Source organism: Sphingomonas sp. PP-CC-3A-396 (assembly GCF_004343105.1).
Classification (GTDB): domain Bacteria; phylum Pseudomonadota; class Alphaproteobacteria; order Sphingomonadales; family Sphingomonadaceae; genus Sphingomonas.
Map to the genome: position 1 here is coordinate 1 of NZ_SLYF01000003.1, position 54,856 is coordinate 54,856.

Annotated in this window: 55 protein-coding genes and 1 other annotated feature (1 of these 56 cut by a window edge); of the genes, 22 read left to right on the top strand and 33 right to left on the bottom strand. The window is 65.6% G+C overall.

Annotation, left to right across the window (positions count from 1 at the left end; all coding sequences use genetic code 11):
• Positions 1 to 117 precede the first annotated feature (117 nt).
• The 6 genes from C8J40_RS06325 to C8J40_RS06345 all read right to left on the bottom strand — a co-directional run bounded on the left by C8J40_RS06325 (position 118) and on the right by C8J40_RS06345 (position 3,780).
• On the bottom strand, positions 118 to 378 hold the full coding sequence (locus tag C8J40_RS06325) for a hypothetical protein (protein ID WP_132896290.1): 261 nt from the start codon (positions 376 to 378) through the stop codon (positions 118 to 120).
• A 388-nt stretch (positions 379 to 766) separates the two neighbouring features.
• Entirely contained in the window at positions 767 to 1,402 is a 636-nt protein-coding gene (locus tag C8J40_RS06330) for a hypothetical protein (protein WP_207901157.1), read from the bottom strand.
• 216 nt (positions 1,403 to 1,618) lie between these two features.
• Positions 1,619 to 1,903 (bottom strand): hypothetical protein, encoded by a 285-nt coding sequence (locus C8J40_RS06335; RefSeq protein WP_132896291.1) that lies wholly within the window; start codon positions 1,901 to 1,903, stop codon positions 1,619 to 1,621.
• A 13-nt stretch (positions 1,904 to 1,916) separates the two neighbouring features.
• Positions 1,917 to 2,066: a hypothetical protein gene (locus C8J40_RS20200; protein WP_165911377.1), complete on the bottom strand. Its 150-nt coding sequence runs from the start codon at positions 2,064 to 2,066 to the stop codon at positions 1,917 to 1,919.
• Positions 2,067 to 2,189: 123 nt separating this feature from the next.
• Positions 2,190 to 3,149 carry a hypothetical protein gene (locus C8J40_RS06340; protein ID WP_132896292.1) on the bottom strand — a complete coding sequence of 320 codons (960 nt, stop codon included), beginning with the start codon at positions 3,147 to 3,149 and terminating at the stop codon, positions 2,190 to 2,192.
• Positions 3,142 to 3,780 carry a phage portal protein gene (locus C8J40_RS06345; protein ID WP_207901158.1) on the bottom strand — a complete coding sequence of 213 codons (639 nt, stop codon included), beginning with the start codon at positions 3,778 to 3,780 and terminating at the stop codon, positions 3,142 to 3,144. The genes C8J40_RS06340 and C8J40_RS06345 overlap by 8 nt, the downstream gene beginning before the upstream one ends.
• Between C8J40_RS06345 and C8J40_RS06350 the strand changes: the two genes are divergently transcribed.
• Positions 3,779 to 4,111, top strand: a complete 333-nt coding sequence (locus C8J40_RS06350; protein WP_132896294.1) for a site-specific integrase — start codon at positions 3,779 to 3,781, stop codon at positions 4,109 to 4,111. The genes C8J40_RS06345 and C8J40_RS06350 overlap by 2 nt on opposite strands.
• A 55-nt stretch (positions 4,112 to 4,166) precedes the next feature.
• Here the strand turns inward: C8J40_RS06350 and C8J40_RS06355 are convergent, their stop codons facing one another.
• From C8J40_RS06355 to C8J40_RS06375, 5 genes are read right to left on the bottom strand one after another with little or no spacing between them, the layout of a single operon-like run.
• The gene (locus tag C8J40_RS06355; RefSeq protein ID WP_132896295.1) at positions 4,167 to 5,420 is read right to left on the bottom strand and encodes an N-succinylarginine dihydrolase; all 1,254 of its coding nucleotides are present in this window, start codon (positions 5,418 to 5,420) and stop codon (positions 4,167 to 4,169) included.
• Positions 5,417 to 6,433 carry an arginine N-succinyltransferase gene (locus tag C8J40_RS06360; protein WP_132896296.1) on the bottom strand — a complete coding sequence of 339 codons (1,017 nt, stop codon included), beginning with the start codon at positions 6,431 to 6,433 and terminating at the stop codon, positions 5,417 to 5,419. Before C8J40_RS06360 ends, C8J40_RS06355 begins: the two co-directional genes overlap by 4 nt.
• Positions 6,430 to 7,635 (bottom strand): hydrolase, encoded by a 1,206-nt coding sequence (locus C8J40_RS06365; RefSeq protein WP_132896297.1) that lies wholly within the window; start codon positions 7,633 to 7,635, stop codon positions 6,430 to 6,432. Before C8J40_RS06365 ends, C8J40_RS06360 begins: the two co-directional genes overlap by 4 nt.
• 40 nt (positions 7,636 to 7,675) lie before the next feature.
• Positions 7,676 to 8,578, bottom strand: a complete 903-nt coding sequence (locus C8J40_RS06370) for a DUF481 domain-containing protein (RefSeq protein WP_243693235.1) — start codon at positions 8,576 to 8,578, stop codon at positions 7,676 to 7,678.
• A gap of 52 nt (positions 8,579 to 8,630) precedes the next feature.
• The gene (locus C8J40_RS06375) at positions 8,631 to 9,113 is read right to left on the bottom strand and encodes an RNA pyrophosphohydrolase (RefSeq protein ID WP_132896298.1); all 483 of its coding nucleotides are present in this window, start codon (positions 9,111 to 9,113) and stop codon (positions 8,631 to 8,633) included.
• 74 nt (positions 9,114 to 9,187) lie between these two features.
• On the opposite strand from C8J40_RS06375, the gene C8J40_RS06380 reads away from it, so the two are divergent.
• The 3 genes from C8J40_RS06380 to C8J40_RS06390 all read left to right on the top strand — a co-directional run bounded on the left by C8J40_RS06380 (position 9,188) and on the right by C8J40_RS06390 (position 12,939).
• Positions 9,188 to 10,129, top strand: coding sequence for a histone deacetylase (locus C8J40_RS06380; RefSeq protein WP_132896299.1), 942 nt, complete (start codon positions 9,188 to 9,190; stop codon positions 10,127 to 10,129).
• On the top strand, positions 10,126 to 11,487 hold the full coding sequence (locus tag C8J40_RS06385; protein WP_132896300.1) for a deoxyribodipyrimidine photo-lyase: 1,362 nt from the start codon (positions 10,126 to 10,128) through the stop codon (positions 11,485 to 11,487). The genes C8J40_RS06380 and C8J40_RS06385 overlap by 4 nt, the downstream gene beginning before the upstream one ends.
• Positions 11,488 to 11,694: 207 nt before the next feature.
• A complete protein-coding gene (locus C8J40_RS06390; protein WP_132896301.1) occupies positions 11,695 to 12,939 on the top strand; it encodes a cyclopropane-fatty-acyl-phospholipid synthase family protein in 1,245 nt (414 codons plus the stop codon).
• An 81-nt stretch (positions 12,940 to 13,020) separates the two neighbouring features.
• Here the strand turns inward: C8J40_RS06390 and C8J40_RS06395 are convergent, their stop codons facing one another.
• Together C8J40_RS06395 and purF are read right to left on the bottom strand one after the other, a co-directional pair.
• Complete coding sequence (locus C8J40_RS06395; protein ID WP_132896302.1) at positions 13,021 to 13,731, bottom strand: SDR family NAD(P)-dependent oxidoreductase; 711 nt, start codon at positions 13,729 to 13,731, stop codon at positions 13,021 to 13,023.
• 16 nt (positions 13,732 to 13,747) lie between these two features.
• The gene (gene purF / locus C8J40_RS06400) at positions 13,748 to 15,205 is read right to left on the bottom strand and encodes an amidophosphoribosyltransferase (RefSeq protein ID WP_056058607.1); all 1,458 of its coding nucleotides are present in this window, start codon (positions 15,203 to 15,205) and stop codon (positions 13,748 to 13,750) included.
• Between the two features lie 120 nt (positions 15,206 to 15,325).
• Between purF and hisI the strand changes: the two genes are divergently transcribed.
• The 4 genes from hisI to C8J40_RS06420 are packed head-to-tail and all read left to right on the top strand — an operon-like array spanning position 15,326 to position 18,473.
• Positions 15,326 to 15,688, top strand: a complete 363-nt coding sequence (hisI, locus tag C8J40_RS06405) for a phosphoribosyl-AMP cyclohydrolase (protein ID WP_132896303.1) — start codon at positions 15,326 to 15,328, stop codon at positions 15,686 to 15,688.
• A complete protein-coding gene (locus C8J40_RS06410) occupies positions 15,685 to 16,185 on the top strand; it encodes a hypothetical protein (RefSeq protein WP_132896304.1) in 501 nt (166 codons plus the stop codon). Before hisI ends, C8J40_RS06410 begins: the two co-directional genes overlap by 4 nt.
• Positions 16,186 to 16,217: 32 nt before the next feature.
• Positions 16,218 to 16,667 (top strand): MerR family DNA-binding transcriptional regulator, encoded by a 450-nt coding sequence (locus C8J40_RS06415; RefSeq protein WP_132896305.1) that lies wholly within the window; start codon positions 16,218 to 16,220, stop codon positions 16,665 to 16,667.
• A gap of 3 nt (positions 16,668 to 16,670) precedes the next feature.
• Positions 16,671 to 18,473, top strand: coding sequence for an acyl-CoA dehydrogenase C-terminal domain-containing protein (locus tag C8J40_RS06420; RefSeq protein WP_132896306.1), 1,803 nt, complete (start codon positions 16,671 to 16,673; stop codon positions 18,471 to 18,473).
• Positions 18,474 to 18,545: 72 nt separating this feature from the next.
• Here the strand turns inward: C8J40_RS06420 and C8J40_RS06425 are convergent, their stop codons facing one another.
• The 3 genes from C8J40_RS06425 to C8J40_RS06435 are packed head-to-tail and all read right to left on the bottom strand — an operon-like array spanning position 18,546 to position 22,137.
• A complete protein-coding gene (locus tag C8J40_RS06425) occupies positions 18,546 to 19,871 on the bottom strand; it encodes a cell wall hydrolase (RefSeq protein WP_132896307.1) in 1,326 nt (441 codons plus the stop codon).
• Positions 19,868 to 20,788 (bottom strand): cysteine synthase A, encoded by a 921-nt coding sequence (cysK, locus tag C8J40_RS06430; protein WP_056048760.1) that lies wholly within the window; start codon positions 20,786 to 20,788, stop codon positions 19,868 to 19,870. The genes C8J40_RS06425 and cysK overlap by 4 nt, the downstream gene beginning before the upstream one ends.
• Positions 20,785 to 22,137 carry an MFS transporter gene (locus C8J40_RS06435; protein WP_132896308.1) on the bottom strand — a complete coding sequence of 451 codons (1,353 nt, stop codon included), beginning with the start codon at positions 22,135 to 22,137 and terminating at the stop codon, positions 20,785 to 20,787. The genes cysK and C8J40_RS06435 overlap by 4 nt, the downstream gene beginning before the upstream one ends.
• 472 nt (positions 22,138 to 22,609) lie before the next feature.
• Here C8J40_RS06435 and pdhA point away from each other — a divergent pair, with 472 nt between their 5' ends.
• Positions 22,610 to 23,662, top strand: a complete 1,053-nt coding sequence (gene pdhA / locus C8J40_RS06440; RefSeq protein ID WP_056475462.1) for a pyruvate dehydrogenase (acetyl-transferring) E1 component subunit alpha — start codon at positions 22,610 to 22,612, stop codon at positions 23,660 to 23,662.
• Positions 23,662 to 25,092: a pyruvate dehydrogenase complex E1 component subunit beta gene (locus tag C8J40_RS06445; protein WP_132896309.1), complete on the top strand. Its 1,431-nt coding sequence runs from the start codon at positions 23,662 to 23,664 to the stop codon at positions 25,090 to 25,092. Before pdhA ends, C8J40_RS06445 begins: the two co-directional genes overlap by 1 nt.
• A 39-nt stretch (positions 25,093 to 25,131) precedes the next feature.
• Here the strand turns inward: C8J40_RS06445 and C8J40_RS20205 are convergent, their stop codons facing one another.
• A complete protein-coding gene (locus C8J40_RS20205; RefSeq protein ID WP_165911378.1) occupies positions 25,132 to 25,284 on the bottom strand; it encodes a hypothetical protein in 153 nt (50 codons plus the stop codon).
• A gap of 307 nt (positions 25,285 to 25,591) precedes the next feature.
• Between C8J40_RS20205 and C8J40_RS06450 the strand changes: the two genes are divergently transcribed.
• Both C8J40_RS06450 and C8J40_RS06455 read left to right on the top strand, forming a co-directional pair.
• A complete protein-coding gene (locus C8J40_RS06450; protein ID WP_132896310.1) occupies positions 25,592 to 26,245 on the top strand; it encodes a hypothetical protein in 654 nt (217 codons plus the stop codon).
• A gap of 65 nt (positions 26,246 to 26,310) precedes the next feature.
• Entirely contained in the window at positions 26,311 to 26,781 is a 471-nt protein-coding gene (locus C8J40_RS06455) for an EF-hand domain-containing protein (RefSeq protein ID WP_132896311.1), read from the top strand.
• Here C8J40_RS06455 and trmFO read toward each other — a convergent pair.
• Positions 26,717 to 28,084 (bottom strand): methylenetetrahydrofolate--tRNA-(uracil(54)-C(5))-methyltransferase (FADH(2)-oxidizing) TrmFO, encoded by a 1,368-nt coding sequence (gene trmFO, locus C8J40_RS06460; protein WP_132896624.1) that lies wholly within the window; start codon positions 28,082 to 28,084, stop codon positions 26,717 to 26,719. The two genes, C8J40_RS06455 and trmFO, sit on opposite strands and share 65 nt — an antisense overlap.
• A 73-nt stretch (positions 28,085 to 28,157) precedes the next feature.
• On the opposite strand from trmFO, the gene C8J40_RS06465 reads away from it, so the two are divergent.
• The 5 genes from C8J40_RS06465 (at position 28,158) to C8J40_RS06485 (ending at position 34,103) form a co-directional block, all read left to right on the top strand.
• Positions 28,158 to 28,601, top strand: coding sequence for a DUF488 domain-containing protein (locus tag C8J40_RS06465; protein ID WP_132896312.1), 444 nt, complete (start codon positions 28,158 to 28,160; stop codon positions 28,599 to 28,601).
• 255 nt (positions 28,602 to 28,856) lie between these two features.
• Positions 28,857 to 28,912: a sequence feature (sul1 is cis-regulatory element that is thought to sense ions involved in sulfur or methionine metabolism; They are found in Alphaproteobacteria), on the top strand.
• 68 nt (positions 28,913 to 28,980) lie between these two features.
• Positions 28,981 to 30,459: a SulP family inorganic anion transporter gene (locus C8J40_RS06470; RefSeq protein WP_132896313.1), complete on the top strand. Its 1,479-nt coding sequence runs from the start codon at positions 28,981 to 28,983 to the stop codon at positions 30,457 to 30,459.
• 70 nt (positions 30,460 to 30,529) lie between these two features.
• On the top strand, positions 30,530 to 31,456 hold the full coding sequence (gene cysD, locus C8J40_RS06475; RefSeq protein ID WP_132896314.1) for a sulfate adenylyltransferase subunit CysD: 927 nt from the start codon (positions 30,530 to 30,532) through the stop codon (positions 31,454 to 31,456).
• Positions 31,456 to 33,369 carry a sulfate adenylyltransferase subunit CysN gene (cysN, locus tag C8J40_RS06480; protein WP_132896315.1) on the top strand — a complete coding sequence of 638 codons (1,914 nt, stop codon included), beginning with the start codon at positions 31,456 to 31,458 and terminating at the stop codon, positions 33,367 to 33,369. The genes cysD and cysN overlap by 1 nt, the downstream gene beginning before the upstream one ends.
• Positions 33,366 to 34,103, top strand: a complete 738-nt coding sequence (locus C8J40_RS06485) for a 3'(2'),5'-bisphosphate nucleotidase CysQ (protein ID WP_132896316.1) — start codon at positions 33,366 to 33,368, stop codon at positions 34,101 to 34,103. Before cysN ends, C8J40_RS06485 begins: the two co-directional genes overlap by 4 nt.
• A gap of 143 nt (positions 34,104 to 34,246) precedes the next feature.
• Here the strand turns inward: C8J40_RS06485 and C8J40_RS06490 are convergent, their stop codons facing one another.
• The 9 genes from C8J40_RS06490 to C8J40_RS06530 form a co-directional block, all read right to left on the bottom strand.
• Positions 34,247 to 34,582 carry a hypothetical protein gene (locus C8J40_RS06490; RefSeq protein ID WP_132896317.1) on the bottom strand — a complete coding sequence of 112 codons (336 nt, stop codon included), beginning with the start codon at positions 34,580 to 34,582 and terminating at the stop codon, positions 34,247 to 34,249.
• Between the two features lie 11 nt (positions 34,583 to 34,593).
• Positions 34,594 to 36,057: a L,D-transpeptidase family protein gene (locus tag C8J40_RS06495; RefSeq protein WP_132896318.1), complete on the bottom strand. Its 1,464-nt coding sequence runs from the start codon at positions 36,055 to 36,057 to the stop codon at positions 34,594 to 34,596.
• A gap of 140 nt (positions 36,058 to 36,197) precedes the next feature.
• Positions 36,198 to 37,001 carry an RNA methyltransferase gene (locus tag C8J40_RS06500; protein WP_132896319.1) on the bottom strand — a complete coding sequence of 268 codons (804 nt, stop codon included), beginning with the start codon at positions 36,999 to 37,001 and terminating at the stop codon, positions 36,198 to 36,200.
• Positions 37,002 to 37,108: 107 nt separating this feature from the next.
• On the bottom strand, positions 37,109 to 37,384 hold the full coding sequence (locus C8J40_RS06505) for an HPr family phosphocarrier protein (protein ID WP_132733989.1): 276 nt from the start codon (positions 37,382 to 37,384) through the stop codon (positions 37,109 to 37,111).
• Entirely contained in the window at positions 37,381 to 37,788 is a 408-nt protein-coding gene (locus tag C8J40_RS06510) for a PTS sugar transporter subunit IIA (RefSeq protein ID WP_132896320.1), read from the bottom strand. Before C8J40_RS06510 ends, C8J40_RS06505 begins: the two co-directional genes overlap by 4 nt.
• Before the next feature lie 15 nt (positions 37,789 to 37,803).
• On the bottom strand, positions 37,804 to 38,718 hold the full coding sequence (rapZ, locus tag C8J40_RS06515; protein ID WP_132733993.1) for an RNase adapter RapZ: 915 nt from the start codon (positions 38,716 to 38,718) through the stop codon (positions 37,804 to 37,806).
• Positions 38,719 to 38,728: 10 nt separating this feature from the next.
• Positions 38,729 to 39,163: an HPr kinase/phosphatase C-terminal domain-containing protein gene (locus C8J40_RS06520; protein WP_132733995.1), complete on the bottom strand. Its 435-nt coding sequence runs from the start codon at positions 39,161 to 39,163 to the stop codon at positions 38,729 to 38,731.
• A gap of 6 nt (positions 39,164 to 39,169) precedes the next feature.
• Positions 39,170 to 40,753, bottom strand: a complete 1,584-nt coding sequence (locus tag C8J40_RS06525) for a stimulus-sensing domain-containing protein (protein ID WP_132896321.1) — start codon at positions 40,751 to 40,753, stop codon at positions 39,170 to 39,172.
• A complete protein-coding gene (locus C8J40_RS06530; RefSeq protein WP_056058673.1) occupies positions 40,722 to 41,429 on the bottom strand; it encodes a response regulator transcription factor in 708 nt (235 codons plus the stop codon). The genes C8J40_RS06525 and C8J40_RS06530 overlap by 32 nt, the downstream gene beginning before the upstream one ends.
• Positions 41,430 to 41,609: 180 nt before the next feature.
• Here C8J40_RS06530 and C8J40_RS06535 point away from each other — a divergent pair, with 180 nt between their 5' ends.
• A complete protein-coding gene (locus C8J40_RS06535; RefSeq protein ID WP_132896322.1) occupies positions 41,610 to 43,220 on the top strand; it encodes a phosphoenolpyruvate carboxykinase in 1,611 nt (536 codons plus the stop codon).
• 130 nt (positions 43,221 to 43,350) lie between these two features.
• On the opposite strand, the gene C8J40_RS06540 is transcribed toward C8J40_RS06535, so the two are convergent.
• Positions 43,351 to 43,788: an NfeD family protein gene (locus C8J40_RS06540; RefSeq protein ID WP_132896323.1), complete on the bottom strand. Its 438-nt coding sequence runs from the start codon at positions 43,786 to 43,788 to the stop codon at positions 43,351 to 43,353.
• Positions 43,788 to 44,774, bottom strand: a complete 987-nt coding sequence (locus tag C8J40_RS06545; protein WP_132896324.1) for an SPFH domain-containing protein — start codon at positions 44,772 to 44,774, stop codon at positions 43,788 to 43,790. Before C8J40_RS06545 ends, C8J40_RS06540 begins: the two co-directional genes overlap by 1 nt.
• Positions 44,775 to 44,894: 120 nt before the next feature.
• On the opposite strand from C8J40_RS06545, the gene guaB reads away from it, so the two are divergent.
• From guaB to C8J40_RS06560, 3 genes are all read left to right on the top strand, one after another.
• Positions 44,895 to 46,352, top strand: a complete 1,458-nt coding sequence (gene guaB / locus C8J40_RS06550; RefSeq protein WP_132896325.1) for an IMP dehydrogenase — start codon at positions 44,895 to 44,897, stop codon at positions 46,350 to 46,352.
• Positions 46,353 to 46,803: 451 nt separating this feature from the next.
• Positions 46,804 to 47,991, top strand: a complete 1,188-nt coding sequence (locus C8J40_RS06555; RefSeq protein WP_132896326.1) for an RsmB/NOP family class I SAM-dependent RNA methyltransferase — start codon at positions 46,804 to 46,806, stop codon at positions 47,989 to 47,991.
• 32 nt (positions 47,992 to 48,023) lie between these two features.
• Positions 48,024 to 48,524, top strand: a complete 501-nt coding sequence (locus C8J40_RS06560; protein ID WP_207894042.1) for a tetratricopeptide repeat protein — start codon at positions 48,024 to 48,026, stop codon at positions 48,522 to 48,524.
• A 153-nt stretch (positions 48,525 to 48,677) separates the two neighbouring features.
• On the opposite strand, the gene rsmA is transcribed toward C8J40_RS06560, so the two are convergent.
• From rsmA to lptD, 4 genes are all read right to left on the bottom strand, one after another.
• Positions 48,678 to 49,508: a 16S rRNA (adenine(1518)-N(6)/adenine(1519)-N(6))-dimethyltransferase RsmA gene (gene rsmA / locus C8J40_RS06565; protein ID WP_132896327.1), complete on the bottom strand. Its 831-nt coding sequence runs from the start codon at positions 49,506 to 49,508 to the stop codon at positions 48,678 to 48,680.
• 11 nt (positions 49,509 to 49,519) lie between these two features.
• Positions 49,520 to 50,557 carry a 4-hydroxythreonine-4-phosphate dehydrogenase PdxA gene (pdxA, locus tag C8J40_RS06570; protein ID WP_132896328.1) on the bottom strand — a complete coding sequence of 346 codons (1,038 nt, stop codon included), beginning with the start codon at positions 50,555 to 50,557 and terminating at the stop codon, positions 49,520 to 49,522.
• On the bottom strand, positions 50,535 to 52,001 hold the full coding sequence (locus C8J40_RS06575) for a peptidylprolyl isomerase (RefSeq protein ID WP_132896625.1): 1,467 nt from the start codon (positions 51,999 to 52,001) through the stop codon (positions 50,535 to 50,537). The genes pdxA and C8J40_RS06575 overlap by 23 nt, the downstream gene beginning before the upstream one ends.
• Positions 52,002 to 52,083: 82 nt before the next feature.
• The gene (lptD, locus tag C8J40_RS06580; protein WP_243693236.1) at positions 52,084 to 54,348 is read right to left on the bottom strand and encodes an LPS assembly protein LptD; all 2,265 of its coding nucleotides are present in this window, start codon (positions 54,346 to 54,348) and stop codon (positions 52,084 to 52,086) included.
• 173 nt (positions 54,349 to 54,521) lie between these two features.
• Here lptD and C8J40_RS06585 point away from each other — a divergent pair, with 173 nt between their 5' ends.
• Positions 54,522 to 54,856: the 5' portion of a leucyl aminopeptidase gene (locus C8J40_RS06585; RefSeq protein ID WP_132896329.1), read on the top strand. It continues 1,141 nt past the right edge of the window; only the first 335 of its 1,476 coding nucleotides appear in the window; the start codon lies at positions 54,522 to 54,524; its stop codon lies beyond the right edge, outside the window.

The following is a 54,856-nucleotide window of genomic DNA, read 5'->3' on the forward strand; positions in this document are numbered from 1 at the left end:
ATCATTCGTAGCCGGCCCGGTCGCTGAGATGGCAAGCGACGTACCCGCCGCGGTCTGAGAACCCATAATATAACTCCTGGAAGATGGCCGGACGGACGAACGTCAGGGCTTGATGTGTCAGCGCGGGGCGGGGTTGGCGGTCGGCGCGGGCCGCGGGAAGTTCCGATCAAGGATCGACAGCGCCAGCTGCGCAGCGTCTCGCGCGATCAGCGCGGCCTGCGGCACCGGGCGGCCGGAGAACTCGAGGAGAGCGACAGCCTCGATCGCGGTCGAGTAGGCGGTGCGACGCAATTCAGCGCCCTTGCACACGTCCAGGCGCGGGGTTTGCGCGTACGCGGACAGGCTCGCCGCGCAGAGCGCAGCGGTTAGCAGTTTCATGTTGATTAACCTTTCAAGGAAGGGGAAGGGAGCGGACAACTGGAATGGTCCGGGAACACAATCTGTTAGCCGAGCGTCGATTAGGCGGTCGGTAGCCAGCGCGCGTGGAGAGAACAGTGCAGGAAGACTTTGAGGAACTTCAGAATGGTCCCGAGGTGTCGAGAGCACCGCTGATGAGCGGGCTCGTCGTCGGCGCCCTCGCTGGTGCGATGTGTTGGATCCTAGCCGGTTTAATCGTCTCGGCGCTTTTCTGAATGAAAGGCTTGGTTTGTCGGATTTCTACGATGCCGGAAGAGCGAAGTAACAGATTGGTAAAGGGTCGTTCGGTACAGGTGAGCACGGCCGCCGGGGTTTATCGCTCGTCAAAGCACTAGGCGGTCGAGTTCCCTCAGAGCCATCCGCCGGCAACCAAAGCCGCCTGGAACGACATGGCGTACCCGGCGACCTTCTCGGCACGGTCGATCCCATTGATGATGCGCCGCGCCGAGGTGAAGTTCGGAATTGTTGCAGGGCCCTTTGCCGGCAGGTAGCGCGCGAACTTATGCCGCCCGACCTTATCGCCAGCAAACCAGCCCTCGGTCATGCCGCAGACCATCACGCGCGCGGAAATCTCAGTTTCGAGCGCGCGATTGAAGTCCGCGAGCAATGCCCCTTTCAGCCCGAGCTCGGCATCGGCGATCTCGTAGTTGCTGTCCCACGTCAGCTGCACGTCGCCACGTCCGTACGCGACTTGCCCGCCATGCTTGCCCGGCTTGCCATATGGCTTGCCTCGACCGCGTCCGATCTCTGGAACCGGCTGCATACGCTGGGCGGTCTCGTGGAACGAGGTGGCAAGCCCGTATGCAACGTACGCCAGAGGCGAGCCCTGCGCAGCGAACGCGGCAAGCTTCGCCTCGATGCCCTCGACCTGCGCCGGCGTCATCTTCCCGAACAGCGGACGAATCGACGCGAAGAATTTGTCCGGAGACGCCAGCCCACGCGCCGGGCGCGCAGGGGCGGTCGCCGGCTTTGATGCCGTCGTCATAATAATTCCTTTTCGAGAGGGGACCTTCGTTCCGCCGGGAAGTTGTGCCCTTGCCGGGTATTAATCCTGCACCCGGCCGGCCCGCCTCGCGCTTCACACGGGCGCTTGAGGCGGGCCGTTATCTCTTGCGAATCACGGGCACCCTGCGCGAGTATCAGGTGCCGAAGAGATCACCTTTGGCCGGCCCGCCATCGCCTCTCCCGGTGAAGCGGGCCGTTATTCTGCTGGGGTAGCTGGGACGGTCCCGGTGGTCTGGGGCGGCAGCTTGTCCACGAGAGTGCCGATCGTCGCATCCTGCTGCGCGCTGTTACCTTTCCCGACGTTGAGAACTGCAGCTACAGCGGCGCCAACGATCGGGCCGAGGCCGGTGAAGAGCCCATCGACAAATCGGGTATTGTTCGCTGGGACCTGGTGGAAGAACGAGATCGCCGCGAGCCCGACGTATCCAACGATCAGGGTTAGCGCGATCACGTAGCGCCAGTGGCGGTCGACGTCGTTCATGGCGTTTCCTTCTCTATATAGGGGTGACTGGGGCGACGCTGACGATCGCCGCGCCAGCCTGCGCGCCGCGCTCGATCGCGACCTCTTGCTGTTGCCGGGCTCGCATCTGCTCGATGTGAACCACCGCCTCTGCGACTTTGTCGGGCGAGGTCTTAAGCAGCATCAGCAGGGCGTCGATGCGTCTTCACATGCTCCAGCGTGATGGGCTCTACAGCCATGCGCGCACCTCGTAGACTGAGAGTTCCGGGACCGACCAAGGGGTCAAGCCGATCCCGAAATGGGAAGTTCAAGCGGTGCGTATGACCTGGGCGAGTTCGAACAGGTCAGCGGTCAACTCGCTGCCATCGTCCTTCGTCGCGACTATGCTCATCGCCTTGGGGTCGGCGTACAAGGCGATGATCTCGGGAGCCGCGCGATCTGGCGCGCCATCGGCGCCGCGCTCGCCACGGTCACCGCGATCGCCGCGCTTGCCGCGCTTGCCGCGCCCAGCCGAGAGCATCCAGCCATCGCCTGGAATCTCGCCAGGCTCATTTCGCTTGGCGCGCCATTCCGAGCCGTTGAAACTGACCGTGTCCATTGCCCGATACTGCGCGTCTGGATCGAACAAACCGCGTGCCTCACCGTGGTAGGCGTCCTTGCCGTCGACGCCATCGCGCCCATCCACGCCGGGCAAACCTTGCGGGCCTTGCTCGCCATCACGTCCCGGTGCGCCATCGACTCCGTTTAAGCCATCGGCCCCATCACGACCCGCTGCGCCGGCGAGCCCGTCGGCCCCGTTCGCGCCATCACGGCCGGGCGCGCCTTCTGGGCCGTCCTTGCCATCGACGCCGTCGCGACCCGGCTCGCCAGCGATACCCGGCTGACCATCCGGCCCGTCCTTACCGTCGACGCCCGGCGCGCCATCCGCACCGCGCTCGCCAGCTGCGCCGTCTTGCCCAGGCGCACCGTCCGTGCCGTTCAGACCGTCGATGCCGTCGCGACCGGGGGCGCCGTCCTTGCCGTCGACGCCATCACGACCAGCCGCACCATCCTTCAATGAGGCGAGGTGGTCCTTCAGATCGCGCATCACATTGGCGAAGTCGCGATCGCGGATGACATCCGCCTGACGGCTCTCAGCCATGAACGCGCGGTGCTCGGCTGCCCGGAGCGCCTCTGCTCGATCCGCTTCGACGCGAACATCGGCAAGCATCTTGCGCACGGCGTCTCGCGCGCCATCGACGAAAGCACGGACCTCAATATCATCCATATATCTGGCTCGCTTCCTTCTGGCGCAGGGCTTCGTATCGCCGCGCTTGATCCTCGGGAGCCTCGACAGGCAGAGCCACGGGTTCAGGCGGGGAGGGCGGCACGGACGGTTCCTTCGCCGCGCGTGCCGCAACGCTCAGCGGAATATCCTGCTGCTGCACCCATGGCTCGTTGCCGCCATCTACCGGCCCCATTTCGAAATCGGCACGCGCAGTGTTCCGATCAAAGATTCCGCCCTTCGTACCGGCAGCCCAGCCTTCTACGCGTTCCTTGAACGACGAGCGCTGCAGGGCGCTGGTATCGAACTCGAGATACTCGTCGGGCTGTCCACCAAGCTTGAAGAACAGGCCTATCGCTTCTTCGATATGGTTGAGGACGAACCCCAGGCCGCTAGCGAGCCAGAACTGCATCAGCGTTTCGGTCGACGCGACCGCCTTGGCTTCCTCGCCAACGATAGCCGGGGGAACGCGGTAGACGCTCGCGATCGCTTTGTCCGACAGCTTCAGCATATCGACCAGCTGGGAGTCCGTGGCCTTCGCGCCGATCGGCGTCGCCTTCAGACCGGCGGTCAGGATCGGCGTACTGCCTTGGTTGAGCCCCCTGGATTGTTCGTTCCAGGCCTCGCGGAGCATGAGCATCCCGATCCATAGCGCGCTGAAGGCAGAGCTCGCCACGCGGGTGCGAGGGCCGGGCCCGATCTGCCTGACGATCCACGGCAAGCCGATGCGCGACGACAACGCGCGCAAGATCCTCAAGGCGTTCTCGGCCGCCGCCGGCGCACCGAGCGTCCCGCATGGGCTGCGCAAGAACGCTGTGATCGCGCTGCTCGAGGCCGGCTGCTCGGTCGCTCAGACCGCCGCGGTCAGCGGCCAATCCCTCACAATGGTGGAGTGGTACGCCCGCCGCCGCAATCAATCGACGCTCGCCGATGCCGCCATGGAGGCATGGGAGAGCAAATCGTGAACTTACAAACAGTGGAAAACTCCGCTCGCGACTCGCGCAATTCCGCCATCTCGGGTTATGTGTAAATTAACCCGACAAGATCGAGCTCGGTCAGGAGCGTACTCCGCGCGGCTTCGATAGCCGCGATCAGCGTGGGATCGCCGATCGATGCCGGATCGATCGCCTCGCGCCAGTGCGCGGCGATGATCGCGGCGATCCGGTCGAGCTTGGCGTGATCGACAAGGAAGCGGGGATCGACGGTTGCCGGATCGGCGACCACACGCAGGCGGAGGCAGGCAGGACCGCCGCCGTTGCTCATCGATTCGCGGACGTCGACGACGTGCAGGTGGCGGATCGGACCGTTGCCCGCGACGTGCGCTTGCAGCCACGACCACACCCCGGCATTGGCGCGCGCTTCCTCGGGCAGGATCAGCGCCATGCCGTCGGCGAGCGAGACGAGTTGTGCGTTGAACAGATAGGACGCGATCGCGTCGGCGAGGCTGACACGGTCAGCGGGAACCTCGACGATCTCGACCTCGGGCAGGAGGCGGCGCAGATCGGCGTAGAACGCATCCTTGTCCTCGAAGGCGTGTTCGTGGGCGAACAGCACGCGCTCGTTGGCGACCGCGACGACGTCGTTATGGAACGCCCCCGCGGCGATCGCGATATCGGACTGCTGGACGAACACAGTCCGTGCCGGATCGAGACCGTGCGCGCGCGCGATGGCTTCGCTCGCGTCGCGGTGCTGGCGGGCGGGGAAGCGTCCGCCGGGCTTGCCGTAGACGAAGACCTCGACGCCGGGTGCGGCATGATCGGCGCAGAGCCGCATGTGGTTGGCGGCGCCCTCGTCGCCGAACGGGGCCGGGGCGGGGGGATGCACGACGAAGGCGGGGTTTGCGAACGCCGTCCGAAGCTGGGCGAGCGTGCCTGGCCATTCGTGACTGCGATGCGGCATCGTCACGAGGTTGGCGACGGTCAGGTGACAGCGGCGATCGCGGGTGTCGGCCGCGGGCGATACCGTCGCCGCGTTCGCCGCCCACATCGCCGAAGCCGACAAGGCCTGCGCGCGAAGATGCGGCGGCGCGTGGTCGTAGGCGGTCGCCAAAGCTTCGAGCCAGCGATGGTCGGGGCGGGCGAGCGGCATCAGCACGCCCTGCACTAGGCCCAGATCGAGGTTCGCGCGCATCTTGGCGATGCCCTGCAACGCCGCCGCCCGCGGATGCGCGATCTGCCCGGCATGCTGCGTCGCGGCCAGATTACCGGGGCTGAGCCCGGCGAAATTATGGCTGGGGCCGATCAGCCCGTCGAAGTTGATCTCGACCATGGTCATAGCCGTGCAACGTGCGTCACGAGCGCGCCCTCGGCTAGCGCGAGCGCCGCGGCGCTGTCGGGAGAGAGGGCAACGCCGTCTTCCGTCTCGCGGACATGCCCGAACGCACAGCGGAAGTCGGCGAGGTTGCCGGTCGCGACGAGCGCTTCGGTGCCGCCGTCCTGGTCGATCGCGACGACACGGCTTTCGCGCGCGTCGGCGATCGAGCGGACCCGGTCGGTGCGCGCGGTCATCGTCGGTCCGCCGTCAAAGATGTCGACGTAATTCTCGAACGCGAAGCCTTCGTTCTCCAGCATCCGCATCGCCGCGCGACCCGAGGGGTGGGGAAGGCCGATCGCCGCGCGTGCGCTCTCGGTCAGCATCGCGGTATAAATCGGGTGCTTGGGCATGAGGTCGGCGATGAACTGGTGGCCGTTGATCGCATTGAACTGATCCGCGTCTTGGAAATTCATCCCGAAGAAACGGCCGGCGAGACCGTCCCAGAACGGCGAACCGCCGGCTTCGTCGATCACCCCGCGCAGTTCGGCGAGGATGCGATCGGCGAAGCGCGCGCGGTGCATCTTGATGAATAGGTAGCGACTGCGCGCGAGCAGCAGGCCGAGGCCACCGGCGCGTTCGCCGGGATGGAGAAACAGCCCGCCGACTTCGCTCGCGCCTTCGAGATCGGTGGCGAGCGAGAGCATATCGGCACGAAAGGTGCGGTTGAGCTCCTTGCTGTGCTGCGTGAGCTGGCCGATCCGGTAGCTGTAGAACGGATAGCTCTGGCCGACCTGCGTGAAGATCTGGCAGGTGCCGCGGACTTCGTGGGTCTCGGTGTTTTCGAGGATCAGCACGAACAGCTCGTCCTGGACCGGGCCGTCACTGCGCGCGAAGGCGGCATGGCTGCGCTCCAACTTAGCGGTCAGCGCGCGCCGATCGGGCGGCAGGTTGGTAAAACCGCCACCGGTGAGCTTGGCCATTTCGTAGAGATGCTGAAGATCGTCGTCGACCGCGGCGCGGATCCTGAAGCTCACAACCGGCCCTCCGCGATGCGTAATATGGTGACCGCCGACAGCGCTGCCCGCTCGGGCAGGCTGTCGGGGATCATGAACTCGTCGGTCGAGTGGATCGCACCGCCGCGGACGCCCATCGTGTCAACGACGGGGACGCCGGCGGCCGCGATGTTGTTGCCGTCGCAGACGCCGCCGGTCGCTTTCCAGGCGATGTCGAGACCGAGATCGCTGCCCGACGCCTTGACGAGGTCGAATAGTCGAGCGGCGCCGTCGTCGATCGGTTTGGGCGGGCGGTTGAAGCTGCCATGGACTTCGATACGGACGTCATGCTCGGCAGTCACCATCGCGACCGCGGAGTCGATGTGGGACTGGGCGCGCGCAATATCGTCGAGCGTCGCGGGGCGGAAGTTGATGCGGAGGATGGCGAGGTCGGGAACGACGTTGTTGGGACCGCCGCCTTCGATCCGTGCCGGGTTCACCGCGAGGCGCGGACCGCGGACCTTCGAAAGCCGCACCGCGATATCCGCGGCGGCGACGAGCGCGTTGCGGCCGTCCTCGGGGTTGCGGCCGGCATGCGCGCTACGGCCGCGAACGATGATCGAGAAATTGCCGGTGCCGCCGCGTGCGCCCGCCAATGTGCCGTCGGCGAGTGCTGGCTCGTAGGTCAGCGCGGCGATTTTGCCGTGCGCGGCGCTGGCCAGCAGCGGGGCGGAGGAGAAGGAGCCGGTTTCCTCGTCCGAGTTGATGACGACGTCATAACCGATCCGGGCGGCGAGGGGGCTCGCTTCGACCGCTTGAAGCGCCGCGAGCATCACGGCCAGCCCGCCCTTCATGTCCGCAACGCCAGGGCCGTTCAGCCAGCCATCGTCGAGCCACTGGAGCGACTGGAACGCGTGATCCACCGGATAGACCGTGTCCATGTGCCCGGTGAACAGCATCCTTACCGGCGCGTCGGAGCGGACGACGAGATGCAGATGCTTGCCGTGCTCAATCGACGACACGACGCCGTCCGTCGCGACGCTGTCGACCGGTGTCGGCTCGACCAGCGTGATGTCCCCCGGCAGGCTGGCGAACGCATCACCCAACAACCCCGCCATCGTCGCGAGTCCGGGCAGGTTGCGCGTCCCGCTGTTGATCGCCGCCCAGGCCTCGACCTGTCCTAGCATCGGAGCCGCGTGCGCCTTGTCGACGGCATCGCGCTCTATCGTTGAAAGTCCCCTCATCACCCGACCCTAGCGAAACCGGCCGGGAGAGGGAACAGCGTCAGAAGCTGTAGACGAGCGACGCGCGGCTAGTGGTGTCGGTCGAGACCGATCCGACCGGCGGCTCGCTTTCATACTGGACGCTGTACGACAGCGCGGCGGAGAGCGGACCGATGAGCTTGGCGTTGAGCGAAGTCGTGCCACTCAGCGTGCTGTTGTAGCGCTGGACATAGGCCGACGCGACCTGGCTCACCGACAGGCCGCTAAGAATGCGGATGCTGAAGTTCGCCGTGCCGCGTGCGGCCAGGCTGCTCTGGACCGTATCGTCGGTGAATTCGGTGTGGCGATAGGCTGGTCCGAGTTCGAGATCGAGCTTGGTCCCGGCGGTCTTGATCACGCTGTAGCCGGCACCGACAGAGGTCGAATAGCGGTTGTAATAGCCGAGGAACCGGTCGCCTTCATACTGTCCGACACCGTAGATGTAGGCGCGATCGTCGACCTTGTAATTGGGTTCGTACGAGGCGAGGTAATGCTCCCGCGTCGTGACGTCGAGGTTCGACTGATAATCGGCCTGCGCATGGAACTTGTGACGCCAGCGCAGCGCCTCGCGGTTGAGATCGAGCACCGCTGTACCGCCCGCGGTATCGGAGTTGCCGGTGGTCAGATAGCCGCCGATCTCCGCCTTGCCGCTCCACAAATCGAGGAAGCTGGCCTGGCGGATGACCTGCGTACGCTGTGCGGCGCGGTCCGCCTTCCACTTCTCGGCGATCGCCAGCACCGCGTCGCCGCTGAGTGGATCCGCGGCGCGCGCATATTTGGTGATCGTGTTGACGTCGGCCTCGTTCCCCGCCTCCAGCGCCGCGTCTAGCATCGCGCGGATCGTTTCCGGGATCATCACCGATTGCGGATCGGGCGCGTTGGCAAGCAACAGCGGGGCGAAGATGAGGCATGTTAAGCGGCGCACGCTGGATTCCGTAACGGTAGCGCAACGCGATGGAAACTGTGGAACGATGCGGTTATGCGCCGAGATGTGGCGCGAAGGCGGCGAGTACCTGTTCGTACAGCACCTTCTTGAACGGCACGATCAGCCGCGGCAGGTCGGCGGGATCGCTCCAGCGCCAGACGCGGAACTCCTGATGCTCGGTGGCGATGTCGATGTCCGCGTCGGTGCCGTTGAAACGATACAGGAACCAGCGCTGCGTCTGCCCGCGCCATTTGCCCTTCCACACCTTACCGAGCAGTTCGGGGGGGAGGTCGTAGACGAATTCACCCGGCGCTTCCGCAATCAGCTCAACCTTGTCCGGCATGACGCCGGTTTCCTCGCCGAGTTCACGCAATGCGGCGGCTTCGGCGTCCTCGCCCGGATCGATCCCACCCTGCGGCATCTGCCAGGCTTCGGACGGCGAATCGTTGCGCTGGCCTACAAAGACCTTGCCGTCGGCGTTGACGAGCATCACGCCGGCGCAGGGGCGGTAGGGAAGGGTCGAGTAATCGGTCACGAAAGTCTCCGGAACGCAGGCGCTTGTGCGGCGAACCGCTTGGGGCTCGGGCAGCGCGCTCCTACCTACGGAGCATGATCCATGTCGTCCACCATCCCGACTATGTCACGCCAGCGCCGGCGCGCTCGACCTATCGCTGGAACAAGAACGGGCTGATCCGCGACCTGCTTCTCGACAAGGGCGATGCGGTGACGTGGCATCGAGCCGAGACGACGCCGACCGCGTGGCTCGAGGCGGTGCATGACGAGGATTACGTCGCCGAGGTGCTTGGGGCGCAGGTGCCCAAGGAGAAGGAGCGGCGGATCGGGTTTCCGGTGACGTCAGCGGTGGCATCGCGTGCCGCGATCGTCCCTCACGGGACGTGGCTGGCGGCGTGTCTCGCGCTGGAGCACGGGTTCGCGGCGAATACGGCGGGCGGGAGCCATCATGCGCTGGCAAATACCGGCGCTGGGTTCTGTGTGTTCAACGACCTGGCGGTGGCAGCGGCGCGGCTGATCGACGCGCGCCGCGTGGCGCGCGTGCTGGTGGTCGATTGCGACGTGCATCAGGGCGACGGGACCGCGGCGTTGCTCGCGGGACGGCCCGAGATCGCCACCTATTCGATCCATGCGGAGAAGAATTTTCCGGTCCGGAAGGCGCGGTCGACGCTCGATGTGCCGTTGCCGGACAAGGTCGGCGACGAGGTCTATCTGGTGACGCTGGAGGCAAGCCTCGTACCGTTGCTCGACGAGTTTCGGCCGGAGTTGATCCTGTATCAGGCGGGGGTCGATCCATTCGAGGGCGATCGACTTGGACGGTTGTCGCTCACGCTCGACGGGTTGGCGCGGCGCGAGCGGCTCGTCGCCGGCCTCGCGATCGACCGCGGCGTGCCGCTCGCGAGTACGGTGGGCGGCGGCTATGGTGACGATGCGCTGGCAATCGCAGAGCGGCACGTCGCGTCGATTCTGACGCTGGGCGAAACTTTTGCCGCCGCGGGTGACGCCGGACTGCGGGTTGGTGCATTGAACGCGCGATGACGACACCTTCTTTGCTCTGGCTGCGCCAGGACCTCCGCCTTCACGATCACCCCGCGCTGATCGCCGCCGCGCATGCCGGGCCGGTGATTCCGGTCTACGTGCTCGACGACGACGCGTCGGGGAAATGGAAAATGGGCGGCGCCCAGCGTTGGTGGCTGCACCACACGCTCGAGTCGTTTGCCAAGTCGCTGGCGGACAAGGGCTCGAAGCTGGTTTTGCGCCGCGGCGATGCGGTCGAAGTGTTAAAGGCCCTGATGGAGGAAACCGGTGCCGAGCAGATACACGCGATCCGGCATTATGAGCCTTGGTGGCGGAAGGCCGAGGCGGCGCTTGGCGATAGGCTGTGCCTGCATGACGGCAACCATCTTGCCCGCGTCGAGGATGTGAAGACGGGGTCGGGCGGGCAGTTCAAGGTGTATTCCTCGTTCTGGAAGGCGCTCAACCAGATGATGCCGCCGGGCGACCCCGAGCCTGCGCCGCGGACGATCCCCGCGCCGTCGAAATGGCCGAAGAGCGATACGCTGGCGGACTGGGATCTGCTGCCGACCAAGCCGGACTGGTCGGCGGGGTTCGGCGACTGGACGCCGGGCGAGGCGCAGGCGTTGGAGAACGCGAAAGCGATGGCGCCGATCGTCGAGGCCTATGACGTCGATCGCAACATGCCGTCGATCGAGGGCACCTCGCGCCTGTCCCCGCACCTGCACTTCGGCGAGATCTCGCCGCGTGCGGTGTGGCATTCGGTAGATGGTCACGGCGACGCAACGACGTTCCGCAAGGAACTAGCGTGGCGCGATTTCACCGATGGCGTCGTGCTGACGATGCCGGACTACGGCGACACGAACGGGCGACCAAAGTTCGACAAGCTTCCTTGGCGGTCTGGCAAGGAGGCCGAGGCGGACCTGAAGGCGTGGCAGGAGGGCAAGACCGGCTATCCGATCGTCGATGCCGGGATGCGCCAGCTATGGGCGACCGGCTGGATGCACAATCGCGTGCGGATGATCACGGCGAGCTTCCTGGTGAAGCACCTGCTGATCGATTGGCGCGAGGGCGAGCGGTGGTTCTGGGATTGCCTGGTCGATGCGGATTACGGGAATAATTCGGTGAACTGGCAATGGGTCGCCGGGACCGGGGTGGATTCGAACATGTTCGGGCGGATCATGGCGCCGCTGTCGCAGTCGGAGAAGTTCGATGCGGGGGACTATATTCGCGAATGGGTGCCGGAACTGGCAAAGGTGACCGGCGAAGCGATCCATGATCCGGAGGAATCCGGCTGCCGGCCGAAGGCGTATCCGGCAAAGATCGTCGGCCACCGCGAAGGCCGCGAGCGTGCGCTCGAAGCCGGGCGGCACGCGCGCTAGGGTCGCATTTTCTCCCCTCCCTGGAAGGGAGGGGTTGGGGATGGGTCGGGTTCCGCTCGGTCGACCGTCAGTGGCTCGAACCCACCAACCCACCCCCGGCCCCTCCCTGTAAGGGAGGGGAGTGCATTGTGGTCTTGATTACGTTCCAGCCGTTTCCGCGCCGACGCCTCTTTCCTAGCCGTTGCCCGTGTTGCATGGAGCGCCGCGATGACCGTCGTTTCCGCTTTCGATGATGTGCCCGCTGCGCAGGGTTCCACGGTTACGCGTCTCGTTGCGCCGGTGTTTCACCGCCTGCTCGACCGGATCGATGCGGGGCTTGAGAGTGGCGGCATAGACGCGCATTTGCCCGACGGCACGCGGCGGCTGATCGGCGGTCGGGCTCCGGGGCCTTTACCCATCGTGACCGTTCACCGCTGGCGCGCGCTGGTGCGGTTGGCGACCGCGGGATCGGTCGGCTGGTACGAAGGCTGGGCGGCCGGCGACTGGTCGAGCCCAGACCCGGTACCGCTGTTCGACCTGTTCATGCGCAACCGCCGCTCGCTCGGGGGCGCGGCACGGTCGGGGGGGGTAGTGCGGCTCGCCGCGCGGGCGTGGCATCGGATGCGGCGGAACGATCTAACTGGCTCGCGCAAGAACATCGCCGCGCATTACGATCTCGGCAACGACTTCTACGAAACGTGGCTCGATGCGAGCCTGACCTATTCGAGCGCGATCTTTGCCGAGCCGTTCGACGATGCCGAACCGCATGAGGCGGCGCAGGGGACCAAGCTGCGCGCAATCCTCGACCGGACCGGGGCGCGGGCGGGCGATACGATCCTGGAGATCGGCTGCGGTTGGGGATCGTTCGCCGAGATGGCGGCGCGCGCGGGGGTCGGCGTGCACGCACTGACGCTGTCGACGGAGCAGAAGCGGCAAGTCGACGACCGGATCGCGGCGGCGGGGCTCGACGGTGTCCGCGTGGCGCTGACCGACTACCGTGACGTCACCGGCACGTACGACGCGGTGGCGAGCATCGAGATGGTCGAGGCGGTCGGCGAAGAATATTGGCCGATCTATCTCGACGCGATCGCGCGCGCGTTGAAGCCGGGTGGGCGTGCGGCGTTGCAGTATATCTCCATCGACGATGCGATCTTCGACTCCTATTCGCGGAGTGTCGACTTCATCCAGCGCTATGTGTTTCCGGGCGGGATGCTGTTGTCCGAACCAGGGTTTCGTGCGCTGGCAGAGGCGCGGGGACTGGCGTGGGAGGACCGGCGCGGGTTCGGGCTGCACTATGCCGAGACGTTGCGGCGGTGGCGCGTTGCGTTCGATGCGGCGGTTGCGGAAGGGCGATTGCCGGCGCGGTTCGATGCGCGGTTCGTGGCGTTGTGGCGCTACTATCTGATGTATTGCGAGGGCGGGTTCCTCGGCGGTGGGATCGACGTCGCGCAGGTTACGCTGGTGAAGCGGTAACGCTTTCCTGCGTACGCAGGAATCCAGGGTAGCGGGCGGTGGCGATTGTGACCCTGGGCTCCTGCGTTCGCAGGAGAACGGTTAGGCGACCCGCTCGAAGTGACCAGCTTCGAAGCCTTCGATCGCCAGCGCGACGATGCGGTCGGCCACTACTGTTGGTTCCTTGACCGAGTTCGGATCCTCGCCCGGATACGCCCGCGCCCGCATCTTGGTCCGCGTCGCGCCGGGATCAACGATCGCGGCGCGGATCGCGCTGATCTCGGCCATCTCGTCGCCGTACGCGCCGAGCAGCGTTTCGAACGCAGCCTTCGAGGCACCATAAAGGCCCCAGTACGCGCGAGGCTTGCGGCCCACGCTGGACGTTACGCCGATCACGCGAGCCGACTTGGCCTTCTTCAGCATCGTGTCGAACGCAGCGATCATGGCAGCCTGCGCGCTGACGTTGAGCGTCAGGACCTGCGCCATTTCCTTCGGATCGATCGCCGGCACCGACGACAGCGAACCGAGCATGCCCGCATTGAGCACGAGGATATCGAGCGCATCCCAGCGGTCGCCGATCGCCGTCGCCAGCCGCGCGATGGCTTCGCTCTCGGCAAGATCGAGAGGCGCTATCGTCGCCGAACCGCCCGCCGCATGGATCGACGCCTCGACCTCTTCGAGACCACCCGGCGTTCGCGCCGTCAGGACGACGTGCGCGCCCTTTGCCGCCAGCGCGATCGCGGTCGCGGCGCCGATGCCGCGGCTGGCACCAGTGACCAGCGCCAGCCGGCCTTCGAGAGGCTTGTCCGTCATATCAGCTCCGCGAGTATCAGATGACGCGTTCGGCGAGCATCGCGAACTGATCGACCTCCGAACCTTCGTCATGGTCGGTCAGCGTCGTCGGATAGTCGCCGGTGAAGCACGCATCGCAATATTTCGGGCGGACATCCGCGCGCTTCGCCTCGCCGAGCGCCTTGTAGAGGCCGTCGATCGAGATGAAGTTCAGGCTGTCGGCATGGATGAAGCCGGTCATGCCGCCGAGGTCGAGCTTGGCCGCGAGCAGCTTCTCGCGTTCGGGCGTGTCGACACCGTAGAAGCACGAATGCCGCGTCGGCGGGCTGGCGATCCGCATATGGACTTCGGCAGCGCCTGCCTCGCGCATCATTTCGACGATCTTGAGCGAGGTCGTGCCGCGAACGATCGAATCGTCGACGAGGATGACCCGCTTGCCCTTGATCAGCGCGCGGTTGGCGTTGTGCTTGAGCTTCACGCCGAGGTGGCGGACCTTGTCGCCCGGCGAGATGAACGTGCGGCCGACATAATGCGAGCGGATGATGCCGAGCTCGAACGGAATGCCAGATTGCTGCGCATAGCCGATGGCCGCGGGCGTGCCTGAATCGGGGACCGGGATGACAAGATCGGCATCGACCGGTGATTCGATCGCGAGCTGCGCGCCGATCGCTTTGCGCACCGAATAAATCGAGTGATCGTCGACGATCGAATCGGGGCGCGAGAAATACACCCATTCGAAGATGCACGGCCGCGCCGCCATCGGCGCGAACGGCCGGATCGAGCGGATCTCTGAGCCTTGGACGATGACAAGTTCACCCGGCTCGATCGCGCGGACGAAGGTGGCGCCGACGACGTCGAGCGCGACGGTCTCGGAGGCAAAGATCACCGCGTCGCCCAGCTTGCCCATGACGAGCGGCCGGATGCCGAGCGGATCGCGGCAGGCGATCATGCCCTCCGGCGTCATCACGATCAGCGAATAGGCGCCTTCGATCTGCTTCAGCGCATCGATGAAGCGATCGAGCAACGTGCGGTAGTTCGATGTCGCAACGAGGTGGATGATCGTCTCGGTATCGCTGGTCGACTGGAAGATCGAGCCGCGGCGCACGAGCTCGCGACGCAAGCGCATCGCGTTCGAGATGTTGCCGTTATGCGCGATCGCGAAGCCGCCGGTCGACAGCTCGGCATAGAGCGGCTGGACGTTACGCAGCGCGGTTTCGCCGGTCGTCGAATAGCGGACATGACCACAGGCGACGGTGCCCGGCAGCGAGCGGATGACGTCGTCGCGGTCGAAGTTGCCGGCGACATGGCCCATCGCGCGATGCGTGTGGAAATGCGCGCCGTCGAAGGTCGTGATGCCGGCGGCTTCCTGGCCGCGGTGCTGCAACGCATGCAGCCCCAAGGCTACGAGCGCGGCTGCGCCATCGGTGGCCGAAACGCCAAACACCCCGCATTCTTCGCGGAGTTTGTCGTCATCATAAGGGTTTGTCGTCAGCATGCCGGTTCTCACGTCGTGCGGAAGCTGCCCTATACGAGCGGATCGCCGGCTTGTCGCCTGTTTGTAATAACATTGCGCGCCGCTGGTCGCATCCCGGCGGGTTTCGGGTATATCCGACGCATGACACACAGCCGCGACACGGGCCTGACGCTCGATCCGAAATTCGATTCCGCTGGGCTCCTGACCGCGGTCGTCACCGATCGCGTATCGGGCGACGTGCTGATGGTCGCGCACATGAACGCCGAGGCACTGGCCCAGACGCAGACGACCGGCGAGGCGCATTTCTGGTCGCGGAGCCGCAAGAAGCTATGGAAGAAGGGCGAGACGTCGGGGAACGTGCTGCGCGTCGCCGAGCTGCGGATCGATTGCGATCAGGATGCGGTGTGGGTGATCGCTGACGCGGCGGGGCCAGCGTGCCACACCGGCGAGCGGACCTGCTTCTTCCGCCGGATCGAGGGGGGCGGACTGGTGCCGGCCGAATGAAGCGGGCGTTGCTGCTCGCTCTCGTCTTGAGCGGGTGCGGGCAGGAGCCGTCTCGTACGGTCGCGGATAGTGCGGGGGCGCGGCTTGAGGCGGCGGCGGAGACCGCAGGGATCGTGTCCGACCCGAACGCGCCGCTGCAGGGGTACTGGGCGCGCGATACCGACCGGGTCTGCGTTATCGGCACCGAGAAGACCGCCCGGATCGGGGTCAGCGTCGACTACGGCGAAGATCAGGGCTGTGCCGCATCCGGGACCGTCGAGCGCTCGGACGATGCACTAAAAGTCGCATTTGGCGCGTGCAAATTCGACGCCCGGTTCGACGGCGATCGGATCGTCTTCCCCGCCGAGATGCCAGAAGCCTGTGAATCGCTGTGTACTGGCCGCGCCTCGCTAGCCGCGCTAGCCGTCGATCGGATCAGCGAATCGCGATCGGAGGCTTCGACGTTACGCTCAACGGGTGGGCGATCATCTGCGGGGAAGTTGCTCTGCGCTAATTGACGTTGACGTAAACGAGAGTTATTTGTCTCGGGATGGCGACACGAGCATCTCCTTCTCCGGTCTCTCCCGAATCCTACGCGGTGATCGAGCCGCGGCACGACCGTGAGAGCTTCACGATCTCCGACCTCTCCGCCGAGTTCGACGTGACAGCTCGCGCGTTGCGGTTCTACGAGGACGAGGGACTGATCGCGCCCGAGCGTCGCGGCACGCAGCGTATCTATTCGCACCGAGACCGCGCGCGTCTCGCCTGGATCCTGCGCGGCAAGCGCGTGGGGTTCAGCCTCGGCGAGATCCGCGAGATGATCGACCTCTACGATCTCGGCGATGGTCGGCGTGCACAGCGCCAGGTCGTGATCGAGCGCAGCCAGGCGCGGATCGCGCTGCTCACCGCGCAGAAGCGCGACATCGATCTCGCCATCGATGAACTCACCAGTTTCGTGGCCCTTCTCGAAGTCAGCCGCGCCCAGGACAACCAAGGATAAACCATGCCCCAGTATACGCCCCCCGTCCGCGACACGCGTTTCGTCCTCGAGCATGTCGTTGGCTTGCCACGCTATTCCAATCTCCCCGGCTTCGATGCCGCCTCCCCCGACGTCGTCGACGCGGTGCTTGAGGAGGGCGGCAAGTTCGTCGCCGAAGTGCTGTTCCCGCTCAACCTGTCGGGCGACCAGCAGGGTTGCACGTGGCATGAGGACGGCTCGGTGACGACGCCGGACGGCTTCAAGGAAGCGTATAAGCAGTATGTCGAGAGCGGCTGGGCGACGCTCGGCAACCAGCCGGAATATGGCGGGCAGGGGATGCCGCACGTCGTGTCGACCGCGTTCCAGGAATACATGATCTCGTCGAACATGGCGTTCGCGATGTATCCGGGCCTCACGCACGGCGCGATCGCCGCGCTGATCGCCAAGGGTTCGGACGCGCAGAAGGCGATGTACGTGCCGAAGATGGTGTCCGGCGAATGGGGCGGGACCATGAACCTGACCGAGCCGCAGTGCGGCACCGATCTCGGCCTGATCCGCACCAAGGCCGAGCCGCAGGCGGATGGCTCGTACGCGATCACCGGCACGAAGATCTTCATCTCGAGCGGCGAGCATGACCTGACCGACAACATCATCCACCTCGTGCTGGCGAAGACGCCGGGCGCGCCGGATAACGTGAAGGGCATTTCGCTGTTCGTCGTGCCGAAGGTGCTGGTGAACGAGGACGGTTCGCTCGGCGGGCGCAACGGCGTCACCTGCGGGTCGATCGAGCACAAGATGGGAATTCACGCAAATTCGACCTGCGTGATGAACTATGATTCGGCGACCGGCTGGCTGGTCGGCGAGGAGATGAAGGGCCTCGCCGCGATGTTCATCATGATGAACGCGGCGCGGCTCGGCGTCGGGCTTCAGGGGCTTGGTGTAGCCGAAGTCGCCTACCAGAATGCGGTCCAGTATGCGCAGGATCGCCGCCAGGGGCGCGCACTGACCGGGCCGAAGGAGCCGCAGGAGAAGGCGGACACGCTGTTCGTCCACCCCGACATCCGCCGCATGCTGATGGAGGGCAAGTCGCTGACCGAGGGTCTGCGCGCGCTGATCCTGTGGACCGCGCTCCAGGCCGATCTCGAGCATCATGCCGAGACCAAGGAGGAGCGCCAGCTGGCGGGTGACATCATCTCGCTGCTGACCCCGGTCATCAAGGGCTATGGCACCGACATGGGCTATGCGATCGCGACCAACGCGCAGCAGGTGTACGGTGGCCACGGCTACATCGCCGAATGGGGCATGGAGCAGTATGTCCGCGATGCCCGGATCGCGATGATCTACGAGGGCACCAACGGCGTGCAGGCGATGGACTTGGTCGGGCGCAAGCTCGCGCAGAATGGCGGACGCGGGATCCAGGCGTTCTTCAAGCTGGTGGCGGACGACGTCGCCGCGGCGAAGACCGATCCGGCGACGGCGGTGTTCGCCGAGGCGCTGGAGAAGGCGAACGGCCAGCTTCAGGCGGCGACGATGTGGTTCATGGCTAATGGCATGAAGAATCCTGAGAACGTCGGCGCGGGTGCGGTCAGCTACATGCACCTGATGGGGATCGTCGCGGTCGGCACGATGTGGCTGCGGATGGCGGTCGCTGCGACCAAGCTAAAGGCGGCAGGCGAGGGCGAGACTGCGTTCCTAGACGCCAAGCTGGTGACGGCGCGCTTCTATGCCGAGCGGATCCTGCCGGATGCGGGCGCACTACGTCGCAAGATCGAGGGTGGCGCGGAGTCGCTGATGGCGCTGCCGCCCGAGATGTTCATGGCGGCCTGATCGAAAACGGGGCGGATCGCCAAAGCTATCCGCCCCGTATGCCTCCCTCTGACGGGGAGGGATGCGTTGGCGCTATTTTGTAGCCGTCGCCGCTGCAGAAGACGATGTTTGCGTTGGCGATGACGACGCTGCAGCGCTCGATTTTTGCCGGACACCGCTCAGTTCTCCCGCACCTGCGGCTGCGTTCGGTGCGACTGGAGGGGACTGCGGTACTGCAGTCATCGTCGCCCGTGTCACGATGCATTGCGTCGGGTCCGCACGCTTGAACTGGCGGCAGTTCCAGAGCGAACGTTCATAATTGCTCCCCCGATCGCGCATATAGCTAAAGCTCAATGCGGCCATTTGGGCGAGGTCCAGCGGGATCGATGTCGCTGTTTTTGTGGCGTCCGTCCAGGCCATGAAGCGGCAAAAAGGTTTATCGCCGCAGGCTTGGGTTGCGAGTGCGACGAGGCCGTCGGCCGTTTGATTGCGCGGCAATGTAACGAGAACCGTATCACCGTCGACCGCGCTCGCCATGACCGAAGGGTCCGTCTCCGTCCCTGCAGCGAACCCCATTGCAGCCGATGCTTCGGCCAAGGCCGCATTGGCCTCGACGAGCGCGGCGCCAATTTTGTGCGCGTCGGAGAGCGTAGCGAGCTGTGTGATCACGGGCTCGATGGTTTCGGGGTGACGGCCGAATGCGGAGGGCGTCCCCCACCAGCCGGACCAGCGGAAGAACAGGTGCGTGTTGACCGCAGTGATCTTGTCGAGGCTCGACTGCCAGTATGGCACGACCCAGTCGGTATGATAGTGGGTAGCATATCCGACCTGCTTGAACACCGCGCCGTTAAGCGCCGCCGCGGCGACCTCGCGCGCACGCCGCCAGGCGTCATCAGTCGGGTGCCAGCGGGTTAGCGCGCCATCGCAACTGAAGCTGAATTGACAACCGGTTGAACGGTCCTGGCCCTCGAATACGACGCCGCATACCGTCTTGGGGAAAGCCGGGTGGCGCAGGCGGTTCAGCACGACCTGAGCGACCGCGCGTTCACCCAGCGTATCATCCCCGGCCTCGTAGAGGATGCCCGCCGCCATGCAGTCGGTGGCGCGTGCCAGATCCTCTGCGCCGCCAGCGAAGAGGAACGGCCGCGCAGCGGGGTTGGGCGCGGTCGAGAACGGCACGGTCGCATTGAACGCGCGTGCGTCGTCGGGCGTCAGGTCGACGAACTTTACCGGTTCGACCTGAGGCACTTCGGCTTGCGGCACGACCCGCCCCGGCGGCAGTTTAACCCGCTTCGACACGTGGACGATCGTCGGCGCGTTGGCGACCACGAGCGCGGGCCCAATGATCGCTAGCGCGGAAATTCCGACGATAGTGGCGCGCAGCACCGTCGTGCCGCGCGGGGATAGAGGCTTTGTCACTGTTCGGGCAGGAAGTCCGGGACCGACAGATAGCGCTCGCCGGTGTCGTAGTTGAAGCCGAGAACCCGAACGTTGTCAGGCAGATCGGGGAGCTTCTGAAGGATCGCTGCGAGCGTTGCGCCGGAGCTGATGCCGACCAGCATACCCTCTTCGGTTGCCGAGCGGCGCGCCATGTCCTTCGCCACCGCGGCATCGACCTCGATCACGCCGTCGAGCGCCTGGGTGTGCAGGTTCACCGGGATGAAGCCTGCACCGATGCCCTGGATCGGGTGCGGGCCGGGCTGGCCACCGGCGATCACCGGCGATGCGGCGGGCTCGACCGCGTAGACTTTGAGCGACGGCCATTCCTTCTTCAGCGCTTCCGCGACGCCGGTAATGTGGCCACCGGTGCCGACGCCGGTGATGATCACGTCGATCGGCGTGTCACGAAAGTCGGCGAGAATTTCCTGTGCGGTCGTAGCGACATGCACCGCGATGTTCGCGGGGTTTTCGAACTGCTGCGGCATCCACGAGCCCGGCGTCTGCTCGACGAGCTCCTTCGCACGCTCGATCGCGCCCTTCATGCCCTTCTCGCGCGGGGTCAGGTCGAAGGTCGCGCCATAGGCCAGCATCAGGCGGCGGCGTTCGATCGACATGCTCTCTGGCATGACGAGGACGATCTTGTACCCTTTGACGGCCGCGACGAGCGCCAGGCCGATGCCGGTGTTGCCGCTGGTCGGCTCGATGATCGTGCCGCCGGGCTGGAGGTGGCCGTCCTTCTCCGCCGCCTCGATCATGGCGAGCGCGATGCGGTCCTTGATCGAGCCGCCGGGGTTCGAGCGCTCGGACTTCACCCAGACTTCGGATTCGGGGAACAGCTTCGACAGGCGGACGTGCGGCGTGTTGCCGATCGTATCGAGGATCGAGTTGGCCTTCATGGCTTGGCTTCTCCGTGTTCGGGTTCGGTCTCTAGGATCTCTGGGGGATCAAAGGTTTTCGCGCGGCCTAGTTCCGGGAACAGTCGCGCCCAGCCGATCGTGATTGCAATAGCACCGACGCCGCCGAACACCACCGCGCCGACCGGACCGAGCAGCGATGCCATCACGCCGCTCTCGAATTCGCCGAGCTCGTTCGAGGCCGAAATGGTGAGCTGCGACACCGCGCTGACGCGGCCGCGCATTGCGTCGGGCGTGTGGAGCTGGATCAACGACTGGCGGACATAGACCGAGATCATGTCCGCGCCACCCGCGACGATCAGCGCGACGAGGCTGAGGACGAAGGCGGGCTGCACGGGGATGCCGCCGATCGTGCCGGGTGCGATGCCGAGTAGGTTTACGATGGGCGTGGCAATACCGAAGGTCAGGATCGCAAGGCCGAACACGACGACAGCCACGAGCATCTTCACGCCGACATTGGTGCTCATCGGGCGGACGGAGAACCAGATCGCGGTCACCGCCGCGCCGATGCCCATGCCCGCGGCGAGAACGCCGAGCCCCTGCGAACCGACGTGGAGGATGTCGCGCGAATAGACTGGGAGCAGCGAGGTCGCGCCGGCGAGCAGCACCGCGAACAGGTCGAGCGTGATCGTCGCGAGAACGAGGCGGTTGCGGCGGACGTAGGTGAAGCCCTCGATGATGCGGGCGAGGGGGCGGTGATCGGTCTGCGCGGCGGGCTGCGGCACCGGGCCGATCAGGAACATGAAGAGGAGCGCGACGACGAACAGGATCGTCGCGACGCCGTACGCGACCTCCGGGTGGATCGCGTAGAGGAGACCACCGACGCTGGGGCCCGCGATCGTGCCGACCTGCCAGGCGATCGAGCTGATCGCGATCGCGGTCGGGAGGACGGCGCGGGGGACCAGGTTGGGGGCGAGCGCGGAATAGGCCGGGCCGGAGAAGGCTCGGGCGATGCCGAACGCGACTGCGGCAACGAACAGCACGCCAAGCGTGAGGTGTCCGGTCCAGGTCAGCAACCACAGGGTCGCGGCGGTGAGTACCAGCAGCGCGGTCGTTCCGCGGACGATCCAGCGCCGGTCGAAGCTGTCCGCAACCAGTCCGGTGATCGGGGTAAGCAGGAACAACGGCACGAACTGCGCGAACCCGATCATGCCGAGCATGAAGGCGGCCTGGCGAATGTCCATCGTCTCGCGGGCGATGTTGTAGACCTGCCACCCGATCACGATCGACATCGCGCTGACGGCTATGGTGCCGGTGAACCGGGACAGCCAATAGGCGCGGAAATTGGCGATCCGGAGGGGATGCTGGTGGGGGTCTGCGGTGGAGTCCATTGCGACTGGCTTTAGGCGGTGGTGCGAGGGGAGGGCAACCGGAGCTTTGCTTGGGGTGGGGATAGCGGCGCGAGCCAAGGTTGCTTGTCCCCCTTGTTCTCCCGCGAAGGCGGGAGCCCAGACGGGGCTCCCGCCTTCGCGGGAGAACAAGGGGGAGGGAGACACCGTCCTTTGGCAGACATGCCCCTGCCACCATTTCTCCGCCAGTATCACCACCCCGGCGAAGGCCGGGGTCCAATTGGTGGACGTCGCCAACTGAGTGACGCGCATCGTTACTGCAACCTCACCAATTGGGCCCCGGCCTCTGCCGGGGAGGTGGCCTGCTGGGAAAGGGTGGCCGCGAAACACGCAGGCAGAAAGCCCCATCCCACACCCCGCAAACCGACATACCCCAGACGGGAATTGATGTTCCGCCCCGTCCGCGCCTATAGGCTCCCTCAACTCCCCTACGGAAAACGAGGTTTCCCACATCGTGGCCAAGACCCCCCCACCAGTACGCGCTATCGCCGAACCGCCGATCACCAACCGCGAACGACCGGCCGAACCAAAGCCGTACGAAGCGTCGAAGGACGAACTGCTCGAAATGTATCGGCAGATGCTGCTGATCCGCCGTTTCGAGGAAAAAGCGGGCCAGCTCTATGGCTTGGGCCTGATCGGTGGCTTCTGCCATCTCTACATCGGCCAGGAAGCCGTCGCTGTCGGCCTCCAGTCCGCGCTCAACGGCGAGACCGATTCGGTGATCACCGGCTACCGCGATCACGGCCACATGCTCGCCTACGGGATCGACCCGAAGGTGATCATGGCCGAGCTGACCGGGCGCAATTCGGGGATCTCGAAGGGCAAGGGCGGGTCGATGCACATGTTCTCGACCGAGCATAAATTCTACGGCGGCCACGGCATCGTCGGTGCGCAGGTGTCGCTCGGCACCGGCCTCGCGTTCAAGCACAAATACTCGAACGACGGCGGCATCTGCATGGCCTATTTCGGCGACGGCGCCGCGAACCAGGGCCAAGTGTACGAGAGCTTCAACATGGCCGAGCTGTGGAAGCTCCCGATCATCTTCGTGATCGAGAACAACCAGTACGCGATGGGCACGAGCGTCAACCGCGCCTCCGCCGAGGACCAGCTGTATCGCCGCGGCGAGAGCTTCCGCATTCCCGGCATCCAGGTCGACGGCATGGACGTGCTCGCCTGCCGCGGTGCCGCCGAGGAAGCGCTGGCATGGGTCCGCGCGGGCAAGGGTCCGGTCATCCTCGAGATGAAGACCTATCGCTATCGTGGCCACTCGATGTCGGATCCAGCCAAGTACCGCACGCGCGACGAGGTCCAGGCGGTCCGCGACAAGTCGGATCCGATCGATCACATGAAGAAGCTGCTCGACGCGCAGGGCGTGACCGAGGCGGACCTCAAATCGCTTGAACAGGAAATCAGGAAAATCGTGAACGAAGCCGCCGATTTCGCCGAGCAGACCCCGGAGCCGGATGCTGCCGAGCTCTACACTGACGTTCTGGTGGAGAAATACTGATGGCGATCGAGATCAAGATGCCCGCGCTCTCCCCGACGATGGAAGAGGGCACGCTGGCCAAGTGGCTCGTCAAGGAAGGCGACAGCGTCAAGTCCGGCGACATCCTCGCCGAGATCGAGACCGACAAGGCGACGATGGAGTTCGAGGCGATCGACGAAGGCACGATCGGTTCGATCGCCGTCGCCGAAGGCACCGACAACGTGAAGGTCGGCACCGTCATCGCGACGATCCTCGAAGAGGGCGAGAGCGCGAGCGACCAGAAGCCTGCGGAAGCACGCTCGGGCGATGCGGCCAACGCCGCGCCGAAGGAGACGCCGTCGGACGACAAGTCACCGCCGGTTCCCGAAGGCGCTTCGCCCGCCAAGGCCGAGAGCGGCACGCAGCAACTTGTCGCATCGGCCGAGAAGGTCGGCATCTCCGACCCGGCGATCCCCGAGGGCACCGAGATGGTCAAGACGACCGTCCGCGAGGCGCTTCGTGACGCGATGGCCGAGGAAATGCGCGAGGACGACCGCGTCTTCGTGATGGGCGAGGAAGTCGCGCAGTATCAGGGCGCGTACAAGGTCACGCAGGGGTTGCTCGACGAGTTCGGCGACCGTCGCGTCATCGACACGCCAATCACCGAATACGGCTTTGCCGGCATCGGCGCGGGCGCGGCGATGGGGGGCTTGCGCCCGATCGTCGAGTTCATGACCTTCAACTTCGCGTTGCAGGCGATCGACCACATCATCAACTCGGCCGCCAAGACCAACTACATGTCGGGTGGCCAGATGCGCTGCCCGATCGTGTTCCGCGGTCCCAACGGCGCGGCGTCGCGTGTGGGTGCGCAGCATTCGCACAACTTCGCGGCATGGTATGCGAGCGTCCCCGGCCTGATCGTGATCGCGCCGTATGACGCGGCGGACGCGAAGGGCCTGCTCAAGGCCGCGATCCGCACCGAAGACCCCGTCGTGTTCCTCGAGAACGAGCTGATGTACGGCCGCAGCTTCGACGTCCCCAAGCTCGACAACCACGTCCTGCCGATCGGCAAGGCGCGGATCGTCCGCGAGGGCAAGGACGTGACGATCGTAAGCTACTCGATCGGCGTCGGCATTTCGCTCGAAGCCGCCGAGAAGCTCGCCGAGGAAGGCATCGACGCGGAGGTCATCGACCTGCGCACGCTGCGCCCGCTCGACACCGACACGGTGCTGAAGAGCCTCGCCAAGACCAACCGCATGATCATCGTCGAAGAGAATTGGGCAACCTGCTCGATCGCCTCGGAGATCGTGTCGGTGGTGATGGAACACGGCTTCGACGACCTCGACGCGCCGGTGCTGCGCGTGACCAATGAGGACGTGCCGATGCCGTATGCGGCGAACCTCGAAAAGCTGATGCTGGTCGACGTCGCGAAGGTCGTGACGGCGGCGAAGAAGGTGACCTACAAGGGCTGATGTTCGCGTCCAGTCGCGGCATGTCGCCGTGGCTGGACGTCAGCTCGTATATTTGTCGCAGGTCATGCGCGTTGCGGTCGGCGATGGATTATAAATCTCGCCAAAATCATGTCGGTCGCGAACGGTGAATGACGCGATATGATGGATCTTCGCGGCACCGTACGGCAGCCCGCCGGTTCCCACGACTGGCATGTAGAGGTGGTCGACTTGCATATCGTCCCGGTTGGGTTTTACCGGCTAGCACGTGACCGTGCAGGTCCCGTTGTTGAGATCACCGCGTCAAGCGGCGACCCTTCATAGTTCTAGTTCTTTGGATTCCGGCGTCAGTTCCTTGGTTGCATACCCGGCATTGACCGTGGACGTGTACGTCGCGAAGTCATAGCGTAGGTCGATCGTAGAACTGACGATACGGCGGACCCTGTAAGTCCGGCCCAACGGGTGTCGTAAACAAGCGCGTAATCGTCTGTTCGCGGCGCTTGATGGCCGGTATGCGCGGTCGATGACCCCGGAAGATCCCCTGCGCGCGCTCGCAATCAGTTATGCACCGGTACCTGCAAGGGCAGCGCTAGCGACGCTGTTTGTGCTCGATGACAAATTTTCCGGTATCTTGCGATCGACACGCGAGCCACTCATCGGGCAGATGCGGCTAACATGGTGGTACGAGGCGCTGGCTCGATTGGATGCCACGCCGCCGCCGGCCGAGCCACTGCTGCGCGAACTATACGCCACGGTTCTACCGGCAGGTGTATCCGGCACCATGCTGGCCGAATTGACCGATGGTTGGGACGTACTGCTTGACCCTGCGTTGGATGAGGCCGCGATCGACCGGTTTGCGGTACGGAGGGGACGGCGGTTGTTTGAACTCGCTGGCGCAGTCCTGGGTATTGTCGACGATCGCATAGGGCTTGCCGGAGAAGGGTGGGCACTGGCTGACTTGGCGCTGCGAACGCTGACGCCGTCGGACCGTGACGCGGTGCGAGCGCGGGCGGTGGAGCGACTTGATCGCGCGCTACAGGGGCGTTGGCCGGTACCCGGACGGGCGCTCGGCGCGATGACGCTGTCCGCTAGGTTCCACGCCGCCGAGGCACCCGAGACGCTGGGGAGCGCAAGGCATGTCGGACGCTTAGCGTGGCACAGACTGACCGGATACTGACCCATCATATGGGGATCGTCGCGTTCGAGGCCTAGCGTGCGCGCTTGGCAGGCGGGGCGACGGCGATGTGGCGATATCTGGCGGGCGGTACGGCGGTGATCGCGTTGATCATCGCGGGGTTCCTGGTCTTCAGTGGGAATGCGCGGCCGCGGCCGCTGCTGCCCGCGCAACCGGTATCGCAATCGGGCGAAGCGCCTGTCGCGAGCGATCCGCTACCAGACGCCGTGCCCCAAGCCACCGACAAGACCCGCGAGCAGAAGCGCTTCGATCGCTACGACAAGGACCGCGATGCGAAGATCACGCGGGAGGAATACCTCGTCCAGCGGCGCAAGGCTTACGCGCGGCTCGATGTGGACGGCGACGGCAAGCTGTCGTTCTACGAGTGGGCGGTGAAGGCGACGATTAAGTTTGCCGACGCGGATCGCGACAAATCGGGCACGATGACCGCGCCCGAATTTGCCACGACCGCGGTCAAGCGGAAGGGGCCAGCTCGGGTGAATTGTCCACCGTCTCAGGCTGTTGCCGAGGAGAGTTGAGCCACTCTGCAAGCGCCGCGCGGCCCCGGTCGGTGTACATCTTCTTGCGATCGGTCTTCTTGGTGCGGCCGGGAATCGGCGGGAACAGCCCGAAGTTCACGTTCATCGGCTGATACGTCTCGGCCTCCGCGCCGCCGGTGATGTGGCCCAGCAGGGCGCCGAGCGCGGTCGCGTAGGGTGGCGGCGTCAACGTCTTGCCCGTCAGTTCGGCCGCCGCGAACAACCCTGCGAGCATACCGATCCCGCAGCTCTCGATATACCCCTCACACCCGGTGATCTGGCCGGCGAAGCGGATGTTGGGGCGCGACTTCAGCCGCAGCGTCTCGTCCAGCAGTTCGGGCGAGCGGATGAAGGTGTTGCGATGGAGCCCGCCCAACCGCGCGAACTCGGCGTTCTCAAGACCGGGGATGGTCCGGAATAGCCGCACCTGGTCGGCGTGCTTGAGCTTGGTCTGGAAGCCGACGATGTTCCACAACGTGCCCTGCGCGTTGTCCTGCCGGAGTTGGACGACCGCGTGCGGCCAGCGCCCGGTCTTCGGGTTGTCGAGCCCGACCGGCTTCATCGGGCCATAGCGCAGCGTGTCGACGCCGCGCTCGGCCATCACCTCGATCGGCATGCAGCCGTCGAAATACGGCGTGTCCTTCTCCCAGTCCTTGAACGGGGTCTTCTCGCCGTCGACCAAGCCCTGGTGGAAGGCGAGATACTGGTCCTTGTCCATTGGGCAGTTGATGTAATCCTTGCCCTCACCCTTGTCCCAGCGCGACGCGAACCACGCGGTGTCCATGTCGATCGAATCGCGGTGCACGATCGGCGCGAGCGCGTCGAAGAACGCGAGCGCCTCGCGGCCGGTCTCCGCACCGATCCCCGCGGCGAGCGATGCGGCGGTGAGCGGGCCGGTGGCGATGATGGTCGGGCCATCCGGAAGCGCGTCGATGCGTTCGCGCACCAACGTGATGTTCGGATGCTGGTCGATCGCCTCGGTCACGCTGTTCGAGAAATTGTCGCGATCGACCGCGAGCGCGGAGCCCGCGGGGACGCGGTGGATGTCCGCCTGGCGCATGATCAGCGAACCGAGCGTGCGCAGTTCCTGATGAAGCAGGCCAACCGCGTTGCTGTCGGCATCGTCCGAGCGAAAACTGTTCGAGCAGACGAGTTCGGCGAGCCCGTCGGTCTGGTGCGCGGGCGTACCTTCGCCGCTGCCGCGCATTTCGGAGAGGCGCACCTTGAGGCCCGCTTCGGCGAGTTGCCAGGCGGCTTCGGAACCGGCGAGGCCGCCGCCGATGACGTGAATATCGTGGGTCATTCCGGTCAGATAGCGCGGGACGCCTGTCCTGTCAGCGGTTGTCGTGCCAGCGGTGTAATCCCACTTCGCCTTCATGACCCACCCCACGAAGATCTTCACGATCGGCTACGAAGCCACGACGATGGCCGATTTCCTCAGCACGCTGAAGGCGGCGGGGGTGGAGCGGGTGATCGACGTCCGCGCGCTCCCGTTGTCGCGGCGGCCGGGGTTTTCGAAGACCTCGCTGGCTGCGTCGTTGCGCGAGGTCGATATCGACTATGTGCATCTGAAGGCGCTCGGGACGCCGAAGCGCGGACTTGACGCGGCAAAGAAGGGCGACGTAGCGACGCTTACCGCGGTGTACGATGAGCAACTCGACCTCCCCGAGGCACAGGCGCAGGCCGCGATCATGCTCGGGCTCGCCGCGGAGAAGCCGAGCGCGCTGCTCTGTTACGAACGCGACCCGTGCCACTGCCACCGAACCTTGCTGTTGCAGGCGGTGGGCGAGGGGGCAGAGGTCGTGGATCTTTATACGTAGGCCGGGCTAGCCGCCCCTTCGTAAAACCCGGCCGCGCCGCCTCGTCCGCTACCCGCACTATCCGTCACCCCAGCGAAAGCTGGGGTATTCCTGTTTGGCGTGCGACATCTGCCCCGAGAGATACACCAGCTTTCGCTGGGGTGACGGTAAGATAGGTGGGGCATGCGAGAGGTTGCGGTCGAGGGTTAATGTCGACAGCGTGACGCAGGGGAATGTTGCGTTGCAGCACACTCTCCGCTAACGAGCCCCTACTCGCTTGGACCCGGTGCAATTCCGGGTGGCTATTCCGGCCGCCGATCCGCCGGACAACGCACCGACGCTTTTATCACGAACCGCCCGCGCAACCGCCGCGGTTCTCGCGTCCTATGCGGATACACACATGACATCATATTCTCGTTACCGGGCCGAATGGTTCAGCGGCCCCACGGCTGCGCGCCGTGACGTTCTCGCCGGCATGGTCGGCACCTTCGCGCTGATCCCCGAGGTCATCGCCTTCTCGTTCGTTGCCGGCATCGATCCCGAAGTCGGCCTGTTCGCCTCTTTCGTGATCGGCATCGTCATCGCGGTCGCTGGCGGGCGCCCCGCGATGATCTCCGGTGCGGCAGGCTCCGTCGCGCTGGTCGCCGCCGCGCTCGTCCACGCGCACGGCCTGCAATATCTGCTCGTCGCGACGATCCTCGCGGGCGCACTCCAGATCGCCTTCGGGCTCGCCAAGCTCGACATATTGATGCGGTTCGTCTCGAAGTCGGTCCATGCCGGCTTCGTCAACGCGCTCGCGATCCTGATCTTCTCCGCGCAGGTGCCGCAGATGGTCGGCGTCAGCTGGCAGGCGTATGCGATGATCGCCGGTGGCCTAGCGATCATCTACCTCATGCCCCGGATTTCCAGCGCGATTCCCTCGCCGCTGATATGCATCGTCGTGCTTACCGCGATCGCGATGTGGTTTCCGATGCCGCTGAAGACGGTCGGCGATCTAGGCCGCTTGCCGGATTCGCTGCCGTCGTTCGGGTTGCCCGACGTTCCGCTGACCTGGGACACGCTGCGGATCGTCGCGCCCTATGCGTTCGCGATGGCCGCGGTCGGCCTGCTCGAATCGATGATGACCGCCAGCGTGGTCGACGAACTCACCGAGACCACCAGTTCGAAGGCGCGCGAGTGCACGGGGCTCGGCCTCGCCAACATCGCGGCGGGCGCGTTCGGCGGCATCGCCGGGTGCGGGATGATCGGCCAGACCGTCGGCAATGTCCGCTATGGCGGCACCGGGCGGCTCTCGACGATGGTCGCGGGCGTGTTCCTGCTGATCGTCATGGTCCTGCTGCGGCCATGGGTCGCGCAGGTGCCGGTCGCGGCGCTGGTCGCGATCATGATCATGGTGTCGATCAGCACCTTCTCCTGGGGCTCGCTCCGCGACCTCGCGCGGCACCCGAAGATGTCGAGCGTGGTGATGGTCGCGACCGTCGTCGTCACCGTCGCGACGCACGACCTGTCGCTCGGCGTCGGGGTCGGCGTGCTGCTCAGCGGCGTGTTCTTCGCGTGGAAGGTGACGCGGATGATGGACGTCGCAATCGATCACGACGTGGCAACCGACACGCGTATCTACCGGGTAAGCGGTCAGATCTTCTTCGCCAGCGCCGACATTTTCGCCGATCGGTTTGACCTGCGCGAGACGGCCCGCGCCGTCCGCATCGACCTAACCAACGCGCATCTTTGGGACGTCACGGCGGTCGCCGCGCTCGAAGATGTCGTCGGCAAACTGCGCCGCCACGGTCGCGAGGTCGAGGTCATTGGCCTGAACACCGCGAGTGCCACACTGGTCGATCGCCATGCCCCGCTGATGATGGACCCGATCGAGGGGTAATGCTCGATCTTTGGGGCGGGCGAGAAATACGATGCTGTACGCGCCGCCGCGACGTCCTACGTCGAGGAGGATGACGAAACTTCCAGATACCTGCCCCGTGTCGCTCACGCATCTCCAGCGGCTCGAGGCCGAGAGCATCCACATCCTTCGCGAGGTGGTCGCCGAGTGCGAGCGCCCGGTAATGCTCTACAGCGTCGGCAAGGATTCCGCGGTGATGCTGCACCTGGCGCGGAAAGCCTTTTATCCGTCGCCACCGCCTTTCCCGCTGCTGCATGTCGATACGACGTGGAAGTTCAAGGCGATGTACGATCTGCGCGACCGGATGGCGGCGGAGAGCGGGATGGACCTGCTCGTCTACAAGAACCCCGAGGCCGAGGCGCGCGGGATCAACCCGTTCGATCACGGTGCTCTGCACACCGATATGTGGAAGACCGAGGGGCTGAAGCAGGCGCTCGACCTCCACGGCTTCGATGCGGCATTCGGAGGCGCGCGGCGCGACGAGGAGAAGAGCCGCGCGAAGGAGCGCGTCTTCTCGTTCCGTGCGGCGCATCACCGCTGGGACCCGAAGCAGCAGCGCCCCGAGCTGTGGAACCTCTATAATGCTCGGAAAGCGAAGGGCGAGAGCATTCGCGTCTTCCCGATCTCGAACTGGACCGAACTCGATGTCTGGCAGTATATCCAGCTCGAGGACATCCCGATCGTCCCGCTCTATTTCGCCGCACCGCGCCCTACCGTCGAGCGCGACGGCATGCTGCTGATGGTCGACGACGATCGCTTTCGGCTCGAGCCTGGCGAGGTGCCGGTGGAGCGCTCGATCCGTTTCCGCACGCTCGGCTGCTACCCGCTGACGGGAGCGGTAGAGAGCGAGGCCGACAACCTGTCCGCGGTGATCCAGGAGATGCTGCTGACTACTACCAGCGAACGCCAGGGCCGCGCGATCGACCGCGACGCGGGCTCGGCGAGCATGGAGAAGAAGAAGCAGGAGGGCTATTTCTGATGGCTACGCGCACGCAGGAGTCCGCCTATCAGGTGCAGGACATCATCGCCGAGGACATCGACGCCTATCTGCTCCAGCACCAGCATAAGAGTCTGCTCCGATTCATTACCTGCGGGTCTGTCGACGACGGAAAGTCGACGCTTATCGGGCGGTTGCTGTACGATTCTAAGATGATTTTCGAGGATCAGCTCGCTGCGCTGGAGAGCGATTCGAAGAAGGTCGGCACGCAAGGCCAGGAGATCGATTTCGCGCTGCTGGTCGACGGGCTCGCCGCCGAGCGCGAGCAGGGCATTACGATCGACGTCGCCTATCGCTATTTCTCGACCGAGAAGCGCAAGTTCATCGTCGCCGATACGCCGGGGCATGAACAATACACACGCAACATGATCACCGGCGCGTCGACCGCCGATCTCGCGGTGATCCTAATCGATGCGCGCAAGGGCATCCTGACGCAGACCAAGCGCCACAGCTATCTCGCGCACCTGATCGGCATCCGGCACCTCGTGCTGGCGGTCAACAAGATGGACCTCGTCGGCTACGACCAAGCGACCTACGACCGGATCGTCGCGGACTATGCGGCGTTTGCGGAGTCGATCGGGATTGCCGGCTTCACGCCGATGCCGATTTCGGGGTTCAAGGGCGACAACATTACAGCCGCAAGCGCGAATACGCCCTGGTACGACGGGCCGACGCTGATCGACCATCTCGATACGGTGACGCTCGACGTCAGCGAGGATCAGGCGGGCGCGTTCCGGATGCCGGTGCAGTGGGTGAACCGTCCCAATCTCGACTTCCGGGGCTTTTCGGGGCTGGTCGCGAGTGGGTCGATCGCGCCGGGCGATGCGGTGCGCATCCTGCCGGGCGGGCGCACCTCAACGATCGCCCGCGTTGTAGCGTTCGGCGGCGATCTGCCGAGTGCGGTCGCCGGGCAATCGGTGACGCTGACGCTGGCGGACGAGATCGATTGCTCGCGCGGCGACGTGATCGTGGCCGCCGAGTCGCCGCCGGAAGTGGCGGATCAGTTCGAGGCGACCGTAGTCTGGATGGCGGACGAGGCGATGCTGCCGGGGCGCTCTTATTGGCTCAAGCTCGCGACACAGACCGTGACGGCGACCATCCAGCAGCCAAAATACGCGATAAATGTCAACACTATGGAACGGCTTGCTGCCAAGACGTTGGAGCTCAATGCGATCGGTGTCGCGAACCTGTCGACCGACCGGCCGCTGGTGTTCGAGCCCTATGCGGACAATCGCCAGCTCGGCGGGTTCATCCTAGTGGACAAGATCACCAACGCGACGGTGGCGGCGGGGATGCTGCACTTCTCGCTCCGGCGTGCGCAGAACGTACACTGGCAGGCGACCGATATCGGCCGTGAGGCGCACGCCGCGCTGAAGAACCAGAAGGCGGCGGTGCTGTGGTTCACGGGGCTGTCGGGTGCGGGCAAGTCGACGATCGCCAATCTGGTCGAGATGAAGCTGGCCCGGATGAACCGGCACACGTTCCTGCTCGACGGCGACAATGTCCGCCACGGGCTGAACCGCGACCTCGGCTTCACCGATGCCGACCGGGTCGAGAATATTCGGCGCGTCGGCGAGGTCGCCAAGCTGATGACCGATGCCGGGCTGATCGTGATCACCGCATTCATCTCGCCGTTCCGCGCCGAGCGCGAGATGGTGCGGCAGATGATGGCGCCGGGCGAGTTCATCGAGGTGCATATCGACACGCCGCTCGCCGAGGCCGAGCGGCGCGACGTTAAGGGGCTGTATGCGAAGGCGCGGGCGGGCAAGCTGGCGAACTTCACTGGGATCGATTCACCTTATGAAGCACCGGCGAACCCGGAGATCCGGATCGACACGACCGGTATGACGCCTGACGAAGCCGCCGATGCGATCGTCGCGGTGCTGATTCCATGAGCAGTGCGATGACCGACGGCGAACTCGCCGCGCATCTGGCCGAGACGGCGGGGCGGTTGCTGCTCGAAGTGCGACGGTCGGGCGTGTTCTCGCCCGGCGCACTCGGCAAGGCCGGGGACGAGACCGCGAACGCGTTCCTCGTCCATGCGTTGCAGGATGCGCGGCCGGACGACGGTCTGTTGTCCGAGGAACGTCGATGTGACGGGACGCGGACGGCGATGTCGCGCGTGTGGATCGTCGATCCGGTTGACGGAACGCGCGAATATGGCGAGGCGCGCGACGATTGGGCGGTGCATGTCGCGCTCGCGATCGACGGGGTCGCGGAGGTCGGTGCGGTGGCATTACCGGGATTGGGTCTGGTCCTGCGTTCGGACCAGCCCGCACCGGTGCCACCGCCGGGTGATCCACTACGGATGGTCGTCAGCCGGACGCGGCCTGCGCCCGAGGCGGTGAAGGTTGCGGAAGTCCTTGGCGCGACGCTGATCCCGATGGGCTCGGCCGGCGCAAAGGCGATGGCGGTAGTCCGCGGAGAGGCGGATATCTACCTGCATTCAGGCGGGCAGTATGAGTGGGATTCGGCCGCGCCGGTGGCGGTAGCGGCAGCGTTCGGGCTGCATTGCAGCCGGATCGACGGGTCGCCGTTGGTGTATAATTGTCGGGATGTCTACATGCCCGACCTGCTGATCTGCCCGGTTGCGCTGCGCGATCGGGTCATGGCGGCGATGACGGCGTAGACTTCGACCTGATCCTCCCCCCGGAGGAGGTGGCACCGAAGGTGACGGAGGGGGGGACACGGAACAGAGGTTTCCCTTACCTCCCCCTCCGCCAGGCTACGCCTGCCACCTCCCCCTGGCGGGGGAGGATCGTAAAACGTCCGCTACTGCTGCGGTTCGGCGTCGTTCTCCACCGGCGCTTCATCGCGCGTCACGCGCGCGGTCATGCCCGTGGCGTCGGCATCGTCAAGCATCTGCTCGTCCGGCGCGACCGGCTTTTCGCGCGGCGGTTCGACCACGGCAGGTGCGGCCGGCGCCGCTTCGACCGGCGCAGCCTCGACCGGGGCAGGGGCCGCCTCGGACTCGGTTACGCCGGTATCCTCGACCATATTCGTATCCGTCGGCGGCTGCTCGGGCTCGGAGCGCGAGCAGCCGGCCAGCGCCATCGCGGCAAGCAAGCCGCCGGCGATGGCGGTACGGGTGCGGGTGAAAATCGTCATGTCTGACCCTCTCAGCGAGCGGCGATCGTCTGGCGTGCGGTGCGCGCCTCGATCTTGGAGGCGAGGATGCCGTCCCAGTCATAGGGATCGGCGCGGAAGTTCATCTGGCCGTTGCCGCTGGCAAACGCGGTCCAGTAGAGCAGATAGACCGACACAGGCTTGGTCAGGCGAGCACGGACCGTGTCACCCTTGGCAACCGCAGCGTCAACCATCTCGGGCGTCCACGCGGGATCACCCTTGAGCAGCAGGTCGGCGAGTTCGGCAGGCTTTTCAAGGCGAACGCAGCCATGGCTCGCAAGCCGGCTAAAGCTCGCGAACTTCGCACGGCTTGGCGTATCGTGGAGATAGACCGAATAGTCGTTGGCGAAATCGAACTTGAACCGCCCCAAAGCGCTCTGGTCGCCAGCTTGTTGCTGAAGTCGCGTGCCGTCGATCACCTTGATGCCGTTGCGCTTGAAATAGCCCGGGTTCGCGCGTTCCTTCGGCCACAATTCCTTCGTAGCGATCGACGTCGGCACGTTCCAGGGCGGGTTGATGACGATGCTGTGGATCGTCGACGAGAGCATCGGCGTTTCGTCGCCCGGTCGCCCGGTGACCGCGCGCATCGACTGCACCGGCGTGTCGCCGTCGAACACCGTGAGCACCGCGGCGGCGATGTTCACCTGGATACGGTCGCGCGGCAGGTCTTGCGGCAGCCAGCGCCAGCGCTCCATGTTCGCCATGATCTGACGCACGCGGTCGGTTGCCGACACATTGAGCGCAGCCAGCGTCTGCGTCGAGACGATCCCGCTGGGGTTGAGGCCGTAGCGTCGTTGCGCGCGACGGACCGCATCGACGAGCGCGGCATCGAATTTGTCGCCGCTCGTCGAGACGTCCTTGTCCTCGGCCGCCAGCCGCTTGCGCAGCGCCAGCACGCGCGGACCGGATGCGCCGATGGTGAAGTCCGGGCCGGACGCCAGCGGAGACCAGCCCCCCGTAGCGGCGATCGATCGGTAATTCTGGAGGCCCTTACGAAGCCCGTCATAGCCGGCATAGGGCGGCGGCAGCGACGCGAACCACGCGGCGATCCGATCGAGCCGGACCGCGTCGGCAAACGCCGGGGTCGGATCATAGGCCGGCGGACGCAGGCCCCAATCCTTCTGGAAATCGGCGCCGCTGAGACGACCGGCATGCACCGCGCGCGCATGGTCGAGCGCGGCACGGACGAGTTCGTCCTTGCTCGGCGCGCTGGTCGATACCGTGGCGGCGGACTTCAGACCCTGTGCGACGATGTCGCCATTGAGCAGCTTGTCGAGCAGCGCGGCCTGCGTGTCGCTCAGCGGCGGCACGGTGATCACCGGTGGCGCGAGCGTCGGCGTTGGCATGGCAGCAGGCGTGGTCGGGACGACCGGCGGCGGCGTAACCTGCGCAAACGACGGAGTTGCCATCAACAGCGGGGCCGCCGCGAGCACGGACCGGATCACGCCAGTCTTCATTCGTCCATCATCGAAACCGCGAGCCATAATCGTCCTGTCTTGTATCTGGTCGATGCTTTCGCACGACGTAGCTCTCCCTTAGCTGAACCGGACTCGCTAAGCATCGCCAATCGGGGAAAATTAACGGTTGAGGCTCCGGATTAGGGTTTTTCCTGCCGGGCAAGCACTTCATAGGCCATCACGGCCGTTGCGACGGCGGCGTTGAGGCTGTCCGCCTTGCCCAGCATTGGAATCTTGACCAGCACGTCGCAGGCTTGGGCCATTTCGGGCGGCATGCCCTGCGCTTCGTTGCCGGTGAGCAGGAAGGTCGGGCCGGTATAGGTCGCGGACCGGTAGTCGGTGTCGGTGTCGAGGCTCAGCCCGACCAGTTGTCCGGGGCCGGTGCGCAGCCAGGCGTGAAACGGCTCCCATTCGGTCTTCACCACCGGGATCGTGAACAGCGCGCCCATGCTCGCGCGGACCGCCTCGACCGAGAAGGGGTCGACCGACTCGCCGATTAGGATAAGTCCACCCGCACCGACCGCGTCGCCGGTGCGCAGGATTGTGCCAAGATTGCCGGGATCGCGCAGGCGTTCCGCGACGAGCCAGATGCCGGAGCTGGTCCGATCGAGGTCTTCGAGCGTCGCGTCGAACTCGTCGAACACGCCGACCACGGCTTGCGGGTTATCCTTGCCCGACAGCTTCGACAGAATATCCGGCGTGGTCTGGATCGAATCACCGCCGGCATCCTCGACGTCCATCGACAGCGCGTGCACCAATGGATGGTTCGCGCTGGCCGCTGCATAGAACAAGGTGCGGGGCAGGCGGCCAGTCTCACGCGCCTCGGTGAGGATGCGCAGGCCCTCGGCGAGGAACTGCTCGGCCGCACGCCGATGTCGCTTGTCGCGCAGGTCGCGGACATACTTGATCAGCGGGTTCGAAAAGGCGGTTATCTCGCGGGGCATCTAGCGCCCCTTCCGCGTGCGGGAGGGGTTGGGGGAGGGGTTTGTAAACACGCCGTCGCTCATGCCCTCCCCCGACCCCTCCCGCAAGCGGGAGGGGAGAAAGACGGTCAATCCTCGCCGAACTTCGCCTCGACCAGTTCGGCCAGCGCAGCCACGGTATGCTCCGCGCCATCGCCGCTCGCGCTGATCGTAATGGCGTCGCCCATCGCCGCGCCAAGCATCATCAGCCCCATGATCGACGTGCCGGTGACGTGATCCGACCCGTCCTTCGTGACGCTAACCTCGACCGGATGCGAGGAGGCGAGCGTGACGAACTTGGCGCTGGCGCGCGCGTGAAGCCCGCGGCGGTTGGTGATCTGCACGGTGCGCGAGACCTGGCTCACGCGGCCGCCTCGCCGAGAACCTCGGACGCTACCGAGATGTATTTCCGACCAGCCTCGCGCGCTGCCGCGACCGCAGCGACGACCGTCATCGATTTCCGCGCCGAGCCGAGCCGGATCAGCATCGGCAGGTTCATGCCCGCGATCACCTCGATCCGCCCGCGCTCCATCAGCGAGATGGCGAGATTGGACGGGGTGCCGCCGAACAGGTCGGTCAGCACGATCACCCCGCGGCCGACATCGACCGCCTGGATCGCGGCGGCGATATCCGCGCGGCGCTCTTCCATATCGTCGTCGGGACCGATCGCGATCGGCTCGACGCGTTCTTGCGGACCGACGACATGGATCATCGCGCGAACGAATTCCTCGGCCAATCGACCGTGGGTTACTAGAACAAGGCCGATCATATCAGCGTTTCATACTCATAAGACGACCGGTGATCCTTCGAGCGCATCTTGTGGAGCGGCCCCCAGGTCGCGGTGGACGATACTGGGCGAAAATCCCGCGTCGCGCAACCGTCGGGCGACACGGTCGGCGACATGCACCGACCGGTGTCTCCCTCCGGTACACCCGAATGCCACCGTGACGTAGGACTTGCCCTCCGCCCGGTAGCGCGGGAGCAACAACATCAGCAGCTCCTCGATTCGACTCACTGCGGCTTCGTAGGCGGGATCCTCGATGATGTAGGCAGAGACGTCTGCGTCGAGCCCGGTACCGGGACGGAGTGCTGCGTCCCAGTGCGGATTACGGAGGAAGCGCATGTCGAACACCAAATCGGCGTTGCGCGGTAGCCCGCGGGCGAACCCGAACGATCGGATCGACAGAGTCGGCTCACCGAGATCGTCGCCACCGAAGCTCGTGCGGATTTGTTGGGCGAGCTCGTTCGCCGCCATGTCGGTGGTGTCGATCAGCCGGTTCGCCCAGTCGCGCAACGGGGCGAGCAACTCGCGTTCGCGTCCGATGCCGTCATTGGCGGGACGATCGAGCGCGAGCGGGTGCCGCCGCCGCGTCTCGGAATAGCGGCGTTCGAGTTCGCTACCGGAGCAGTCGAGGAACAGGATCCCGACCTCCAAGCCGTGACGATCACGCAGATCGCGGATTCGGCGGATAATCCGCTCCGGATCGAAATCGCGGGTCCTCGCGCCGATACCGATCGCGAGCGGTCGCGAATCGTCGGTCGATCCTTCGGGAAGCGGTGCATCGAGGAGGCGGTCGAGCAGCAGCAGCGGGAGGTTGTCGACGACCTCCCAGCCGAGATCCTCGAGCGTCTTGAGGACGGTCGACTTGCCCGCCCCAGACATGCCGGTGACGAGTAGGATGTCCTTCGGTCGAGTCATGGCGAACACATCATTCTAGAGGCTCCGGATTGCGCAATGCGAGTTCGACCTTGATCGGGGCGGAGGCTTCGAACGGATCGACCGCGAACTGACGGATTTCGATCCCGGCGATTTTTCGGGCGCGGCGTTCGGGCATGCGGTCTATCGCGCCATCGACGCGGACAAGCAGGCCGACGGGAACATCCTCGACATAGGGCATGGCGAGGATACCGATCCCCCGGACTTCGATCCGCCCGGCGATGGTCGCCGGAGCGCGTGCGCGGAGCATTTTGCCGGCGCGGATCACGAGCGTCTGGTCGTCACTGACGAGGACGGCACCGCGGTCGATCAGGCGTAAGGCGAGGTCGGACTTGCCCGATCCGGACACGCCCTCGATCATGACCGCCACGCCGCCGATGGCGACCGTGGTGGCGTGGAGCCTGTCGGAGGAGGGGACGACCACCAAGCGTCCTTACTCCGGCATGTCGGCGAGCGGTAGCCTTACCACGAACCGCGCGCCGTCGAGCCGGTCTTCGCGGGATTCGACGAAGATCGTGCCCTGATGGCCGTCGACGATCGTCCGCGCGATCGCCAGCCCCAATCCGGAATGCTGGCCGAACGTCTCGCTGTCGGGGCGGACCGAATGAAAGCGCTTGAACACATCCTCACGCGCGTCCTCGGGTACGCCGGGGCCTTCGTCTTCAACGCGGACGACGAGGTCCTCGCCTTCGCGGATTGCGGAGATCGCAATGAGCCCCGCGTCGGGCGAGAAGGAGAGCGCGTTGTCGATCAGATTCTCGAACACGCGTTCGAGCCGCGCGCCTTCGCCGAGTATGATCGTGCGCTCGTCGGGGTTGCGATCGAACCGGAGGCGGATACCGCGCTCGACCCCGCGTGCGTCGCGTTGCGCGACGAGCCCGTCGATCATCGCCGCGACGTCGACGGGCTCGAACTTCGCCCGACTGAGCTGTGCGTCGAGCCGCGAGGCTTCGGAGATGTCGGAGAGCAGGCGGTCGAGCCGGCGGACATCGTCGCGGACGATCGCGAGCAACTGCGCCTGGAGCGCCGGATCCTTGACGCGCGAAAGCCCCTCGACCGCGGACCGGAGCGAGGCGAGGGGGTTCTTCATCTCGTGTGTGACGTCGGCGGCAAACGCCTCGGTGGCATCGATGCGGGCCCTGAGCGCGAGGCTCATGTCGGAGAGTGCGCGCGCGAGCATGCCAAGTTCGTCGCGGCGCGAGGGGAGTCGGGGGACGACGACCTCGCGAGCACGACCCAGCCGGACACGCACAGCGGCACGCGCAAGGCGGCGAAGCGGGCGGACGATCGTGCGCGCGAGGAACAGCGACAACAGGATCGAGACGATCGACACGCCGAGCAGCACCATGCTGAGCCGGAACCGCTCGATGCGCACCGTCTTGGTGATATCGCGTGCGTTGACCGTGGTCATCACGACGCCGCCCATCGGCAGCGGCGCGGCGGCGGTCAGCACCGGCGTACGATCGGGCGTCCGCCAGACCGTCGTCGATACCATGCTGCGTCCGCGGACCGCCGTCACGTCGGGCCATTGCTGCGTACCGCTGCGCTCTCGGTAGAGCGGCGGGCGCGGCGCCATGACGATGACGTCGATCGTCGCGTCCAGGAAGCGGGCGATCGTCTGGTCCCAATCTTCCTTGTCCGGGTCCATCAGCACGAAATTGCGCAGGCCCAGCACGCGGCTGTCAACGGTCGTCCGTCCCGTGCCGTCGAACAACCGGATCCGCGAGCCCGTGTCCCGCGCGAGCCTCAGCACCAGTGGATCGCGCAACGTCGGATCGACGGCGGCGATCGCCTCGCCGATCAGCCGTGCTTCGCGTGCGGTCTGTGCGACGCGATTGTCGACGACCCGACTGCGATACGAGTCGAGATAGAAGAACCCGCCCGCCAGCAGCAGCAGCGCGAAGATGTTGACGGCCAGGATGCGCCGCGTGAGCGAGATCTGTCCCGACCAGCGCAGCGTGAGATCACGCCCGTCGACACCCAGTTCATTCCTCAGAAAATCGATATCCGGCACCATATAATGTCTCGATAGCGTCGAACGCGGGATCGACCTGCCTGAATTTGCGGCGGAGTCGTTTTATGTGGCTGTCGATGGTCCGGTCGTCGACATAGATATCGTCCTGATACGCCGCATCCATCAGCTGGTTGCGCGTCTTGACGATGCCGGGGCGCTGCGCGAGCGTCTCGAGGATCATGAACTCGGTCACCGTCAGCGTGACCGGTTCGCCGCCCCACAACGTCCGGTGCCGCGCCGGGTCCATGCTGAGCCGCCCGCGATCTAGCGGCCCCGCCGCTTCGGCCTCGGTCTCGGTGCCCGGCGATTGCGTCAGTTCGGTCCGCCGCAGGATCGCGCGGATGCGGGCGATCAGCAGTCGCTGCGAGAACGGCTTGGCGATGTAATCGTCCGCGCCCATCGCGAGCCCGAGCGCCTCGTCGAGCTCGTCGTCCTTGCTGGTGAGAAAAATCACCGGGATCTGGCTCTTCTCGCGCAGCCGACGGAGCAGTTCGAGCCCGTCCATGCGCGGCATCTTGATGTCGAATACCGCGAGGTCCGGAGGGTTGTCGGTCAGCGCCTTCAACGCCGTCTCGCCGTCCGAATAGACTCGCGTGACGAAGCCCTCGGTCTGCAGCGCGATCGACACGGATGTCAGGATGTTGCGGTCGTCGTCGACCAGCGCGATCGTTGCCGTCATCTGGGAAGCTTTGCCTCGGTCGTTGGCGTGTCGGCGTAGGGCAAACCGCCGCGGCACTCAACTAGAGCCGTATCGGGACAGCGTCGTGGCTCAGTGGATTTGACCGGTGGAAAGCTGACCCGTACAGCCGGCCGCAACGACATACATACGTATGCGATAGAAACTTAGGAGAGAGATGCCGTGTCGAGCGAGCGTATTCCGGCCGTCGGCCTATCCGCGCAGGGGATCGAAACCCGCGCCAATCTGCACTGGAACCTGGTTACCGCGCAGCTCGTCGAGGCGGCGCTGGAACGGCGCGAGGGGACGTTGTCCGCCGACGGTCCGCTAGTGGTCGAGACCGGCGCGCATACCGGGCGATCGGCGCAGGACAAGTTCATCGTCCGCGATGCCGAAACCGACGCGACCGTCTGGTGGGGCAAAAGCAACAAGGCGATGGAGGCCGCGCATTTCGCCGCACTGAAGGAAGATTTCTTCGCGGTGCTGGCGCAGAAGGACGAGCTGTTCGTGCAGGATCTGTACGGCGGATCGCAGGCCGATCACCGCGTCAACGTTCGCGTGGTTACCGAGTTGGCGTGGCATAACCTCTTCATCCGGACGATGCTGGTCCGGCCCGAACAGGCGGCGCTGAAGGATTTCGTCTCCGACTATACGATCGTCGACCTGCCGAGCTTCCGCGCCGATCCCGCGCGGCACGGCTGTCGCAGCGAGACGGTGATCGCGGTGAACTTCACCGACAAGCTGATCCTGATCGGCGGCACCAAATACGCAGGCGAGATGAAGAAGTCGGTGTTCGGCCTGCTCAACTATCTGCTGCCGCCGACCGGGGTGATGCCGATGCATTGCTCGGCGAACATGGGCGCGAACGGCGACACCGCGGTGTTCTTCGGCCTGTCGGGCACCGGCAAGACGACGCTGTCGGCCGATGCCAGCCGGACGCTGATCGGCGACGACGAGCATGGCTGGTCCGACACCGCGGTCTTCAATTTCGAGGGCGGTTGCTATGCCAAGATGATCCGCTTGTCCGCCGATGCCGAACCCGAGATTTTCGCGACCACCAAGCGGTTCGGGACGGTGCTGGAGAACGTCGTGATGGACCCAGCAACGCGGTTGCTCGATCTTGACGACCACACGCTCGCCGAGAACAGTCGCGGCGCGTATCCGATCGACTTCATCCCGAATGCGTCCGCCGAAAACATGGGCCCGGTGCCGCGCAACATCGTGATGCTGACCGCGGACGCGTACGGCGTGCTGCCGCCGATCGCGAAGCTGACGCCCGACCAGGCTATGTACCATTTCCTGTCGGGCTACACCGCGCGCGTCGCCGGGACCGAGATCGGCGTCACCGAACCGGACGCGACCTTCTCGACCTGCTTCGGCGCGCCGTTCATGCCGCGGCATCCGTCGGTCTATGGCAATTTGCTCAAGGAGCGGATCGCGAAGGGCGGCGTCGATTGCTGGCTGGTCAACACCGGCTGGACCGGTGGCAAATACGGCGTCGGCAACCGCATGCCGATCAAGGCGACGCGGGCGCTGCTAAACGCCGCACTCGATGGGAGCCTGAACGATGCGGAGTTCCGGACGGACCCGAACTTCGGGTTCCAGGTCCCGGTAAGTGTACCGGGCGTCGACAGCGCCATCTTGGATCCGCGCACGACTTGGGTAGACAAGGATGCGTACGACGCGACGGCCGCCAAGCTGGTCGACCTGTTCGTCGAGAACTTCGCCCAATTCGCCGAGCATGTCGACGAAGGTGTCCGGCAAGCGGCGCCGAAGGTTCGCGAGGCCGCCTAAAACTCCTCTCCCCTCGGGGGAGAGGAAGGGGCCCGCACGACGAAGTCGGGTGGGGAAGGTGAGGGCACCTGATACGGCGTGCCCTCACCGCGCCTCTACGCGGCTTCCCTCTCCCCTAAAGGGAGAAGGTCTAGAGCGCCTCCACCACCACCTCACCATCAACGACCGACGTGACGCGAACCCGCGTACCAACGTCCGCGTCCTCACCACGCGCTGGCCAGCTCCCGTCTCCGACCAACACGCGCCCACGGCCCCCGACCAGCGCAGTCTCGACTACGACAACCTGACCCACCAACCGCGCAGACCGATCGTTCAACATCGGATCCCCGCCCTCGACCGGATAATCCCGGTACCAGCGCTTCCCGATCAGCACCGTTACTGCGCTCCAAACGCCAAAGGCAGCCAGTTGCGCCGCCATCGGCAGATCCGGCAACACGTACACCGCTACCCCCGTCACCGCTGCTGCAATTGCGAGAAACACCAGGAACACCCCCGGCACCGCCAGCTCGGCAATCCCCAGCACCAACGCCGCGATCAACCAAGCGCCAGCCGCCCCGATCGCGTCCATCAGCTTTTCGGAACCTCGGTCGACTTCGACAACTCGAACGGCCCGCGTGGCGTTGGCTTGGCCGGCGGCGAAGCAGTCGCATCGCGCAAAGCATCCTTCGCCAGCTCGCCGATCCCGCCAAGCGTCCCCATCAACTGCGTAGCCTCGACCGGGAACAGGATCGTCTTCGCATTCGGCGAGGTCGCGAACTTGCCGATCGCCTCGACATATTTCTGCGCGATGAAGTAATTGATCGCCTGCGCGCCACCCTCCTCGATCGCCTGCGACACAGCGCGCGTCGCCGAAGCTTCCGCCACCGCGGCCCGCTCGCGAGCCTCGGCATCGCGGAACGCCGACTCCTTGCGTCCCTCGGACTCAAGGATACGCGCCTGCTTCTGCCCCTCGGCGCGCAAGATCTCCGAAGCCCGCGAACCTTCCGCATCCAGAATGTTCGCCCGCTTCTCGCGCTCCGCCTTCATCTGCCGGCCCATCGCGTTGACGATATCCGCCGGCGGGCGAATGTCCTTGATCTCGACGCGCGTGATCTTAACCCCCCACGGCGTCGTCGCATGATCGACCACGTTCAGCAGCCGCGCGTTGATCTCGTCACGCTTCGACAGCGTTTCGTCGAGGTCCATCGACCCCATCACCGTGCGCAGGTTGGTCGTCGTAAGCTGCAACAGCGCCTGGTACAGGTCCGACACCTCGTACGCCGCCTTCGCCGAGTCGAGCACCTGGAAGAACACGACCCCGTCGGTCGAGATCATCGCATTGTCCTTGGTGATGATCTCCTGGCCGGGGATGTCGATCACCTGCTCCATCATGTTCACCTTCCGCCCGACGCGGTAGAAGAACGCGGGGTAGAAATTGAAACCGGGTCGCGCGACCGTCGTGAAGCGGCCGAAATGCTCGATGGTGTATTGATAGCCTTGGTGGACGATCTTGATGCTGGTGAAGAGGTACAGCAGCACCAGCGCCAGCAGGAGCGCGGCAACGATCAGGCCCATCGAACAATCCCCCATCCGTGTATCGCACCGCTATAGCACGTGCGCGAAGGACAGGCCTAGCCGTACGCCGCGCCTTTGGTTACATGGCGCGCCACCTTACACCCAGGAACGGCAGCTCTCATGGATATCCGCCTCGGCCTCACTTTCGACGACGTCCTCCTGTATCCGGGGGAATCGGACGTGCTGCCAAGCCAGGCCGATACCCGGACGCAGGTGACGCGCGGCATCGCGCTCAACATCCCGATCCTCTCGTCCGCGATGGACACCGTCACAGAAGCCGACATGGCCATTGTGATGGCGCAGCTCGGCGGAATCGGCGTGCTCCACCGCAACCTAACCGTCGAGGAACAGGTGGTCGCGGTGCGTCAGGTCAAGCGCTTCGAGTCGGGCATGGTGGTCAATCCGATCACGATCCGGCCCACCGCGACGCTCGGCGAGGCACAGGCGCTGATGTCCGGGCATCGGATCAGCGGCATCCCAGTCGTGGAAGCGGACGGCAAGCTCGTCGGTATCCTCACCAACCGCGACGTGCGTTTTGCGGGCGATCCGAAACAGCCCGTCAGCGAACTGATGACGCACGAGAATCTCGCTACCGTCTCGACCGAAGTCGGTAAGGAAGAGGCGCGTCGCCTGCTCCACGCCCGCCGCATCGAGAAGCTTCTGGTGGTCGATGCGCAGTATCGCTGCGTCGGGCTGATCACCGTCAAGGACATCGAGAAGGCGGTGATGTTTCCGGATGCGACCAAGGACGAGGCGGGCCGCCTGCGTGTGGCCGCGGCGACGACGGTCGGCGACAAGGGCTTCGACCGGACTGAACAGCTGGTTGACGCCGGCTGCGACCTGATCGTGATCGACACCGCGCACGGCCATAATCGCGACGTCGGCCGCGCGGTCGAGCGCGTTAAGAAGCTGTCGAACTCGGTGCAGGTGGTGGCGGGCAACGTCGCGACCGGCGAAGCGACGCGCGCGCTGATCGGCGCAGGCGCGGACGGGATCAAGGTCGGTATCGGCCCGGGCTCGATCTGCACTACGCGCGTCGTCGCAGGCGTCGGTGTCCCACAGCTGACCGCGGTGATGGATTGCGCGGAGGCGGGGCACAAGGCTGGCGTCCCGGTGATCGCCGACGGCGGCATCCGTACCTCGGGCGACATGGCGAAGGCGCTCGCGGCGGGCGCTTCGACCGTGATGATCGGCTCGCTGCTCGCAGGCACCGACGAGGCACCGGGCGAGACGTTCCTGTACCAGGGGCGTGCGTACAAGTCGTACCGCGGCATGGGCTCGGTCGGCGCAATGGGCCGCGGGTCGGCGGACCGCTATTTCCAAGGCGACATCAAGGACCAGCTGAAGCTCGTGCCCGAAGGCATTGAGGGGCAGGTCGCGTACAAGGGCCCGGCGAGGGATGTCGTTCACCAGCTGGTCGGCGGCATCAAGGCGGCGATGGGCTATACCGGCTCCGCGACGATCCCGGATCTCCAGGCGCGGGCGGAGTTCGTGCAGATCACCGGTGCCGGGTTGATGGAGAGCCATGTTCACGACGTCACGATCACGCGCGAAGCGCCGAACTACCCGACGCGGTAACGGCGCTTCCCCCTCGCTGGAAAGGGAAGCGGGCTTGGGTCGGTTGCCGCTTGCTTACTGGCCAGCGACTGGGAAGTATCCCTACTCACAATCGTCATCTCCGCCTGCGCGGGGATGACGATTGTGTGCGGGTCCTAAGCCAGAACGACGTGACAATGGTCACACCCTTCCGTCATCCCGGCGAACGCCGGGAGCCACGGACACGGTGGACCCAGCGTAGCGCGCAACCATCACCCAAATCGCAACCATGGGTCCCGGCGTTCGCCGGGATGACGGGGAAAGGGATGAGACGGGGAAAGGAATGTCGGGTGAACGGGTGGGATGCGCTGCTGCGTGGCGGCCGACCCGAAATTATTCCCCTCCCGCCGCGGGAGGGGCTAGGGGAGGGGATGATGACGAACACTCCGTACCAAGCCTCCCCCCGAACTAACGCGAACTCGGGAGCCCAGAAGTGACTCCCCCAGCACGCACTCAAGCCGCGATCGAGCTCCTCGACCAGATCATCGCCGCAGCCCGCGAGTCCGGCGCTGCCGCTGACACGCTGATCGCGCGCTATTTTCAGACCCGCCGCTACGCCGGCTCGAAGGACCGCCGCGCGGTCCGCGAACTCGTCTACGCCGCGGTCCGCAAGGCCGGAGACCGCCCCGAAAACGGTCGCACGGCGATGCTGCTCGTCGCCGACGCCGATCCGGAAGTCGCCGCAACCTTCGACGGCTCGACCCATGCGCCCGCCCCGATCGCCAAGGATGAACCCCGCGCCCGCGCCGGCGTCGCACCGCAGTGGTTGAGCAAGGCCCTCCGCGCTTCAGGCCTCGACGGTGCCGCACTGACAGACCTAGCCGGCCGCGCCACGCTCGATCTCCGCGTCAACACGTTGATCGCCGACCGTGCGACCTTCCTCGCAGCGCTTCCCGAAGCCGAAGCCACCCCCCACGCGCCGGACGGCATCCGCCTCCCCACCGGCACCAACGTCGAAGCGCTCCCGCTCTTCAACGAAGGCGCGCTCGAAGTGCAGGACGAAGGCAGCCAACTCGTCGGCCTCGCGATGCAGGCGAAATCCGGCGAACGCATCGTCGATCTCTGCGCCGGCGCCGGCGGCAAGACCCTTGCGTTGGCCGCAACGATGAAGAACGAAGGCGTGATCCTCGCCTGCGACACCGACCGCAACCGCCTCTCGCGCCTTGCCCCCCGCGCGACCCGCGCCGGCGCGACGATCGTCGAGAGCCGCCTGCTCAACCCGACGCGCGAGATCGAAGCGCTCAGCGAATGGGCCGGTCGTGCGGACGGCGTGCTGGTCGATGCCCCCTGCTCGGGCACCGGCACTTGGCGGCGCAACCCCGAGGCGCGCTGGCGGCTCACCCCCGACCGCGTCTCGCGGCTGCAATCGACGCAGCAGCAGGTGCTCTCCGTGGCCGCCACGCTGGTCAAGCCCGGCGGCGCGCTCGTCTACATCGTCTGCTCGCTGCTCGACGCCGAGGGTACCGACCAAGTCACCTGGTTCCTCAACGCGCATCCCGGCTGGACGACCGAGCCCCTGACGCTCCCCGCCGGCGCGAAGCACGGCCACGGCGTCCGCCTCGAACCCGGCCGCGACGGCACCGACGGCTTTTTTGTCGCGCGCCTCCGGGCTGCGTGCTAGCCAGCCGGCTGATGACCCGCCTGGAGACGATCATGCGTTTTTCGTCCGTTGCCCTTGCCGCCACGCTGACTCTCGTGTGCGTATCGACCTCGCTCAGCGGGCAGCGTCCCGACGCGCAGATCGATGCCCGCTCGATGCAGCTTCTAGCGCAGGGGCGTTCGTTGATGACGGCGGGCAATCTCGACGGCGCGACCGATGTGCTGGAAACGTCGGTCGCGGTCGACCCGCGCAACCGCGCGGCGTTCCTGCTGCTCGCCCAGGTCGCCGAGAGCCGCGATCTGCCGGGCAAGGCGATCCGGCTGTACCGCGAGGCGTTGTTGCTCGAACCGAACGATGTCGCCGCACTGAAGGGCCAGGGCGAGGCGCTGGTCGCCAAGGGCGCAGTGGTCCGTGCGAAGGACAATCTCGTGAAGATCCGCACGCTCTGCAAGGGCGCGTGCCCCGAGGCGACGCAACTCGCCGCGGTGATCGCCAAGGGCCCACCGATTGCAACGGCTCAAGTCGACAAGACGCCGGTCGCCGCCAAGGACTGAGGGTTCCCGCGAAAGCTGCACCTCCCCGGCGGAGGCCGGGGCCAAGCTGGGGAACGGTTATAACTTCGGATGGCGGGTCGTTACTACGCCCTTTCCAACTGGGTCCGGGCCTCCGGCGGGGAGGTACTCCTCGAAATGTCCTGTGCGTGTAGGCTAGTCGCCCCGAGGCGCTCCGACCGCTTTCGCCAGCGCCACGAAATCCTCCACCGACAGCGTCTCCGCCCGCCGCGTCGCCTCCACCCCGATCCGCTCCAGTGCATCGAGTGCGCCCGGCACGCCCTTCAGGCTTTGCCGCAGCATCTTGCGCCGCTGCCCGAACGCCGCCCCCGTAAGCCGCTCCAGCACCGCGAAGTTCACACCGTCCGGCGCCTCGACCGGCGTCATATGCACCACTGCCGACATCACCTTCGGCGGTGGCGTAAACGCCGACCGGTGCACCGGCATCGCGATCCGCGCGGTCGAGCGCCACTGCGCCAGCACAGCCAGCCGCCCATAATGATCGTCGTTCGTCTTCGCGACGATCCGCTCCGCGACTTCCTTCTGGAACATCAGCGTGCACGACTGCCACCACGGCAGCCACGATGTCGACAGCCACCCGACCAGCAACGCGGTGCCGATATTATACGGCAGGTTCGACACGATATGCGGCTTGCCCTCGAACAGCGCAGGGGCATCGATTTCCATCGCATCGCCCTCGATCACACGTAGCTGCCCCGGGTACGCCTCGCCGAGTTCCGCCAGCGCCGGGATGCACCGCCGGTCACGCTCGATCGCCGTCACCCGCGCTCCCGCCGCGAGCAGCGCGCGCGTCAGGCCGCCGGGGCCAGGGCCCACTTCGAGCACTTCGGCATCGTGGAGATCGCCCGGCACCGCGGCGATCCGCTTGAGCAATTGCCCGTCGAACAGAAAATTCTGCCCAAGCGCCTTGCTCGCGTTCAAGCCATAGCGCGCGATGACCTCGCGCAGCGGGGGGAGGTCCGTCATAGCTGGTCCGCTCACGACTGGGCGGCGGTCTGCGCGCGTCGGTCCGCTGCTTCACCCGCCATCGCGATCGCCGCGATCATCGCGCCGGGTTCGGCGAGGTTCTTGCCAGCAATCGCGAACGCGGTGCCGTGATCCGGCGATGTCCGCACGATCGGCAAGCCGAGCGTCATGTTGACGCCTTCGTCGAAATGAATCGTCTTTAACGGGACGAGCGCCTGGTCGTGATAGCAGCACATCACGACGTCATAGGTCTCGCGCGCGCGCGGGTGGAACATCGTGTCCGCCGCAAACGGTCCGGTCGCATCAATTCCTTCCTCGCGGAGCATCGCGATCGCCGGCGCGATGATATCGATCTCTTCCCGGCCAAGCGCACCCTGTTCGCCGGCATGCGGATTGAACCCCGCGAAGGCGAGCCGCGGGTTCTCGATGCCGAAGTTCCGCAATAGTCCGCGTGCGGTCGCGCGCGCCTTGGCGACGATCAGATCGACCGTCAGCAGCGCGGACACGTCTTTCAACGGCACGTGCGTCGTGATCGGCACCACCTTCAGCGAAGGTCCGGCCAACATCATCACAGCGTTGTCGCCCGCGACGCCGTAGCGCTCGGCCACGAACTCGGTCTGCCCTGGATGACTGAAGCCGATCGCATACAGCTGGGACTTAGACACGGGGCCCGTAACGAGCGCACGCGCTGCACCTGTGCGGACCAAGCCGACGGCGAGCTCGAGCGAATGCAGCGCACACCGCGCACCATCGGCGTCCGGCTCGCCCGGAACGATCGCGCCTGCATCGCCGACGGTGAGCACGGGCAATGCCGTTGCGAACGCGTCGGCAGCGGCGGTCATGTCCGCGACGCGCGCGATCGGGCCCGCCCAGACCCGCTCGATCGCACGCGCATCGCCCACCGCCACGAAAGGCGGCAGGCTATGCGTTGCACGCGCATCCCACGCCTTGGCGATGATCTCGGGCCCGATCCCGGCAGGATCGCCCATCGACACTGCCAGCGGCTGGACGCGCGTCATGCCGCGATCACCGATATTCGACCACGGCATCGCGCCGCAGATCGCGCAGCTTCTGCTGCGCGCGCAGATTGACGCGCTGCTGTTCGAGCTGGCCCTGGATCTGCTCGGAGTTGGGCACCGAACCGCCCGCCGCTTCGTCGCGACCGCACAGCACCAGCGCACGAACGCCCTGCTCGGCGGACCCGAACGGCGGGCTCGACTCGCCGACCTGCAGCTTTAGCATCACTTCCTGGAGCTGCGGCGGCAGGTCGCGGATCCGGACCGTATCGTTGTCGACCACGTCCGCGCCGATCCCGGCCGCAACCTTCTCGACCGTACCGCAGCCGCGCAGCTCCTGCGTCGCCTTCGCGAACGCCTGTGCCCGCGCCGAAGCCTGCGCCTGGTTGGTGTTCGGCGGGAAGCGCAAGGTAAGCTGCTTCAGGCTGAGCTTGGCGTCACGCGGATCGGCGGTCAGCACCTGGCGCTTGTCGGTGAGGTAGAGGATCGAATAGCCGCCCGAGACGTCGATCGGTCCGGCAACCTGACCGACCTGCATCGTCGTCGCGGCTTCAGCCAGCTGCGCCGGCAAAGTCGCCGCACGAATCCAGCCGAGATCGCCTCCGACCGCGCGGGTCGACGCTTCGGAGAATTGCCGCGCGTAATATTCGAACGGCTGCGCACCCTTCTGGATTTCCTGCAGGATCTGTTTGGCGTTCGCATAGACCTGCTGGCTGTTCGCCGGCGTTGCCGCGAGGTAGATTTCCTTGAGGTTGAACTCGTCGGTGCCCTTGGCGGCCTGGAGACGGTCGATGATCGACTTCACCTCCTCGTCGCCGACGTTGACGAACGGCTCGACCCGGCGACGCAGATAGCGCTGCCACGCAAGCTCACCCTCGATCTGGCGCTTCAGCGACCGCTCGGACGAACCGGACTCGCGCAGATAGGCGCGCATCGCGACCGGCGTGCGGTTGAACCGCTTCGACACCGCGTCATAGCTCTGCGTGAGCTCGGCCGGGGTGATCGTGATGTCGGCGGTCTTCGCTTCCTGGATCTGGAGCGTTTCGTCGATCAGCTGGCGGAGCACCTGGAGCTTCAGCCGCTCGCGATCCTCCGGCGACAGCTTTGCCTCGTTCGCCATCGCCACCAGCGCCACGCGCTGGTCGACGTCGGTGCCCGTGATCACTGTGTCGTTGACGATCGCGGTCGGCTTGCGGACGTTCGGATCGAGCTTGCCGAAGATCTGGAGGTTGGTCGGGATGTCGAGACCGGTATTGTCCGGCACGCTCTGATCCTGCACCGTTTGACCCGGGGTCTGAGCCTGCGCCTGAGCACCGCGCGGTGCGCCCTTGGCCGGCGCGGCCCGAGGCGGCGCACCCTGTGGCGGCACAGCCTGCGCGATCGCGCTTGCCGCCAACGCGGCCAGAACCACCCCACCGATCACACGGCCGCCACGCGCCGCCAGTCGAACATCATGCTTCAAGTGTCGGTATCCCATCATCGCACGCCGTACATCGCGCCATCATTGCCATGACGACGCATATCCGACGCGGGTTGCCCCAGAGTAGCTGAACGCGGGCTTAGCGGCCGAGGTTGGTGAAGGCCAGCGTCAACAGGAAGCTGTTGCCCTTCCGCGCGTCGCCGGTGTCGTTGTAGGTCCGCCGCCAGGTGCCGCCCAGGCGGAGGCAATCGTCTTCATACTGGATGCCGATCCGGTGGCGGATCGGCGTGAAGCCGTCGCTGCGGGAAAGCGGATCCTCCGCGGTGTTGGTCAGATCGACCACGCCCGAGCCGAATGCGGACCAGAAGCGCGCGAACTGGACGCGGCCGGCGAGACGGACTTCCTCGCGGTCGCGCAGATCTTCGATCGACGCGTCGATGTTGCGGTTGAGTTTGAGGTAGCCGACCAGCACATAGGTCGCGCGCGAACCGATCGTCGCGTCGACTTCGTTGCGACGGATCGCAAAGCCGTCCTTGTCGAGCCGGTAGCGGTGGACGATCGAGACGAAGTCGCGGAACCGCAATTCGCTGCGCCCGACGATGTCGGAGAACCGATCGCTGAGGCCGGTACCGTCGGGCAGGATGGTCGGCCGCTTGTCGACACGGTAGCTCTGCCCGACATTGGTCGTGAAGCTGATCCCCGGCAGGTCGAGTGCCCATTCGCCGCCATAGGTGACGCGTGACGAATCCTCGAACCTGTCATACCCGGCGAACCGGTTGAGCGAGAAGAGGTTGGTGTCGTCGAGATCGACTGCGCGCGAATCCTCGTTGGGCAGCGAGAGGTTGGCGACCTTCGGAGCGGCGACGAACTGGACGCGCGGGGTGAAGCGCTGCGTCCCGCCCAGGAACGTGCCGATGAACGGCCATTTCACGTCGACTGCGGCCGCGCCGATCACGCGCTGGTGAAAGCCCTCCAGCCCCTGGTAATTGACGATGGTCTCAGAGATGTCGTTGGTATTGTAGAGGTCGCCGCGCGCAAACGCCGTGAAGGTGACCTCCTGGCCCCAGTTGGTGAAGCGACGCAGGTCCCATTGCAGACTGGCGAACGCGCGCTGCGTGTCCTGGCCGTCGGTGCGGGTCAGCGCGAGCGTATTAAGCTGCAGCTGGAACTTGCCGCCGACGAGGCCATCATCGAAGCGCTTGCGATAATCGATTTCCGGCAGCGCGATGGGCTGCTGGCCCTGGCTGTCGTTGACGCGCAACGTCTGGGCGTACCAACCGCTTAGCGAGAAATAACTGGTGTCGTCGATCCGCTCCAGGCTCGCCGTGGTGCGCAGCCGGTCGTCGCGCGAGATATCGTAGCGGCGCAGGAACGTCCGGTCGGTCGTCAGGCGGAGTGAGCCGCTCGCGGTCCAGTTCGGCGAAAGCTGATAGCGCGCCATGCCATCGATATAGCCGCGGAACGCCATGCTGGTGTCGGTGGACGCCCCAGTGGTCAAGTCGTCGCTGCGGCGGCTTTCGGTCGCATAGGCGCGAACGCTGAACGCGCCCTTCGAATTGAGCGCGGAATAATCGACCTGCGCCATCGGCAGCACGCTGCTGTAGATGTGCGGCGTAATGACCAAACCCTGGTTCGGGGCGAGCTTCCGATAATAGGGGACGCTGACTTCGAGGCCGTTGACGCGGCTATAGCCACCGTTGGGCGAGAGCAGCCCGCTGTCGCTGCCGCCGCCGACCGGGTTGGAGAATTTGGGCAAAGGCAGGCTCGGCAGTCCGAACAGATGCAGCCGTGCCCCCGAATAATAGATGCGCTTGCGCTCGGGGCGATAGGTGACGCGGACCGCGGTGATCTTCCACGTCGGCTCCTTGGGGCAGCCCGCCGAGTTCGTGACGCCGCACGGGGTGTAGGCGGCGCTCTTCAGATTGACCGTGCCGTCGGTCTCGCGCGTGCCCTGCTTGGCCGCGAGGCGCCCGCCTTGTTCGAGAACGACGAGCATGTTGTCGACCACGCCGTCCTTGAGCGAGTCGGTCAGATTGATCTCATCGCCATAGGCAATGTCGCCTTCGGGATTGGTGACCGCGATATTGCCCGTCGCGACGACCTTGCCGGTCTTGCGGTTCCAGACGACCTTGTCGGCGCGCAGGCGACTGCCTTGCCGGAACATACGGACTTCGCCGTTGGCGGTGACGATTTCCGTATTCGTGTCGTATTCCAGGCCGTTAGCGCTGAACTGGACCTGATCCTCGGCGGGAGCTGCAGCAGGCGCGTTCGCAACCGGCGCGTCCTGTACCGGCGGCGCGACCGGGCGGTTCTGGAAATCCTGAGCCTGCACGGGGGAAGTCGCCAGTCCGCACGCCAGCGCGAGCGAAACGGCACAACCCGTCAAAAGGTCGATACGCAACACGATCCGAACCAACCCCTTTGGCACTCGGCAGCCATTTGCCGCCCTATCGCCTGCCTATCGCACCACCGGGGCTTCGCTGCAATCGCCGTGCGATGGCAGGCCGCCACCTTGCTTTGCCGGGCATGCGGCATCAACTTAGTGTATCCGTTCAAAACGCTTCCCGAGGTTTCTTCATGCAAATCGTCTTCGCGCCTACCGTCCCCGCTAATGCCCCGATTCTCGCCGTTCCGGTCGCGAAGGACGGCATGGCGCAGGTGACTTGGCGCGCGATCGGTGGCGATGCCGAGGCGCTTGCGACCAGCGCAACTGCCGCGGCACGCTTCGCGGGTGAAGCCGGCGCGGTGGTCGAGCTGTTCGTGCCGGTCGAGGGTAAGGTCCGTCAGGTCCTGCTGGTCGGTGTCGGCGTGGGCGAGACCGCCGATTGGGAAAAGGCCGGCGGTGCGATCACCGCACGTCTGCTGACCTCGGGCGCGTCATCGGTTGTGGCCGACCTCTCGGCTGGAGCCAC

What these genes read in the sequence shown, in the direction of transcription:
- C8J40_RS06500 (WP_132896319.1), bottom strand. Translation starts at nt 37,001, where the DNA reads ATGCCCCGCGAGATAACCGCCTTTTCGAACCCGCTGATCAAGTATGTC.
- C8J40_RS06445 (WP_132896309.1), top strand. Translation starts at nt 23,662, where the DNA reads ATGGCGATCGAGATCAAGATGCCCGCGCTCTCCCCGACGATGGAAGAG.
- C8J40_RS06470 (WP_132896313.1), top strand. Translation starts at nt 28,981, where the DNA reads ATGACATCATATTCTCGTTACCGGGCCGAATGGTTCAGCGGCCCCACG.
- C8J40_RS20205 (WP_165911378.1), bottom strand. Translation starts at nt 25,284, where the DNA reads ATGCCAGTCGTGGGAACCGGCGGGCTGCCGTACGGTGCCGCGAAGATC.
- C8J40_RS06335 (WP_132896291.1), bottom strand. Translation starts at nt 1,903, where the DNA reads ATGAACGACGTCGACCGCCACTGGCGCTACGTGATCGCGCTAACCCTG.
- C8J40_RS06490 (WP_132896317.1), bottom strand. Translation starts at nt 34,582, where the DNA reads ATGACGATTTTCACCCGCACCCGTACCGCCATCGCCGGCGGCTTGCTT.
- C8J40_RS06355 (WP_132896295.1), bottom strand. Translation starts at nt 5,420, where the DNA reads ATGACCATGGTCGAGATCAACTTCGACGGGCTGATCGGCCCCAGCCAT.
- C8J40_RS06495 (WP_132896318.1), bottom strand. Translation starts at nt 36,057, where the DNA reads ATGAAGACTGGCGTGATCCGGTCCGTGCTCGCGGCGGCCCCGCTGTTG.
- C8J40_RS06330 (WP_207901157.1), bottom strand. Translation starts at nt 1,402, where the DNA reads ATGACGACGGCATCAAAGCCGGCGACCGCCCCTGCGCGCCCGGCGCGT.
- C8J40_RS20200 (WP_165911377.1), bottom strand. Translation starts at nt 2,066, where the DNA reads ATGCTGCTTAAGACCTCGCCCGACAAAGTCGCAGAGGCGGTGGTTCAC.
- C8J40_RS06525 (WP_132896321.1), bottom strand. Translation starts at nt 40,753, where the DNA reads ATGGTGCCGGATATCGATTTTCTGAGGAATGAACTGGGTGTCGACGGG.
- C8J40_RS06530 (WP_056058673.1), bottom strand. Translation starts at nt 41,429, where the DNA reads ATGACGGCAACGATCGCGCTGGTCGACGACGACCGCAACATCCTGACA.
- C8J40_RS06365 (WP_132896297.1), bottom strand. Translation starts at nt 7,635, where the DNA reads ATGAGGGGACTTTCAACGATAGAGCGCGATGCCGTCGACAAGGCGCAC.
- guaB (WP_132896325.1), top strand. Translation starts at nt 44,895, where the DNA reads ATGGATATCCGCCTCGGCCTCACTTTCGACGACGTCCTCCTGTATCCG.
- C8J40_RS06395 (WP_132896302.1), bottom strand. Translation starts at nt 13,731, where the DNA reads ATGACGGACAAGCCTCTCGAAGGCCGGCTGGCGCTGGTCACTGGTGCC.
- C8J40_RS06510 (WP_132896320.1), bottom strand. Translation starts at nt 37,788, where the DNA reads ATGATCGGCCTTGTTCTAGTAACCCACGGTCGATTGGCCGAGGAATTC.
- C8J40_RS06485 (WP_132896316.1), top strand. Translation starts at nt 33,366, where the DNA reads ATGAGCAGTGCGATGACCGACGGCGAACTCGCCGCGCATCTGGCCGAG.
- C8J40_RS06420 (WP_132896306.1), top strand. Translation starts at nt 16,671, where the DNA reads ATGCCCCAGTATACGCCCCCCGTCCGCGACACGCGTTTCGTCCTCGAG.
- C8J40_RS06380 (WP_132896299.1), top strand. Translation starts at nt 9,188, where the DNA reads ATGATCCATGTCGTCCACCATCCCGACTATGTCACGCCAGCGCCGGCG.
- trmFO (WP_132896624.1), bottom strand. Translation starts at nt 28,084, where the DNA reads ATGACCCACGATATTCACGTCATCGGCGGCGGCCTCGCCGGTTCCGAA.
- C8J40_RS06345 (WP_207901158.1), bottom strand. Translation starts at nt 3,780, where the DNA reads ATGCTCCGCGAGGCCTGGAACGAACAATCCAGGGGGCTCAACCAAGGC.
- cysK (WP_056048760.1), bottom strand. Translation starts at nt 20,788, where the DNA reads ATGAAGGCCAACTCGATCCTCGATACGATCGGCAACACGCCGCACGTC.
- hisI (WP_132896303.1), top strand. Translation starts at nt 15,326, where the DNA reads ATGACACACAGCCGCGACACGGGCCTGACGCTCGATCCGAAATTCGAT.
- C8J40_RS06560 (WP_207894042.1), top strand. Translation starts at nt 48,024, where the DNA reads ATGCGTTTTTCGTCCGTTGCCCTTGCCGCCACGCTGACTCTCGTGTGC.
- C8J40_RS06455 (WP_132896311.1), top strand. Translation starts at nt 26,311, where the DNA reads ATGTGGCGATATCTGGCGGGCGGTACGGCGGTGATCGCGTTGATCATC.
- C8J40_RS06465 (WP_132896312.1), top strand. Translation starts at nt 28,158, where the DNA reads ATGACCCACCCCACGAAGATCTTCACGATCGGCTACGAAGCCACGACG.
- C8J40_RS06415 (WP_132896305.1), top strand. Translation starts at nt 16,218, where the DNA reads ATGGCGACACGAGCATCTCCTTCTCCGGTCTCTCCCGAATCCTACGCG.
- C8J40_RS06435 (WP_132896308.1), bottom strand. Translation starts at nt 22,137, where the DNA reads ATGGACTCCACCGCAGACCCCCACCAGCATCCCCTCCGGATCGCCAAT.
- cysN (WP_132896315.1), top strand. Translation starts at nt 31,456, where the DNA reads ATGGCTACGCGCACGCAGGAGTCCGCCTATCAGGTGCAGGACATCATC.
- C8J40_RS06340 (WP_132896292.1), bottom strand. Translation starts at nt 3,149, where the DNA reads ATGGATGATATTGAGGTCCGTGCTTTCGTCGATGGCGCGCGAGACGCC.
- pdxA (WP_132896328.1), bottom strand. Translation starts at nt 50,557, where the DNA reads ATGCCGTGGTCGAATATCGGTGATCGCGGCATGACGCGCGTCCAGCCG.
- rapZ (WP_132733993.1), bottom strand. Translation starts at nt 38,718, where the DNA reads ATGACTCGACCGAAGGACATCCTACTCGTCACCGGCATGTCTGGGGCG.
- rsmA (WP_132896327.1), bottom strand. Translation starts at nt 49,508, where the DNA reads ATGACGGACCTCCCCCCGCTGCGCGAGGTCATCGCGCGCTATGGCTTG.
- C8J40_RS06540 (WP_132896323.1), bottom strand. Translation starts at nt 43,788, where the DNA reads ATGGACGCGATCGGGGCGGCTGGCGCTTGGTTGATCGCGGCGTTGGTG.
- C8J40_RS06450 (WP_132896310.1), top strand. Translation starts at nt 25,592, where the DNA reads ATGACCCCGGAAGATCCCCTGCGCGCGCTCGCAATCAGTTATGCACCG.
- C8J40_RS06325 (WP_132896290.1), bottom strand. Translation starts at nt 378, where the DNA reads ATGAAACTGCTAACCGCTGCGCTCTGCGCGGCGAGCCTGTCCGCGTAC.
- C8J40_RS06545 (WP_132896324.1), bottom strand. Translation starts at nt 44,774, where the DNA reads ATGGGCCTGATCGTTGCCGCGCTCCTGCTGGCGCTGGTGCTGCTGTAC.
- cysD (WP_132896314.1), top strand. Translation starts at nt 30,530, where the DNA reads ATGACGAAACTTCCAGATACCTGCCCCGTGTCGCTCACGCATCTCCAG.
- purF (WP_056058607.1), bottom strand. Translation starts at nt 15,205, where the DNA reads ATGCTGACGACAAACCCTTATGATGACGACAAACTCCGCGAAGAATGC.
- C8J40_RS06390 (WP_132896301.1), top strand. Translation starts at nt 11,695, where the DNA reads ATGACCGTCGTTTCCGCTTTCGATGATGTGCCCGCTGCGCAGGGTTCC.
- C8J40_RS06575 (WP_132896625.1), bottom strand. Translation starts at nt 52,001, where the DNA reads ATGGGATACCGACACTTGAAGCATGATGTTCGACTGGCGGCGCGTGGC.
- C8J40_RS06410 (WP_132896304.1), top strand. Translation starts at nt 15,685, where the DNA reads ATGAAGCGGGCGTTGCTGCTCGCTCTCGTCTTGAGCGGGTGCGGGCAG.
- C8J40_RS06350 (WP_132896294.1), top strand. Translation starts at nt 3,779, where the DNA reads ATGAGCATCCCGATCCATAGCGCGCTGAAGGCAGAGCTCGCCACGCGG.
- C8J40_RS06385 (WP_132896300.1), top strand. Translation starts at nt 10,126, where the DNA reads ATGACGACACCTTCTTTGCTCTGGCTGCGCCAGGACCTCCGCCTTCAC.